The following is a 57,671-nucleotide window of genomic DNA, read 5'->3' on the forward strand; positions in this document are numbered from 1 at the left end:
GGCGATCTTGTAGGCCATGATGCCGTCGCGCACGTCCTGGCGGTTGGGCAGGCCCAGGTGTTCCTTGGGCGTCACGTAGCACAGCATCGCCGTGCCGTACCAACCGATCATCGCCGCGCCGATGGCGCTGGTGATGTGGTCGTAGCCCGGCGCGATGTCGGTGGTCAGCGGGCCGAGCGTGTAGAACGGCGCTTCGCCGCACTCGTGCAGCTGCTTGTCCATGTTCTGCTTGATCAGGTGCATCGGTACGTGGCCCGGACCTTCGATGATGGTCTGCACGTCATGCTTCCAGGCGATTCTGGTCAATTCGCCCAACGCTTCCAGCTCGCCGAACTGCGCCGCGTCGTTGGCATCGGCGATGCAGCCCGGGCGCAGGCCATCACCGAGGCTGAAGGACACGTCATAGGCCTTCATGATCTCGCAGATGTCCTCGAAGTGCGTGTAGAGGAAGTTCTCCTTGTGATGCGCCAGGCACCACTTGGCCATGATCGAACCACCGCGCGAGACGATGCCGGTGACGCGCCTGGCGGTCAGCGGCACGTGCCGCAACAACACGCCGGCATGGATGGTGAAGTAATCCACGCCCTGCTCGGCCTGCTCGATCAGGGTGTCGCGGAAGATCTCCCAGTTGAGTTCTTCGGCGCGGCCATCCACCTTTTCCAATGCCTGGTAGATCGGCACGGTACCGATCGGCACCGGCGAGTTGCGGATGATCCACTCGCGGGTTTCATGGATGTGCTTGCCGGTGGACAGGTCCATCACCGTGTCGCCCCCCCAGCGGATCGCCCACACCAGCTTTTCCACCTCCTCGGCGATGCCCGAGGACACCGCGCTGTTGCCGATGTTGGCGTTGATCTTGGTCAGGAAGTTGCGGCCGATGATCATCGGCTCGCTTTCCGGGTGGTTGATGTTGTTGGGCAGCACGGCGCGCCCACGCGCGATCTCGTCACGCACGAATTCCGGGGTGATGACCTTCTGGATGGCGGCGCCGAAGCTCTGCCCCGGGTGCTGCGCGAGCAGGCCGGCATCACGCACCGCCTCCAACCGCTGGTTCTCGCGGATGGCGACGAACTCCATCTCCGGGGTGATGATGCCGCGGCGCGCGTAGTGCATCTGGGTGACGTTGGCACCGCCAATGGCACGACGCGGCAGCACGCGTGCCGGGAAACGCACGGCATCGAGCATGGCATCGCCTTCGCGCGAACGCCCGAACGTCGAGCTCAGGCCCGGCAGCTGCCCGGTATCGCCACGCTCCTGGATCCAGCGTGCGCGCAGTGGCGCCAGCCCGGCGGCCAGGTCGATGCGCGCCTGCGGATCGGTGTACGGGCCGGAGGTGTCGTACACCGTGATCGGGGGGTTCTCCTCGCCGCCGAACAACGTGGGCGTGCGCGTCTGTGCGATCTCGCGCATCGGCACCTGCAGGTCGGTCCGCGAACCGGGCACGAAGATCTTGCGCGAGCCGGGGATCGGCTGGGTCACGGATTCGGAGAGTTGCTGGGCCTGCTGCTGCAGGCTGGGCTGGGCGTTCATCGGCATTCGTCCTGGTCGAGCCGCACCGGGAGGTGCGGGCCATGCGAGGGATTCGCATGACGGAACGAAGCGAAGGCGCACGCCGATGGCGGTTGTCCCCTGTGAACGGAACGCATGCCGTGGCACACGAAGCTTCCCTACGCCGGTATGAGCCGGATCAGGTTCGAAGGGTATGTCTCAACCGTGGCCCGATGGCCGCGGTACCCCCGCTTCGGGCGGCATTAGACCACAAAGCGGTGCCACCTGGCCCGGTGCGCCGCGTCATCGCCTGCTAACGGAATCGTGACGTGCCGTTCAGTAAGATCCCGCCCCGGTGCGATGCCCTGCTGGCCGCGCCACGGTGCTCGTCCACCTTTCCCTGCCCGGCCCTGGCGCCGGCCCTCGCTGCAAGCCCCGGCTCGCTCCCCTCAATCGCTCTTGATCGGAGACGCTCCTTCATGGTGTTTCGTGTTTCCATCGCACTGGTCGCCGTACTGGTGCTCCTGGCCGGCATTGCGCCCGGCCCCTTCAACGACGTGGTCCAGGCCACGCTGACGCACGTCGTGCGCGGCGCGGGCTGGATGTACCTGTTGATCGTGTTCCTCACCCTGACCTTCCTGCTGTACCTGGCGTTCGGCCGCTTCGGCAACCTGCGCATCGGCGGCGAGGACGCCGAGCCGGACTTCTCGCGCGCCAGCTGGCTGTCGATGCTGTTCGCCGCCGGCATGGGCATCGGCCTGGTGTTCTGGGGCGCGGCCGAGCCGATCTCGCACTTCGTCACCCCGCCGGAAGGGCTGCCGCCACAAGGCATGGACGCGGCGCGTGCCTCGATGCGCTACGCGTTCTTCCACTGGGGCCTGCACCCGTGGGCGATCTACGCGCTGATCGGGCTGGCGATGGCCTGGTTCCAGTACAACCGCAATGGCCGGGGGCTGATCAGCGACATGCTGCAACCGGTGATCGGCCGCCATCACCGCGGCGCGTTCGGCAAGCTGGTGAACATCGCCGCGGTGGTGGCCACCGCGATCGGCGTCGCCACCACGCTGGGCTTCGGCACCATCCAGATCTCGGCCGGCCTGCAGCGCGTGTTCGGCATCACCGCCGATGTCCCGCTGCAGATGACGGTGATCGCGGTCGCCTTCGTGCTGTACATGATCTCCACCACCAGCGGCGTGGAGCGCGGCATCAAGTGGCTGTCCAACTTCAACCTGGCTCTGGCCGCGCTGCTGTTGGCCGCGGTGCTGGTGCTGGGCCCCACCGGCTTCATCTTCGACACCTTCACCACCACGCTGGGCTCCTACCTCAACCAGCTGGTGACGATGAGCCTGCGCATGTCGCCATTCTCCGGCAGCACCTGGGTGGCCGACTGGACCATCTTCTACTGGGCCTGGTGGATTGCCTGGGCGCCGTTCGTCGGCGCCTTCATCGCGCGGGTGTCACGTGGTCGCAGCGTGCGCGAGTTCGTGGTCGGGGTGGTACTGGCACCGACCGTGCTCGGCTTCCTGTGGTTCTCGGTGTTCGGTGGCACCGCGCTGTGGTCGCAGCTGTTCGGCCACGCCGACCTGGTGCAGGCGCTGGGCAACGGCTACGAGACGGTGCTGTTCACCCTGTTCGACAGCCTGCCCGGCTCGCTGCTGCTGTCGTGCCTGGCACTGGTGCTGCTGATGATCTTCTTCGTCACCTCGGCCGACTCTGCGGTGCTGGTGTTGGCCAGCATGTCCACCGACGAGGCCGGCGACCCGCCGCTGTCGCGCAAGCTGGTGTGGGGCGTGGCGGTGGCGCTGATCGCCGCGGTGCTGCTGCTGGCCGGCGGGCTGGAAGCGCTGCAGGGCATGATCACCATCGCCGCGCTGCCGTTCGCGCTGCTGATGGTGCTGGTGATGGTGTCGCTGTACCGCGTGCTGGACGCCGAGGCCAACCGCCAGCGGCGGCTGGCGCAGCGCGGACGGCACCTGATCGAGGCCTGGATCGAACGCGAGCAGGCCGCGCAGGAGGATGCACGCGAGGAAGCCGCTCGGAACGTGGGCGGGGATTGAGGCCCGGGCTCGCTTCCTTACTTACCCCTCCCCTGGCCCTCCCCTTCGCCTGTGGCGAAAGGGAGGGGGCGAAGCAGGAGCAGAAGCGGAGCGCAGGCGACACAGGGAGCTTTCAGCTCTTGGCTCTTAAGCTCCTCCCCCTCCCTTTCGCCGCAGGCGAAGGGCAGGGGCGGGGAGGGGTGCTTCTGCTTCCCCGAACAGCCCAGCTCAGTACCCGGCCGCCTGCCCGTCCTTGCGGCTCTCGGAAGCGCCGTAGTACACGCCGGTTTCGGGGTCCCGCATGATCGCCTGGTAGCCGCCATACGGACCATCGGCGAACGTCACCCGGTGTCCCCTGCGCATCAGGCTGCGCACGGTTTCCCAACTGAAGCCGGTCTCCAGGTTCACTTCCCCACCGTCGCTCATCGCCGTGCCCTGCCCGGTCGGTTCGGTGGAGCCTTCGTGCTGGATGCGCGGCGCATCACCGGCTTCCTGCAGGTTCATGCCGAAGTCCACCAGGTTCATCACGATCTGGGCGTGCCCCTGCGGCTGCATCGCCCCGCCCATCACGCCGAAGCTGGCAAACGGCTTGCCGTCCTTGGTGATGAACGCCGGGATGATGGTCTGGAACGGCCGCTTGCCCGGCGCGTAGCCGTTGGGATGGTCCTTCTGCAGCACGAACATCTCGCCGCGATCCTGCAGGATGAAACCCAGCCCCGGCGGGGCCATGCCGCTGCCCATGCCGCGGTAGTTGGACTGGATCAACGACACCATCATGCCGTCGGCATCGGCCACGGTCATGTAGATGGTGTCGCCCTGCTCCAGTTGCTTCGGCGTGCCCGGCTGGGCTTCCTTCAGCGCCTTGTCCATCGAGATCAGCGCACGCCGCTGCGCCGCATAGTCCTTGGACACCAGGCGTGCCACCGGTGCCGGCGCGAACGCCGGATCGGCGTAGAAGCGCGCACGGTCGGCGAAAGCCAGTTTCTTGGCCTCGACGAACAGGTGGATATGCTCGGGTGATCCGAACGGGATCTTCGAGAAGTCGTAGCCTTCCAGGATGTTGAGGATCTGCAGCGCGGCGATGCCCTGGCTGTTGGGCGGCAGCTCCCACACGTCGTAACCCCGGTAGTTGCTGCTCACCGGCTCGACCCATTCGCCATGGTGTGCAGCCATGTCCTCGTAGCTGAGGAAGCCGCCATTGGCCTTGAAGTAGTCGCCGATGGTGCGGGCGATGTCGCCCTTGTAGAACGCATCGCGGCCACCGTCGGCGATCTGCTGCAGGGTGTGGGCGAGATTGGGGTTGCGCCACATCTCGCCCTTGCGCGGGGCGTGGCCATTGACCGTGAACTGCTCGGTGAAACCGGGGTACTGCGACAGCCGTGGTACCGAGCGGTCCCAGTAGTAGGCGATCACCTCGGCCACCGGATGGCCGTCGCGCGCGTAGCGGATGGCCGGGGCCAGGTTGTCGGCCATCGGCTTGCGGCCAAAGCGCTCGTGGAGCGCGAACCAGCCATCGACCGCACCGGGCACCGATACCGGCAGCGGCCCGGTGGCGGGGACTTCCTTCAACCCGCGGCGCTGGAACTCGGCCAGCGTCAGCGAACGCGGCGAGCGCCCGGAACCGTTGTAGCCGTACAGGCGCTGCGTCTTCGGATCCCAGACGATGGCGAACAGGTCGCCACCCACGCCGTTGCCGGTGGGCTCCATCAAGCCCAGCGCGGCATTGGCGGCGATGGCCGCGTCCACCGCCGAACCGCCGCCCTTCATCACGTCCAGCGCGATCTGGGTGGCCAGCGGTTGCGAGGTGGCTGCCATGGCATGCGGCGCGATGACTTCCGAGCGCGTGGCGAATGCGTGACCGGTGACACGGTCGGCGGCGGACGCCGCGCACAACGAGACGGATGAGACCGCCAGGAACAGGATGGGACGCAGCATCGGCGGGCTCCGGTGGGATGGTCCGGCGAAAGTAGCCCACCGCGCTGTCTTACGCACGTCTTACGCCCGCACCGTATCTAGCTCCTCCGAAACAAACCCGTCGCCCTGCATGGCCACGGCGGCATCCGGTTCTTCCAAAAGGGGCTCTTCCAATGCAAATGCGATCCAAGCGCCATCAGGGCGGCTTCACTCTGGTCGAGATGGCCGTGGTCCTGGTCATCATCGGCGTGATCATCGGCGCGGTCATGATCGGCCGCGACGTGCAGCGCAACGCCGAATACACGCGCATCAAGCAGAAGTTCGTCGACCAATGGGTGGTGGCCTACAACAGCTACCACCAGCGCTTCGGTGCTCCGGTGGGTGACAACCAGGCCGCGCCGCGCCTGATGGTCGCCGGCAAGGAGTACGACATCGACATGGCCAACAACACCGCCAGCAAGGGCGCGATCTGCAATGGCTCGGCCTCGACCAAGAGCGACCAGCCGGTGACCGCCGCCTCGCAGGACGGCGACAAGCTGCGCGACTTCATGCGTGGCGCCGGCATCAGCCTGCCGCCGGGCCGCGGCGAGGGCTTCGAGGACCGCTACGTCTACCTGGACACCAACGGCAACCCGCAGGAAATCCAGGTCTGCTTCCAGTGGAACCCGGCCGAGACCGCCTCCGGCGCCGGCAACGTGATGGTCATCTCCGGCCTGACCCCGGACCTGGCCCGCTCGCTGGACCAGATGATCGACGGCAAGCCCGACCCGCAATCCGGCGCGTTCCGCCAGGTGGGCCTGAACAAGCGCAGCGTGGGCAGCAACGCCGACGCCGAGAGCATGGAGTGGAAGGGCAACAACACCAACAAGGCCGGCTCGGCCGGCGCGGCCAACTCCAACGTCGCCGGTGGCGGTGATGACACCGACCAGGTCATCACGCTGGTCGCCCATTACAAGATGAACCAGTAAATCCATGGACATCGCCTCCCTGCTGGGCCGGCTGCGCCGGTCCCGACGTCTCTCCCTGATGATCTTCGCGGTGACGTTGCTGGCACTCGTGGCCACGGCCGTGTGGTTCATCTCCGCACGCAGCAGCCTGGCCCGTGCCTACGACCAGCTCAGCACCCGCAACGAGCTGCTGTCGCAGGCGCGGATGGCCCAGCAGGAGGCGCAACTGAAGGTCGACAACGCCGGCTCCGCCCGCCAGCTGCTGGAGCAACTGGAAGGGTTGGGGATGGAGCCCACCGGCTGGGGCGAGCGCCTGATCAACCTCAACCAGACCCAGCTCTCGCGCATGGATGCCGACGCCCTGCTGGGCGGCATTGCTCCCAGCCCCGATCGCATCTTCGGTGCGGACGTGTTCGAGCTGTCGGTGACCGACCCGACCGAAGGACTGTTCCACCTGCCCACCACGGTGTCCGACCGCCCGCCGGCGCCGTTGTCGCTGACCCTGCGCGGCAGCCTGCTGTTCCGCACCGCCGGTGGCCCGCTGCCGCCCCAGAGCACGCCGGGAGGCGCGCAGCCATGAGCATGCAGAACATCGTCCAGTTGCCCGGGCGCTGGCTGACCTTCGACCAGGACCGCGTGACCGTCAGCGACACCCGTCCGCGCCTGGAAGGGCCGGCCTGGCTGTTCGCCGAATTCGAAGGCGGCAACAGCGGCGTGATGTCGCTGGAAGGCAGTTCGGCGCACGCCGTCGCGCTGATCGAGAAGCGCCTGCGCGCCGATGGCCTGATCGACGGCGAAGGCAAGATCCTGATCCACAAGAACCGCTCGATGGGGGCGGGCTACCAGACCCTGTTCACGGCGGTGCCGCTGGATACCTGGCAGCAGACCTATGCCTGGGCCGAGGCGCAGCCGGACCATTGCCTGGTGGTGCCGCTCACCTCGCTGATGTGGCGCACGCTCAAGGCCGGCGATGGCCTGGTCGTGCACAGCGGACGGCAGATGAGCGTGCTGGCGCTGCGCAAGCACGACATCATCCACCGCGCCTCGATGGCCTACAGCGAGGACGCCTCGGACCTGTCGATGACCGCCGGCGCGCTGGCCCAGCAGGTGGCCGACGACCTGTCGCGCAACGACGAGGAAAGCGAACCGCTGCAGTTCCGCTGGTGCTCGTTGTTCGTGCCGGCGACCGAACCGGGCCAGGCCCCGGCCAACCAGCAGCTGGCCGAGATCTTCGCGGTCAACACCGGCTGCCAGGTCAAGCAGGTGCCGATGCAGGTCTACCACGATGCGGAGGGCCAGGCGTGGTCCAGTGGCATCGCGTGGATGGCCGCACAGGCGTCGCCGCGCGATGCGGTCAACCCCACCGCCAGCCGTGCGGCCTACCTGGCCGAATGGGCGCTGCCGCTGGCGTCGGCGGCCTCGCTGCTGATCGCCATCGCGCTCGGCACGCTTGGCACCCGCTGGATGCTTGCCGCGCACGACGCCAACGAGCGCAGCGAAACGATCAGCCAGGAAATCACCTCGCTCGAGGAGCAGGCCCGCCAGCTGTCCGGCAAGGCCGCCATGCCGCCGGGGTTCGACGCCGCCATGCAGTTCGTCAACAAGGCCAAGACCCTCACCGACGGGTTGGATCCGGTCACCGGGCTGGAGTCGATACGCCTGGCCGCGCAGGACGAGGTACGCGTCCTGCGCGTGCGCGTGGAACAACCCGCACCGGGGCAGGCCACCGCCGCGCCGCGCACCCTGCGCGTGGACGGCATGGTCGACGCCGACCGCGGCACGCCAGGCATGCAGATCGCCACCTTCGTCGAGCGGTTGCGCCGCGAGGGCTTCGATCCCGAGCCGCTGGATCCGCAGTCCGGCGGTGCCACGCGCGCCGGTGGCGGCGTCTTCTCCTACCTGCTCAAGCGCCCCACCCCGGCCGGCACCGACACCGCCACGGAGCCCACCACGTGAAGAAGAAATACATCGCAATGACGGCCCTGTGCTGCTGGCTGGGGGTCTCCGGCTGGTTGGCATCGATGGTCGTGGCCAAACCGGCGGTGTTGTTCATGGGCAACAACGCCGAGGAAAGCCCGGAAACCGCACGGCTGCGCGCCTCGATCCAGCGCAACCGGCAGGTGCTGGACATGGCCAGCACGCTGCGACCGCAACCGCGCTTCGAAAGCGCCGGGCTGATCGCCGTTCCCGAACAGGCCGCGCCCGGCAGCCTGCCCGGCGGCGCAGGCGCCGCCGCTGCCGCCGCGGTGCTGCCGGTCGCGCCGGCGTCCCTGTCACTGGTGGTCACCGCGGGCGGACGCTCCACTGCCGTCATCAATGGCACGCCGGTCCGCCAGGGCTCGCGCCTGGAGGACGGCACCCGCGTGCTCGCCATCGGCAACAACTGGGCGCGCGTGCGTGATGCCGCCGGCAACGTGAGCACGCTGCGCGTGCGCCACATCGGCCAGGCGCCGGACGCCAGCGAGGGCAGCCTGTGAACGCCTCCCTCAAGATCGTTGTCGGCGCTGGTGCGGCCATCCTGATCGGCGCCGCGCTCGTGCTGGCACTGCGCAAGGGTGAGCCCGCGGCTCCGCCGGCGCCCGCGCCGGCCGCCGTCGTCGATGCGGCACCGGCAGCGCCCACGCCGCCCCCGGCCGATGCCACGCCCGCGCCGTGGGAAACCGGCCCTGCCGTGCCGACGGCGGCGGCGCCCGCCACCGCAGCGATGCGCGTGCCGCCCCCGCCGACGTCCCCGGACGCACAGATGCGCACCGCCATCGCGCAGATGGAGCGGCAGATGGCGCAGAACGAGGCGCAGGCCCACGCCATGCTGCGCCAGCTGAACACCGCGCAGGCCACCGGCAGCCTGCCGCCGGGAATGAACGTCGAAGCGGCGCGCACCAACATCCAGATCGCGTTGAAGGCGCAGCAGCTGGGCCGCGAAATGGTCGCGCTCAGCCAGCAGCCCGATTCGCCGGCGCGCCAGCAGCGCATGAACCAGATCAGCACCGAACTGATCGCGCTGCGCGAAGGGCTGCGCTACGACGTCAACACGCCTGCCGCGGCGAAGGCCGCGCCCTGACATGCGCAGCCTCCGCCGACAACGCGGATTCAACCTGCTCGAGCTGACGGTCGTGGTGGGCGTGCTTGCCCTGCTGACCAGCGCGGCGACGGGCACGTATGAGATGTTCCAGCAGTCCCGCAGCCATACCGCCAGCCGCGCGCAACTGGGTCAGGCCCGCCTGGCGCTGCGCGCCTTCACCCTCCGCAACAAGCACCTGCCCTGTCCGGACAGCAGCCCGCAGGGCGACGCCGGGCGCGAGAACGGTGGGGCCAGTGGCTGCGCCGCGGGACTCACGGTTGGCTGGCTGCCATACGAAAGCCTGGGCCTGGCCCTGCCCGACCGCAACGCGCGCATCCGCTACGCGGTCCACCGCAGCAGCACGGCGGATCTGGCCAGGCCGTCCGCGGCCAGCGCCGAGTTCAGTGACCAGGACGGATCGGGCGGGCTGCTGGCCGCGCTTGCGCGGGCCGCGCAGGCCACGCCCGTCACCGCGTTGCCGTTCTACAAACTGCCCGCCGCCAACGCCGCCTACCCGACCGAAACCCCGTCGAGCCCGGACCTTCCCTGCGATGGGGGTGGCGAAACCGTCAACCCTGCCTACGCGCTGATCGCCCCGGGAATGGACATGGACCAGTCCTCGGGCAACGCGCCCGGCTTCGACACGATGAACAACGCCATCGCCCGCGGGACCGCCCTGTGCATGGCGCCGCCGGAACGGCCATCGAGCTTCCGCTACGACGACCAGGTCCTGGCCGAGTCGAGCACCACGCTGCTCGGCTGGCTGACCTCCCTTGAACGATAAGCAACCGATCCCGCATACCTCCGAGGCCTTGGAAATGACTAGCTGCCACCGCAGAAACCCCCACCAGCCGCAGTTGCGCCATCTTCCCCGGCTGCTGGCCGGCGGCATCGGCTCGCTGATGCTGGCGGCATGCACGAACATGCCGCCGCGCAGCGTGCAGGACCTGCCACCGGTGGAGCACAAGGCACTGGAACGCACCAGCACCGCGCTGGCCGAAGAGTCGGCCAAGTTCCTCCAGGCCCAGGACAAGCGCCTGGCCAGCCTCGAGCACAAGGGCACCCGCACGCCCACCACCACGCCACTGGCACCGGTCTACGACCCGCTGGAGCACAGCGTGGTCAGCATCAGCATGTTCGATGCCGACGTCGGGCAGCTGCTGTGGGCGCTGGCCGGCGAGCTGAAGATGAACCTGATCGTGGACCCCAGGGTACTGGAGCAGAAGCAGCGCTCCAGCCTGCAGCTGAGCAATGTCTCCGCGCGCGAGGTGTTCAACCACATCCTCGATGCGTTCGACCTGCATGGCGAACTGCGCGGCGGTGCACTGGTGGTCAGCCAGACCAAGGAACGCATCTTCAACGTGGACATGCTCAACTCGGTGACCTCGCTGGAGCTCAACAGCGGTGGTGACGTGTTCGGTGCCGGCATGCAGGGCGAGGGCGGCGCGGGCCAGTCCCTGCGGGGCTCGCTGTCGATGAGCGGCAGCGTCGGCAAGGACAACGACCCCTACAAGCAACTGGCCGCCGCGCTGGACGTGATCCTGGACGCGGACAAGAGCAAGCAGGCGCCCACCCCCACCGCACCGGACCAGCCCAAGCCGCCGGCGGTCGCCAGCTACAACCTGGATGCCGGCAGCGGCACCCTGTTCGTGCGCGCCCGCCCCTCGCAGATGCGCGCCGTCGAGCAGCTGATCGAACACAACAAGCAGAAGCTGCGCCGGCAGGTGCTGGTCGAGGCGCAGATCCTGGACGTCTCGCTCAATGACAGCAGCAACTACGGCGTGGACTGGAACCTGCTGCGCGACCGCGTCGCCGGCATCTACGGCGACACCGCCGCCACCATCCTGCCCGATGCCAACACGCCGCTGTCCTACGACGGCCTGACCCGGCTGGGCCAGCAGCCGCGCACCATCACCTTCCCCAACCAGACCCTGGGCTCCAGCCTCGGCCGGGCGATGGGCCTGAGCTACACCACCGACACGTTCTCGGCGGCGGTCAACGTGCTGCGCGGCTTCGGCAACGTCAAGGTGCTGTCCAACCCCAGCGTGCGCGTGCGCAACGGCAGCCCGGCCTACCTGAGCGTGGGCACCAACATCCGCTACGTCACCAAGTCCACCAGCAACTTCTCCAACACCGGTGGCAGCGGCGGCTCCTACAACCAGTCCACCGACATCCAGACCGACTCGCTGTTCTCTGGCGTGGTGATCGGCGTGGCACCGATGATCCACGAGAACGGCAGCGTCGAGCTGCTGGTGCACCCGATGCAGACCGAGGTCGATGCCAGCAGCCTGACCCTGCGCGAGTTCCCCAACGGCAACGCGGTCACGCTGCCGCAGGTCAACGTCAAGGGCATCACCACCACCTTGAACCTGCGCGACGGCGACACCGTGATGCTCGGCGGCCTGATCGACCAGAACGCCTCGCTCGATGACAAGGGCATCCCCGGCCTGTCCGACGTGCCGGTGTTCGGCCGCATGTTCGGCTCGCGTGCCAAGACCCACACCACCCGCGAACTGGTGCTGGTACTGCGGGTGAAAGTGCTGTGAGCCTGATCTACGACGCATTGCGCCAGAACGGCACGGCGTCGCCCCAGGCCACGGCCACGCCGGTAGCACGGGCCCGCGGCGGCGGCCGGCGCACCGGCTATCTCTGGCTGGGCGCGACCGGCAGCGTGCTGCTCGGCTATGCGCTGGTGCATGCGCTCTCCGGCAATGCCGCGCCGCCGGTGGCCGCCACCGCGACGCGGGCACCGCTGGCCGCGCCTGCCGCAGCGCCGGCAACAGCATCGGTGACGGTACCGGTTGCGGTCGCAGCGCCGGCACCGGTTGCCGCGGCCGCGCCCATCCCGCCTTTGCCGCCACTGGCACCGCGGGCCACCACCCGCACGTCGGCAGCGCCCGTCGCCGGCAGCGACGTGCCCGCGCCGGCAACGCCCGCCCCACGCTTGGCCACCACGCCGTCCGGGCAGGAGGTGGTGCACGTGCAGTCGCAGCAGATGAACATCACCGTCAGCACCCGCCGGCCGGCCCGCGACGCCGGCCCTGCGGCGGACACCAGCACCCGGATTCCCGATGCACTGGCCTCGCTGCAGCGCGCTGTCGCGCAGGGCGACGCCGCTGCCATCGAGCAGCAACTGCAGGCGCTGCGCCAGCTGCTTCCCGCCGACAGCCTGACCCTGCTGCGCAACGAAGCCTGGGTTGCACACAACCGCGGCGACCTGGTCACCGCCGAGGACCGCTACCGGCAGATCCTGTCACGGGTCCCGGAGGACACCCAGGCCGGGGTCAACCTCGCGCTGCTGGAAGCCGGACGCGGCCAGACCGACGTCGCGCAGGGCCGGCTGCTGCGCCTGGCCGCGGAGAACGGCGACTCCAGCGTCATCGCCCAGGCGCTGGCCCAGATCCGCGGAACGCCGCAATGAACCCGGCCACCCGCCAGCACCTGCAGCAGCTGGGCCTGGAGCGCTCGCCGTTCCCGCCCACGCCCGACAGCGCCGCGTACTTCCAGACCGACGCGCTGGAGCGCGAGCTGGTCGAGGCCACGCATTGCCTGCGCACGCGCTCGGGCTTCGTGCTGCTCACCGGCGAGGTCGGCACCGGCAAGACCACTTTCCTGCGCCGCCTGATGTCCACGCTGGAACGCGAGGACATGGTGGTGTCGCTGGTATTCAACACCTACCTGCAGGGCAATGACCTGCTGGCGGCGGTGCTGCGTGACTTCGGCCTGCCCGCCGAGGGCAATGCCGCCGACAACATCGACCGCCTCAACCGCTTCCTGCTCGAGCGCTGGCAGCGCCAGACCACCTGCGTGCTGCTGATCGACGATGCCCAGAACCTGGACATCGAAAGCCTGGAACTGCTGCGCCTGCTCACCTGCCTGGAGTCGGGGCAGGAGAAGCTGTTGCAGATCGTGCTGGCCGGCCAACCGGAACTGCTGCAGGTGCTGGCGCAACCGGCGATCCGCCAGCTCAGCAGCCGCATCAGCAAACACGCCCAGCTCTGCGCCCTGGCCCGCGACCGCACCGGCGACTACGTGCGGTTCCGGCTGGACAGCGCCGGCGCCGACGGCGCCATCGCGCTCGATGAAGCGGCGATCACCGCCCTGCACCGCGCCAGCAACGGCAACCCACGCCATATCCACCAGATCATGGACCGCTGCCTGTATGGCCTGTATGGCCAGGCCGCCGGTCCACGCCGGATCGATGCCGCGCTGATCCGCACCGCCGCCGCCGAAGCCGGCGTGCAGCGCCGTGCGCGCGCGCTTCGCTACCCGTGGGCACTGGCGGCGTCGCTGGGCGGGCTGCTGGCCGTGGGGGGGCTGGTCCTGTCACTGCGTCCGGGCGACACCCATGCCGAGCCGGCATCGACGGTGGCATCGGCATCTCCCGCAGCGGCCAGCGCCGCAACCGCGCCCCCACCGCAGCACTGCCTTGCACGCCTGGGTGACGGCGCACGGCGCCAGGTCCAGGTGCCTTCCGGCGCGGCCCCCTACCTGCGCCAGCACGACGACCTGTGCGTGCAAGCCACCGCGCAGGGCGCACTGGTCACCTTCGTGCCGCGTGTGCCCGACGCCGACCTGCTGCAACAGCAACCCAATACCCGCCTGCAACAGCTGCAGTACCGCCTGCAGCAGCAGGGGCACTACGACGGCCAGCTCGATGGCCGCTTCGGCCCGCTGACGCAGCGGGCGCTGCGCCGCATGCAGCAGCACAACGCCCTGCCGGCAACCGGGACCCCGGATGCACTGACCCTGCACCTGCTGGCCCTTCCCGCCGCGCACGCCGACTCCCCGAACGACATGGATCCTTCCCGCAATGGCCACGGTTGATTCCCGCATCCCCTCCGCCTCCGCCAGCTCCACGCAGGGACTGGTCAGCCTCGAACAGGCCAAGCTCGGCGTGCTGCTCAACGAGCAGGGGCTGCTGGACCCCATCCAGTTGCTGTACGCCCGCCAGAAGAACCTGGTCGAGCAGACCAGCTTCGGCCGCCTGCTGATCCGCCACGGCCTGGCCAATGAATCGGACATCGTGCGCACCCATGCCGGCATGCTCGGCATCGAGTTCACCCAGGTTGAAACCCTGCCGGTGGCCGAGCCACAGATCCTGGCCATGTTCAACCGCGAGCTGTGCCAGATGCGGCAGTTCCTGCCGCTGCGCCGCGACGGCGAGCAACTGGAGGTACTGCTCGGCGATGCCGACCCCACCGCGGTGGCGCAGCTCGTGCTGCAACGCTGCGGCCTGCGCTGCCGCTTCCTGCAGGGTGAGTACGGCAAGGTCGCGCGGCTGATCCGGCAAACCTACTACTTCGCGCAGAACCCGATCGAGGCGCTGCTGGAGAAGGAGATCCGCCGCCTGGCCACCGACAACGACCATGCCTACAGCCCGGAGAAGCTGCTGGACTACCTGCTGCACCTGGCCGTGCGCGAGCGCACCACCGACATCCATATTTCCCCGTCCGAGCACAGCCTGCACGTGCTGTTCCGCGTCGATGGCGTGCTGCGCCCGATGTGGGCCATGCCCAACTCGCTCAGCCGCCTGCTGGGCTACATCAAGCTCGCTTCGGAAATGGACATCTCCGAGCAGCGCCGCCCGCAGGACGGCAGCTTCCGCGCCACCGTGCTGGACTCGGCGCTGACGGTGCGCGTGTCCACCCTGATCACCGAATCCGGCGAGCGCATGGTGATGCGCCTGCTGCCCGAGCACAGCGACCTGGCCGGGCTGGAGGAACTGGGTTTCTTCGCCGAGGACGTGGCCCTGCTCGAACGCCTGTTCGCCAAGCCGGCCGGGCTGATCCTGATCACCGGCCCCACCGGCTCGGGCAAGAGCTCCTCCCTGCACGCCGCGCTGCGTATGCAGTCGCTGATCGAGCGCAATGTGCTGACCGTCGAGGACCCCATCGAGTACCGCGTGCCCGGTGCCGGCCAGACCGAGGTCAACCGCCGCGCCGGCTACGAGTTCGGCTCGGCCCTGCGCCACTTCCTGCGCCATGACCCGGACGTGATCCTGCTCGGCGAAATGCGCGATGCCGAAACCGCGCAGGCAGCCGTGGAGGCGGCGGCCACCGGCCACCTGGTGCTGTCCACCCTGCACGTCACCACCGTGTTCGGCGTGGTGCCCCGCCTGCGCCCGCTCGGCCTGGAAGCGCAGGTCATCGCCGACAACCTGCTGGCCGTGGTGAACCAGCGCCTGGTCCGCCAGGTCTGCCCGTTCTGTGCCACGGACGTGCCGTTCACCGACAAGGAATGCGAATGGCTGGAGCTGCCCGTGGGCAGCAGCGGCCGGCGTGGCGGCGGCTGCGACCGCTGCCGCGGCAGCGGCTACTACGGGCGCCTGCCGGTCTACGACATCATGGTGGTCGACGAACCGCTGGCCAACGGCATCGCCGATGACGTCAGCCGCGAGACCCTGCGCGGGCTGGCGATGGGCGCCGGCTTCAAGGGCATCGAGCAGGTCGCGCGCGCGCGCGTCATCGCCGGCCAGACCACCAGCGAGGAAGTCCTGCGCGTGGTCGGCGTGGGCCCGGCGCCATGAACGTCTACTACTACCGGCTGCTGCTCTCCAACGGCCGCGTGCGCGCCGGCGTGACCCAGCTGGCCGTCGAGCACGACGCCTCCGCGCGCCTGTGGCTGGAGAAGAACTTCGATGCGGTGGTGCTCAAGCTGTATCGCTTCCCCGGCTGGCTGGCCGAGACCCAGCGCTCGCTCACCCACCTGATCAAGCCCAGCATCAAGCCGGTGGAACTGGCCGGCATGCTGCGCGACCTGGCGGTGATGACCAGCAGCGGCATCCCGGTGATGGAGGCGCTGCGTGCGGTGGCCAACGAGATCAGCACCGGCCGCGTGTCCAATCCGGCCCGGCTGGCACGCCGGCTGCTGGACGAACTGGATGCCGGCGCCTCGCTGAGCGATGCATTCGGCCGCTATCCCGACGCCTTCCCGGAAACCGTCCGCAACCTGGTCATGATCGGCGACGAGACCGGCTCCATGGACAGGATGCTGATGGAGGCCGCCGACCACGTCGAGCGCATCTCGCGGATGACCGCCGATACCCGCCAGGCGCTGATCTACCCGGCATTCGTGTTCTCGGCCATCTTCGCCGCCGGCGGCTTCTGGATCTACTACGTCATTCCCAACCTGTCCGACCTCTTCAAGCAGATGAACGCCAAGCTGCCGCCGCTCACCATCTGGGTGATACGCAGCTCGGAGTGGCTGATCGGGCACATCGTGATGATCCTGGCCGGGCTGGCCGCGCTGGCGTTCGTGCTGTGGGTCACCTGGCGCTACAGCCGCCGCTTCCGCCGCGCCATCCACTACACGCTGCACCGGCTGCCGATCGCCAAGACCATCATGTTCTCCTCCGGCCTGGCCTTCTTCACCGAGTACATGGCGCTGCTGATCCGCGCCGGCGTGGACATGGTCAGCAGCCTGCAGGTGATGGAGCGCGCCATGCGCGACGAGTACTACCGCGACCGCATCATCGCGATCCGGCAGGTCCTGGAGCGCGGCGACCGGGTGTCCTCGGCGATGCGCCAGGTCGGTGGCTTCCCTTCGATGATGGTGCGCATGATCAGCGTCGGCGAGGACACCGGCACGCTGGACAGCCAGTTCTCGCGCCTGTCCGAGGAATACAGCCTGCGCCTGCAGCGCCTGATCACCAACCTGTCGGAAATCATCAAGCCGGTCGTCGTGCTGTTCGGCGGCGGCATGTTCGTCTTCCTGATCGTCGCCCTGCTGCTGCCGGTCTATGACCTGGTACAGCAGGCGATCACCTCGCCGCAGCTGTAAGGAACCGCACCGCCATGAAACCCATCAACCACAGCCGCGGCTTCACCCTCATGGAGATGTCGGTGGTGCTGGTGATCATCGCGTTGATCCTCGGCGCGGTCACCGTCGGCCGCGACGTCTACCGCGGTGCCGTGGCCGAGCGCATCAGCAGCGAGTTCGTGCAGGGCTGGATCCTGGCCTACGACCGCTACGCCAGCCAGAGCGGCCGGGTGCCCGGCGACAACGCGCTCACCGGCATGATCGGCGGTGGCACCGCCGCCACCGCGCTGTGCGGCACTGCGCTGGTCGACGAGATGCTCAAGGCAGGCGTCACCCTGCCCCAGGGAGCAATGGAAGGCCGCCAGGAAACCTACGTCTACCAGGACCGCAACGGCCTGCCGCAGCGCCTGCAGGTCTGCCTGCAGGCCATCACCGACTGGCACGAGCCGATCAGCGCCAGTGGCTACGCCGCCCGTACGCGCAATGTACTGGTGCTGCATGGGCTCACCCCCGAACTGGCGCAGCAGCTGGACCAGCGCATCGACGGCAAGGTCGACGCGCGCGTTGGCCGGGTACGCGAGAAGCGCCCGGGCACCGGCAAGGTCGCCGCGCCGACCGAGGATGCCGCCTGGTCGCGCGATGAGACCAGCAACGCCAACACCAGTGCCGATGCCGCCAGTGCCACCGTCATCGCCTACATCAAGATGAGCCAGTAACCGGATATCGCCCGCATGCATACCCCTTCCCGCGATCATCTCCCCATCCTCGGCTGCATCCCCGGCAGCCACCCGCAGCGGGGCTTCAGCCTGCTGCAGGTGATGCTGCTGCTGATGCTGGTCGGCGTGGCCGTCGCCGCAGGCGCGCTGCTGCTCAATGCCCGGCGCCCGGCCGAACAGGCCGTCCAGCAGCAGGAATACCTGCGCTGGGCCGATGATGCGCTGGCGGCCTATGCCGCCGCGCACGCCCGCCTGCCCTGCCCGGCCACGCGTTGGACCGAGGATCCGGCCGCGGTCATCGAGGACTGCAGTGCCGAGGCCGGCACCAGCAATGCGGTCGGCTTCCTGCCCATCGCGTTGTTGCCCGGCGCGCGCGAGATGGGGGCCGGCGCCGCGCCGATCCGCTACTCGGTCTCGCGGGGCGTCACCGGCATCGCCGCCGGCGGCACCAGTGCCCGCCAGCCCGCGCTGTCGGCGACCGGCGATCCGTTCATCCCGCTCGACCCGAGCGGCGAGCCCTTCGAGGACTACGTGGACCCGGCCGAAGGACACGGCAACGGCCTGGACTTCTGCGCCGCGCTGGACCAGAACGCGCTGCCCGGGGCCACCGCGGACACGTACGCCACCAGCACCGACGCCCAGGGCAATGCCCTCAACATCGCCTATGGGCTGGTCGCCGCCGGCCCCGTCGCCGGAACCCAGGGCCGCTTCGACAGCGCTGCCTCGGCCGCATTGCCCAGCCCGGCCCGGCCCGGCGACATCGACTACGACGATCGCACCCGCCTGCGTACCTTCGCCTCGCTGGCACCGCTGGTCGGCTGCCGCCAGTACGCGGCGGTGGCCGCCGCCGACGCCCCCACCAACGTCTCGCTGCTGTCGATGGAAGTGCTGGCCGGCGCGGTCGCCAACCACGCCACGGTGGCCGACTTCCAGGAAACCAACCTGGGCAACGGCGAGGCCCAGGTGCGTGATGCGGCGTTCGCCCAGGCCATGGCCATCACCGGGTTGACCCTGAGCGTGCTCGGCGCGGTCGACATCTTCGACTCGGCGGTCTGGAACGCCATCTCGCTGACCACCTCGGTGATCACCTGCATCGCCTCGCTAGGCACGGTCTGCGTCGGCGTGCCATTCGACACCGCCGCCGTCATCATCAGTGCCATCGCCATCAGCTACTCCGCCGCCGCGGTGGCGCTGAACTCGGCGGCGCTGGCCCCGATCGGGCTGGCGCTGGATGCCAACGTCAAGGCGCGTGACCGTGCCGCGGCATCGATCAAACCCGCCACCTCGTCCGTCGCCGACGTGCTGGAGACCATGCGCCAGACGCTGTACGGCGGCACCCGCGAGTACTGCAAGCAACGCCTGGACCCGAAGACCAAGCTCCCCGTGCAGAAGAAGGACAGCAACGGCGAGCCGGTGTGGCAGGCCAACGGCGCGCCGGAGTTTGAATGCGACTGGGTGACCGAGGACCAGCCCGGCATGGCCGCGCAGATCGACAGCGCCAAGGCGGTCGAGGCCAAGCTGGTCGATGCCGCCGCGGTATACCAGGACAAGCGCATGTCGCACTTCAGCGACACCTGGATCTCCTATCGCATGCACCTGGGCAACTCCGCCGGCAAGTACAAGGAAACCGTATGCGTGGCCGCCACCGGTGGCAGCTACGATTATGTCAACGGCAGCTGCGTCGTGCTGCCCACCGAGAGCCACGTGGGCGGCTACACCTGGGTGACCCGCTTCAAGCCGATCGCCTACCAGGACGCCCGCAGCAAGCGCGACCTGGCCCAGCGGTGGGCCGACATCCAGCGCACGGTGGAAGAGCTGGAAAGCGCCTACCAGCAGAAGGTGGACGCCGTGAAGCAATGGGTGAAGCTGGTCGACAGCGCGCACAAGGACGCCGAGGACATCTGCCGGCAGGCCACCAACGCCGAAAGCCAGCAGGTCTGCCGCAACTCGCGCGACAAGGTGACCTACATGCGCAGCTGCACCTACACGGTCATCAACGACGACGGCAGCACCGCCATCGTCGATGAGATGCACCCGCCCGCCGGCCAGGAGATGAACGAAGGCGCCCAGTGCACGCCCATGCTCGAGCGCGACCGCGACCTGACCAAGGCGGCGCTGGATGACGCCAAGCAGCGGCGCACCAGCGCCAAGTCCAACTACGACAGCCAAAGCTCGCCCTACCTCCAGTACCCGGGCGATTGGAGCAAGGCCATGATGGAGATCGATGGCGAGCAATCCACGTTCACCTGGATTTCCGGCACCATCCGCCGCTATGCCGACATGCCGACCGACGGCAGCAATGGCCAGCGCCTGATCGAGGACATCAACTACGACGGTGATTTCCGCTGCGTGCTTGACCCCGGCAGATGCGGCACCGAGAAGAGCACCTATTCCTATGCGCGTGCCTACTCGGACTGGGTGCGTGCAAGGGATGCCGCCGCCGAAGCCACGCGCAACCGCATCGAGAACGAAACCCGCTTCAAGGAACTGGAAGCCCAGTACAACGCACTGAAGGACATGGCCCCGCCTGGCTCCGTCGAGGACTACAGCATCGCCGTGGGTGCCGGCGCCATCCTCAGCAAGGCCGACACGCGCGGCGCGGTCGGCGCCCGCAAGGCAAGCCCATGAGCGGCCCGTGCGTGCGGCGGCAACGCGGCTTCAGCCTGGTCGAGATCGCCGTGGCCCTGCTCATCGCCGGCCTGGTCAGTGCGGTGGTGTTCACCCTGATCCCGATCGGTGGGCAGGTACTCAGGGCCGACCACGACGAACGCCTGCTCGCGCAGGCCGAACAAGCGCTGCTCGGCCATGCCCGCGCGAAGCTGCACCTGCCGGCGGCCGACAGCGATGGCGACGGGCGCCCCGATCCGGGCAGTACCTCGGGCTGGTTGCCGGTGCGCGAGCTCGGCCTGCCGGGTGACGCGCGCATCCTCTACAGCGCCCATGCCGCGCTGCTGGCGGCGCCGGGCAACGTGTATGCACCGCACCTGGCCGGCGCGGAGGTCAGCTCGCCGACCAACGGGTTGGACCTGTGCCTGCACCTGCAGCAGGTCCAGGCCAATGGCACCCCGTTGGCCGGGTTGTCCATGCCGGCGGCCTACGCGCTGGGCATGCCGAACGAACGCGGCCAGGTCGGCGACGCCCAGGCCGCCGCGCGCGCGCTGGCGCTGCCGGGTGCCGCGCCCGTGGCCGGCAGCCTTCCCGGCCTCACGCTGGCCGCCGGCGTCGGCGAGCTGTCCAGCCGGCTGGCCTGCGCCGACCGCCTCGGCCGCGCACAGGGCGCGGCCCAGTCCGCCGCCGCGGCCTACAGTATCGCCGAGGTGGCACAGTTCAACTACCGCTTCCGCAAGTTCGACGTGCGCACCAACGAAGCGCTGCTCAAGGCCGCCGAGACCGGCGTCGCCGCCGCGGCCGCGTCACTGGCATTCGCGATCTTCGACGAAGCCATCGCGGTGTTCCTGACCACCACCGGCAATTTCGAAACCGGCTTCAAGATCGCGTTGGCGGTGATGGAACACGCCAATGCACTCGCGTCCGTCGGCTATGCCGTCTTCCTGGTGAAGATGGCCGATGACGACCTCAAGGGCGCGCGCGAGTCCCTGGCCACGGCCAAGGACATCGCCACCCGTGCCAGCACCCGCAACGACCTGGCCGCGCACGCGCGCGACCAGGCGCTGCAACAGGCCAAGGCCTTGGACATCGCGGGGATCGACAAATGACACACCGGCAGATCCGTGTGCCGCGCCGCAGGCCGGCGGGCTTTTCGCTGATCGAACTGACCATCGCCTTGGTGGTGCTGGGCATCATCGGGGTGTTCCTGGCCCGTTGGCTGATGCAGAGCAACCAGGAGGCCCGGCAGGTCACCCAGCGCAGCCTGCTGCAACGCGCCGACGATGCGCTGTTGGCCTACGCCGCCGCCAATCATCACCTGCCGTGCCCGGCCACCGGTGACAGCGGCGTCGGCGACTGCAGTCTCGCCCAGGGCTTCCTGCCCTACCGCGAGTTGGGTTTGCCGGACCAGCGCGCCGCACGGATCGCCTATGGCGTATTCCGCGACAACGCCCTGTCCGGGGTGGACCCGGACATCGCCAGCATCGACGCCGACCTCACCCGTGCGGTGGACCGCGCGCCGTCCCTGCAGATGCTCAACAACGCCACCAGCAACAGCGTGGCCGCGCTGGTCAAGCTGCAGGACACCTGCGCCACGCACCCGGAAGCGGGCTGCGCGTCGGTGCCGAACCTGCAGGTCAACGGGCTGGACTTCTGCTACGCGCTGCGCAGCGGCATGAACGCCACCGGCAAGGACAGCTTCCTGCACAGCCGGCGCACCGAAGGTGCCGGCAGCGCGGTGCTCGGCAACATCGCCTACGCGCTGGCCACCACCTCGCTGGACGCGGCGGCCCCAACGGACCCGGCGATCGACTCCCCGCGCGCCGGCAGCAACGTCGGCCAGCTGCGCCGGGCCGTCGGCTTCGAACAGCTGTGGAGCCGCCTGCGCTGCGGCGAGGCCACCGGCGCGGCCCTGCACGCGCATGCCAATGCCGCCGTCGCCGCCGCGCTCAACGTGCCGGCGATGGTCGACTACAAGGAGCAGCTCTCCATCATGACCGAGCTCGCCGAGGCCGGGAACAAGAGCGCCGACGCCGACATCGTGCTGGCCACCGGGCAGATCGCCTCGGCGGTCGCCGGTATGTTCGACACCGCCTCGGAGGTCAGCCAGACCAAGTTCGTGTGGACCTGGCGCACCGGCTTCGCCGCCGCCGGCCTGGGCAGCGCGATCGGCGGCGTGGTCGCCGCCGCCGCGATGAAGGGCATCGCCGTATCCAACGTCAACATCGCGCGGACCACCGAGAGCGCCTTCGGCACCGGGCAACCTACCGGCTCGGATGCGGACCAGACCGTCTACGCGCTGGACCAGAAGGCCCCGGTCATCGCCCGCCGGGTGGACCTGGAAGCGCGCCGCGCCGACCTGCTCGGGCTCTCCCCCGGCAAGGCCCAGCATGACGCGGCCGACGCACTGCGCTGAGCCTGCCGGCGGCCACCGGCCTGCCACCGCTGCAACAGGCGAAGGGCGTGCCTGCGCACGCCCTTCACTGCCACCACGAGGGGAGATCGGGGCGTTACCCCAGCACCACGCCGCTGATCCGCCCGCGCTCCATCCGCAATCCGGACGTCACCTCGCCGGCCAGCGCGCCGACCCCGTTGGAGATCTGCGCGAGCAGCTGGCGCAGTTCCACGCTGGTGTCCAACCCCAGTTCGGCGCGGAGCATGACTTCGAACCGCTGGTACGCCTTCACCGCCGCCGCCCGCATGCCTCCCCCGGCATGGGCCCGCATCACCCGCTGGGCATGCGCCTCGTTCCACGGGTCATGCAGGCTCAGCGAACGCGCCATCATCGCCGCGCGCTCCCACTGCTGGCTGGCCAGCAGCTCGTCACAGCACTTCTCCGCCGCGTCGATCAGGCGACCGTCCAGCTCCTGGCGGGTGGTTTCCAGCCAGCTGTGGAAGTCGATGCCGGCGATGTCATCCATCCCGTCGAGGAAGCAGCTCTGCCGCGCCAGCATGTACACGGCCTGGCAGGGCGCCAGCTGCAGCAGGTCGATGTCGAAGCGCACCTGGTCGTCGCGGAACAGCCCCACGCTGCCGCGCTCGATGCGCAGGGCGTCCGGTCCCAGTGCGTTGCTGCAGTAGCGGTTGAGGTTGCTCAGTACCTGGCGCAGGTTGGTCAGCGCGCTGGTTTCGCTCAGCGACGGCCACAGCAGGGCCGCCAGCGCGATGCGCGAATGCTTGCGGTTCGACTCCACCGCCAGGTAGCCCAGCAGTGCCCAGCCCTTGCGGTAGATCAACGGTGCCGGCAACCCCTGGCTGGCGCCCATCAGCTGGACCAGCCCACGTTCGGTCGCCACGTGCACGCCGCCGCAGGATGCTTCGCACCCGGCGTGCGCCGCCTGTTCCGATACCAATGCCATGATTTCCCCCGGATGGGCCTCAGCCATTGAGCCCCTTACCTGTTAAACCGGCAAAAGCGTCCCGATCCCATCACCCCGGCACGAAAAACGTTCACGCGCGCTCGACAAACGCCCGATTCCCGCGCAACGCGGGCGCTGCCAAGCCGCGCCGCGCGTAGGTTTCAACCGCAACCAAGCAGCCGTGGCGGGGCTTGCGCGCCGTTCACCGGCAATCACAACTGCAAGCATTGACAGCGCCGGCGGACGGTGGTTATCTCGACCCCATGCTGCAACGCCACAACGCCACCGCCCACCTGACTTCGACCCCGGCTTCCGCCGCGGCGTCGCTGCTCGTACTCGTACTTATTACCGAGCCAACAGGTGCGGGGCAGACTGGCGCGTAGCAGAAAAACAGCCAGATTCGACTAAAGACCCCGCGCCGACCCCGGTGCGGGGTTTTTCGTTTCCAGCTTCTATTTCATCTGAAACCATGTATCCGACCGATTCCACCATGCACAAACACACCGCCTGCAACGCCCCGTGCGCCGCATCGGTCTGCATGGCGATCGCCCTCCCCGACCCGGCCGCCGCGTCCTGACGCGACGGCCGTTTCTTTTTTTCACTGCACGTTTTCTCTTCATCGCAAGGAACCCAAGCACCATGAGCACCAACGAACTGCCCCAGATCAAAATCGCCGTCATCGGTTACGGCAGCCAGGGCCGCGCCCATGCACTGAACCTGCGTGAATCCGGTTACGACGTGGTCGTGGGCCTGCGCGCCGGTGGCCCGACCGAAGCCAAGGCCCAGGCTGACGGCTTCACCGTCAAGGCGCCGGCCGAGGCGGTCAAGGAGGCCGACCTGGTCGCCGTGCTGACCCCGGACATGGTGCAGAAGAAGCTCTACAACGACGTGCTCGCGCCGAACATGAAGCAGGGTGCCTGCCTGCTGTTCGCCCATGGCCTGAACGTGCATTTCGGCATGATCGCGCCGCGCGCGGATCTGGACGTGGTGCTGGTCGCGCCGAAGGGCCCGGGTGCGCTGGTCCGTCGCGAGTACGAGATCGGCCGCGGCGTGCCGTGCATCTACGCCGTCTACCAGGACACCAGCGGCAAGGCCGAGCAGTTCGCGCTGGCCTACGCCGCCGGCCTGGGCGGCGCGCGCGCCAACATCATCAAGACCACCTTCAAGGAAGAGACCGAGACCGACCTGTTCGGCGAGCAGGCCGTGCTGTGCGGTGGTGCGTCCTCGCTGGTGCAGGCCGGTTTTGAAACGCTGGTCGAAGCCGGCTACCAGCCGGAGATCGCCTACTACGAAGTGCTGCACGAACTGAAGCTGATCGTGGACCTGTTCTACGAAGGCGGCATCACCCGCATGCTGGAGTTCATCTCCGAGACCGCGCAGTACGGCGACTTCGTCAGCGGCCCCCGCGTGATCGATGCCTCGGTCAAGGCGCGCATGAAGGATGTGCTGACCGACATCCAGAACGGCACCTTCACCCGGAACTGGGAAGCCGAGTACGACGCCGGCCTGCCCAACTACAAGAAGTTCCAGCAGGCCGACAAGGAGCATCCGATCGAGAAGGTCGGCAAGGAACTGCGCGCCAAGATGGTCTGGTTGCAAGGTCAGACCGCGTAATCACGCGGCGGTCCCCCACCCGCTTAACGCAAAGGTCGCTGCATGAACACTTCCACCCACGATGCGCCACGCAACGGCGCACGCTGGCTGACGCAGGCCCTGGAGGCCGAAGGCGTGCAAACGCTGTTCGGCTACCCAGGTGGCACCATCATGCCGTTCTACGACGCACTGGTGGATTCCAGCCTCAAGCACATCCTGGTACGCCACGAGCAGGGCGCGGCGCTGGCCGCCAACGGCTATGCCCGCGCCAGTGGCAAGGTAGGCGTGTGCGTGGCCACCTCCGGCCCGGGGGCCTCGAACCTGGTCACCGGCATCGCCGATGCGATGCTCGACTCGGTGCCGATGGTGTGCCTGACCGGCCAGGTCGGCACGCCGCTGCTAGGCACCGATGCGTTCCAGGAACTGGATGTGTTCGGCATGACCATGCCGATCGTCAAGCACAGCTGGCTGGTGCGCAGCGTCGATGAGCTGCCGCACGTGGTGGCCGAAGCGTTCCGCCTCGCCCGCGAGGGGCGTCCCGGCCCGGTCCTGATCGACCTGCCCAAGAACGTGCAGCTGGCCGATGCCTCGCATCTGCCCGACCACGTGCCGGCGGCGGTCGAGCCGGTGCCGGCCCCAGCCGCCGAACGCCTGGCCGAGGCACTGGCCGCCATCGCCCAGGCCGAGAAGCCGGTGATCTACGGCGGTGGCGGTATCGCCCTGGCCGATGCGGTGGAGGATTTCCGCCAGTTCGTCGAGGCCAGCGGCATCCCGACCGTGCTGACCCTGCGTGGCCTGGGCGCACTGCCGGCCAACCATCCCCAGTACCTGGGCATGCTGGGCATGCACGGCACCCGTGCGGCCAACATGGCGGTGCAGGAGTCGGACCTGCTGGTCGTGGTCGGTGCACGTTTCGACGACCGCGCCACCGGCAAGCTGGCCGAGTTCGCCCCGTTCGCACGGGTCATCCACCTGGATGCCGATGTCTACGAGATCTCCAAGCTGCGCGGTGCCGACATCCCGGTGCCGGGCAATGTCCGCGACGGCCTGCGCGCCCTGGCCGGCGAACGCGCCCACTGCAACGCCTGGCGGGCCCGCTGCGCCGCCAACCGCGAGAAGTTCACCGCCCGCTACGACGCACCCGGCGAGCAGATCTACGCCCCGCGCCTGCTCAAGCGCCTGAGCGAAGTGGCCCCGCCGGACACCGTCATCGCCTGCGACGTCGGCCAGCACCAGATGTGGGTGGCCCAGCATTGCCGCTTCAACGACCCGCGCAACCACCTGACCTCCGGTGCGCTGGGCACGATGGGCTTCGGCCTGCCGGCGGCGATGGGCGCGCAGTTCGCCTGCCCGGACCGCACCGTGGTGCTGGTCTCCGGCGATGGCAGCTTCATGATGAACGTGCAGGAGCTGGTGACCATCGCCCGCTGCAAGCTGCCGATCAAGATCGTGCTGCTGGACAACTCCTCGCTGGGCATGGTGCGCCAGTGGCAGGAGCTGTTCCATGCCGAGCGCTACAGCGAGATCGACCTGTCCGACAACCCGGACTTCGTCGCGCTGGCGCAGGTGTTCGGCATCCAGGCCAGGCGCATCATCCACCGCAACGACGTCGAGGACGGCCTGGCCGAACTGTTCGACGCCCCCGGCCCGATGCTGCTGCACGTGGCCATCGATGCCCGCGCCAACGTCTGGCCGCTGGTGCCGCCGAACAACGCCAACAGCACCATGCTGGACAGCAACCCCGCCCACGCCAAGGCAACGCAGGAGAGTTCCAATGCAATACCGGCTTGACCTGGTGCTGAAGCCTGCCGAGGGCGCGCTGGTGCGCGTGATCGGCATGGTCGAACGCCGCGGCTTTTCCTTCAGCAACATCGCCGGCAGCCGCAACGCCGACGATGCCGGACGCTGGCACGTGCAGATGGACATCGACGGCACCCGGCCGCCGGAAACCCTGCGCCACCAGCTGGAAAAGGTCTACGACTGCGAATCGGTACGCGTGGTACCGATCGCCGGTGCCAGCGCATGAACAGCGACGTAGGTGTACGACCGGGGAATCGGGAGCAGGGGCTGCAGGCCCCGCGTGCCAATGCGGCACGGGTACAACGGAGGCGTCTTCTTCAACGCTCCGGCCACGACCTTCACCCCCGGTTCCCCGTTCCCCGTTCCCCGCTCCACGGCCACCTCGATGCCTGATCGTGGCCGCCCCGTCGTAACCGCCGAACCCACGGGCGAGATGCACGTCAGCGTCGCCGACGTGCTGGCCGCGCAGGCACGCCTGCGCCGCTTCCTGCCGCCCACCCCGCTGCACTACGCCGAACGCTTCGGCACCTGGCTCAAGCTCGAGAACCTGCAGCGCACCGGCTCCTACAAGGTCCGTGGCGCACTGAACGCGATGCTGGCCGCGCTGGAACGCGGTGACGAACGCCCGGTCATCTGCGCCTCGGCCGGCAACCACGCCCAGGGCGTGGCCTGGGCGTCGTTCCGCCTCGGCGTGCAGGCAATCACGGTGATGCCGCATGGCGCGCCGGACACCAAGATCGCCGGCGTCCAGCATTGGGGCGCCACCGTGCGCCAGCACGGCACCAGCTACGACGAGGCCTATGCCTTCGCCTGCGAGCTGGCCGAACACCATGGCTATCGCTTCCTGTCCGCCTTCGACGACCCGGACGTGATCGCCGGCCAGGGCACGCTGGGCATCGAGCTGGCCCCGCATGCACCGGACGTGGTGATTGTGCCGATCGGCGGCGGCGGCCTGGCCTCCGGCGTGGCGCTGGCGCTGAAGTCACAGGGCGTGCGCATCATCGGCGCGCAGGTCGAGGGCGTGGACTCGATGGCCCGCGCGATCAAGGGCGACGTGCGCGAGATCGCCCCGGTGTCCACGCTGGCCGACGGCGTCAAGGTCAAGATCCCCGGCTTCCTCACCCGCCGCCTGTGCGCCAGCCTGCTCGACGACGTGGTCATCGTGCGCGAGGCCGAACTGCGCGAAACCCTGGTGCGGCTGGCGCTGGAGGAACACGTCATCGCCGAGGGTGCCGGTGCGCTGGCGCTGGCCGCCGGCCGCCGCGTGGCCGGCAAGCGCAAGTGCGCGGTCGTCTCCGGCGGCAACATCGATGCCACTGTGCTGTCCACGCTGCTGTCCGAAGTCCGCCCGCGGCCACCGCGCAAGCCCCGACGGCGCAACGGCGAGCGACTTAGAAGCCGCGCCACCTCGCCCCCGCCACGCACCCTCAAATCCGATTCCCCGCCCATTTCCGTTACCGCTGTCGAGGAGACCCTCTGGTGAATACTCCAACCAACAACACCCCGCGAATTACCATCTTCGACACGACCCTGCGTGACGGCGAACAATCCCCGGGCTGCAGCATGACCCCACCGCAGAAGCTGGTGATGGCGCGCGCCCTGGCCGAGCTGGGCATGGACGTGATCGAAACCGGTTTCCCGGCAAGTTCCCAATCCGACCGCGAGGCGATGGCGCTGATCGGCCGCGACGTCCGTGGCCCGGTGCTGGCGGTGCTGTCGCGCTGCCTGGCCGCCGACATCGAGACCTCGCTCAAGGCGCTGGAGGCGGCGGCGCGTCCGCGCCTGCACCTGTTCCTGTCGACCAGCCCGCTGCACCGCGAGCACAAGCTGCGCATGAGCAAGGAGCAGGTGCTGGAGTCGGTGCACAAGCACGTGACGATGGCCCGCGGCCATGTCGACGACGTGGAGTTCTCGGCCGAGGACGCCACCCGCACCGAACTGGACTTCCTGACCGAAGTCGCCCAGGTCGCCATCGCCGCCGGCGCGCGCACCATCAACCTGCCCGACACGGTCGGCTTCACCACGCCGGACGAAATCCGTGCGATGTTCCAGCACGTGATCGGCCATGCCGCCGGCGCCGACAAGGTGATCTTCAGCGCCCATTGCCACAACGACCTGGGCCTGGCCGTGGCCAACTCGCTGGCCGCCATCGAAGGCGGCGCACGCCAGGTCGAAGGCTCGATCAACGGCATCGGCGAGCGCGCCGGCAACTGCGCGCTGGAAGAAATCGCGATGGTGCTCAAGGTACGCAATGCCTTCTACAACTTCGACACCGGCTTCGACACCCAGCGCATCGTGCCCACCTCGCAGCTGCTGCAGCGCCTGGTCGGCATGCCGGTCCAGCGCAACAAAGCCATCGTCGGTGCCAATGCGTTCGCACACGAGTCCGGCATCCACCAGCACGGCATGCTGCGCAACCGCAACACCTACGAAATCATGCGCCCGGAGGACGTGGGCTGGGAGTCCTCGCAGATGGTGCTGGGCCGCCACAGTGGCCGCGCCGCGGTCGAAGCCCGCCTGCGGGCGCTGGGCTACTGGCTGGAAGAGGAAGAACTGAAGTTGGTGTTCGAGCAGTTCAAGGCCTTGTGCGAGCAGCAACGCGTGGTCACCGACGCCGACCTGCAGACCCTGATGCAGGGCACCTCCAGCAGCGACGGCTACCGCCTGGCCTCGATGACCATCAGCGACGTCGGCAGCCGCGCCAACGCACTGGTCGAGCTATCCGATCCGGAAGGCAACCGCGTGGCCGAGACCGCACAGGGCGATGGCCCGGTGGATGCGCTGTTCTCGGCGTTGTCGGCCGCCACCGGTATCCAGCTGACCCTGGACAGCTATCACGTGCACAGCGTCGGCATCGGCGCCGATGCGCGCGGCGAAGCCAACCTCAGCGTCCGCCACGAAGGCGAGATCCTGGAAGGCACCGGCACCAGCCGTGACATCATCGAGGCCAGCGCACTGGCCTGGCTGGATGTCACCAACCGCCTGCTGCGCCAGCGCGAGAGCGCACAGACCCAGGAAGCCGTCAGCGCCTGAGCGCGACGGCCCCTCATAGGCAACGGAACCAGAAAGCAATGAGCTCCGCACCCAAGACCCTGTATGACAAGCTGTGGGACGCGCATGTCGTCGTCCCCGAATCGGACAGCGCGCCGGCCGTGCTGTACATCGACCTGCACCTGATCCACGAAGTCACCTCGCCACAAGCCTTCACCGAACTGCGCGAGCGCGGCCTGAAGCCGCGCCGCCCGGACCGCACCAAGGCGACGATGGACCACTCCACCCCGACCCTGCCGGCCGGCCCTGACGGCAAGCTGCCGTATGCGAGCAAGGCTTCCGAGGCCCAGGTGGAGATGCTGGCCAAGAACTGCGCCGAGTACGGCATCGAGCTGTTCGACCTGGCCTCGGCCAACCGCGGCATCGTCCACGTCATCGCCCCGGAGCAGGGCTTCACCCAGCCGGGCATGACCATCGTCTGCGGTGACAGCCACACCTCCACGCACGGCGCGTTCGGCTCGCTGGCCTTCGGCATCGGCACCAGCGAGGTCGGCCACGTGCTGGCCACGCAGTGCCTGCTGCAGCGCAAGGCAAAGACCATGTCGATCACCGTTGATGGCGCGCTGTCGCCCGGCGTTGGTGCCAAGGACGTGGTGCTGCACATCATCGGCGTGATTGGCGTCAACGGCGGTACCGGCCACGTGCTGGAGTTCCGTGGCTCGGCGATCCGCGCGATGGACATGGAACAGCGCATGACCCTGTGCAACATGTCGATCGAAGCCGGCGCGCGTGCCGGCATGGTCGCGCCGGACCAGGTCACGTTCGACTGGGTTGCCAATACCCCGCGTGGCCCGAAGGGCGACGCGTTCGATGCCGCCGTCGCCCACTGGAAGACCTTGAACAGCGATGTCGGCGCGCGCTTCGATGCCGAAGTGCACATCAATGCCGCCGACATCCGCCCGACCCTGACCTGGGGCACTCACCCGGGCACCGCCATCGCCGTGGATGCGCCGATCCCGGCCGCCAACGACGCGGCCGCGCAGAAGGGCCTGGACTACATGAAGTTCGAGGCCGGCCATGCGTTGGCCGGCACGCCGGTGGACGTGGTGTTCGTCGGCTCATGCACCAACGGCCGCCTGAGCGACATGCGCGAAGTGGCGCAGGTGCTGCGCGGGCGCCGCGTCGCCGAGGGCGTGCGCATGCTGGTGGTGCCGGGTTCGGAGATCGTCAAGCGCGACGCCGAGGCCGAAGGCATCCACGAGATCGTGCGTGCGGCCGGCGCCGAGTGGCGCGAGCCGGGCTGTTCGATGTGCATCGCCATGAACGGTGACTTGGTCGCACCGGGGCAACTGGCGGTGAGCACCAGCAACCGCAATTTCGAAGGCCGCCAGGGCCCGGGCTCGCGCACCCTGCTGGCCTCGCCGATGAGCGCGGCCTGGGCCGCGGTCAACGGCCACGTCGCCGACCCGCGTGAACTGTTTGCCAAGGAGGTGGCCTGATGGCCGCACTGACCCGGATCGTTTCGCGCAGCGTGGTGCTGCGCCAGACCAACATCGACACCGACCAGATCATCCCGGCGCGGTTCCTGTCCACCACCGAGCGTGCCGGGCTGGGCAAGAACGCGTTCAACGACTGGCGTTGGCAGGCCGACGGCTCGCCGAACCCGGAGTTCGCCTTCAACCAACCGGGGAATGCAGGGCGCTCGATCCTGCTGGCCGGTCGCAACTTCGGCTGCGGCTCCTCGCGCGAGCATGCGCCGTGGGCGCTGACCGACCTGGGCCTGCGCGCCATCGTCAGCAGCGAGATCGCCGACATCTTCCGCGGCAACTCGCTGAAGAACGGCCTGCTGCCGATCGTGCTGGACGAGGCCGACGTGCAGGAACTGATGCAGCACCCGGACGACGAACTGACCGTGGACGTTGCCGCACGCGAACTGCGTACGTCATCCGGCAAGGCCTATGCGTTCCCGCTGGATGGCTTCTCGCAGACCTGCCTGCTGGAAGGCGTGGACCAACTGGGCTGGCTGCTGGGCCGCGTGCCCGAAATCGAAGCCTACGAGGCTGCACGCGCAGCGTGAACCATAAACCCTTCTCCCTCCGGGAGAAGGTGCCCCGAAGGGGCGGATGAGGGTAAGCGCGGCGACTGCGGCCAGACACAACGCATGGTCCTCCCTACCCTTTCCCAACCCCTCTCCCACAGGGAGAGGGGCTTCAAAAGAACAGCAATCGGAAGCCCTACATGCAAGCCAACATCGTCGTACTGCCGGGTGACGGCATCGGCCCTGAAATCACCGTCGCCGCCGTGGACGTGCTCAAGGCCATCGCCGCGCGCTTCGGCCACAGCTTCACCTTCAGCGAACACGACATCGGCGGCATCGCCATCGACAACCACGGTGAGCCGCTGCCGGCCAGCACCCTGGAGGCCTGCAGCAAGGCCGATGCGGTGCTGCTCGGTGCCGTGGGCGGCCCGAAGTGGTCCGACCCGAACGCCAAGGTGCGCCCGGAACAAGGCCTGCTGGCCATCCGCAAGGCGCTGGGCCTGTACGCCAACCTGCGCCCGGTGCGCACGCATCCGGCAGCGCTGAATGCTTCGCCGATCAAGCCCGAGCTGCTCACCGACGTGGACTTCATCGTCGTGCGCGAGCTCACCGGCGGCATCTATTTCGGCGACAAGACCCGCGATGCCGACAGTGCCAGCGACCTGTGCCGCTACACCACGGTCGAGATCGAACGCGTGCTGCGCAGTGCCTTCCGCCTGGCGCAGCAGCGTCGCGGCAAGCTCACCTCGGTGGACAAGGCCAACGTGCTGGAAACCTCGCGGCTGTGGCGCGACACCGCCGCGCGCATCGGCCGCGAGGAATTCCCGGACGTCGAACTCGAACACCAGCTGGTCGACTCGATGGCCATGCACCTGATCGCCAAGCCACGCGCCTACGACGTGATCGTCACCGAGAACATGTTCGGGGACATCCTCACCGACGAGGCCTCGATGCTGGCCGGCTCGCTGGGCCTGCTGCCATCGGCCTCGCTGGGCCAGGAAGGCAAGGTCGGCATCTACGAACCCATCCACGGCTCGGCACCGGACATCGCCGGCATGGGCATCGCCAACCCCTACGCCACCATCCTCAGCGCGGCGATGCTGCTGCGCCATTCGCTCGGGCTGGAGGCTGAAGCGGCGGCGATCGAACTGGCCGTCACCGCCGCACTGGATGGCGGCCACTTCACCGCCGACCTGGCCGCGCAGGGCCAGGCGCTCAGCACCGGCCAGGCCGCCCAGGCCGTGCTTGCCCAACTGCAGAAATGACATCCGGACGCGGCCTTTGGGCCGCGTCTTTTTTTGGCGGCCCCTTGTCGCCCGGTGGATAGACAGCCTTTCCCTTATTGGATCCCCGTTTTCGGATCCCCCCATCCTTGAGGAATGCCCTTGAACTACCGTAGCCCCGACGACTTCCTGGCCCACGTGGCCAAGCGCGACCCGCACCAGCCCGAGTTCCTGCAGGCGGTGAAGGAGGTGACCCTCAGCCTGTGGCCGTTCCTGCAGCAGAACCCGAAGTACACCCGCTACGGGTTGCTGGAACGCCTGGTCGAGCCGGAGCGCGTGATCCAGTTCCGCGTCGCCTGGGCCGACGACAAGGGCCAGACCCACGTCAACCGGGCCTGGCGCGTGCAGCACAGTTCGGCGATCGGCCCGTTCAAGGGCGGCATGCGTTTCCACCCGTCGGTGAACCTGTCCATCCTCAAGTTCCTGGCCTTCGAACAGACCTTCAAGAACGCACTGACCACGTTGCCGATGGGCGGCGGCAAGGGCGGCTCGGACTTCGACCCCAAGGGCAAGAGCGACGGCGAGGTGATGCGCTTCTGCCAGGCGCTGATGCTGGAGCTGTACCGCCACCTGGGTCCGGACACCGACGTGCCGGCCGGTGATATCGGCGTGGGCGCGCGCGAGGTCGGCTTCATGGCCGGCATGATGAAGAAGCTCAGCAATGATGCGTCCTGCGTGTTCACCGGCAAGGGCCTGGCCTACGGCGGCAGCCTGATGCGGCCGGAGGCCACCGGTTTCGGCACGGTCTACTTCGTCGAGCAGATGCTGCACCACGCCCGCCGCGAAACGCACGGGGCCAAGGTGCTGATCTCCGGCTCCGGAAACGTCGCCCAGTTCGCGGCGATCAAGGCCGCCGAACTCGGCGCGCGCGTGCTGACCTTCTCCGATTCCGGCGGCACGCTGTACGCGCGCGACGGCTTCGACGAGGACGGCCTGCAGGCGGTGATGACCCTGAAGAACGAGCGCCGGGGCCGCCTGTCCGAGCTGGCCGACGATGCGCGCTTCGAGTTCCTCCCCGACCGCCGCCCGTGGCATATCCCGGCCGACATCGCCCTGCCCTGCGCCACCCAGAACGAACTGGACGAAACCGATGCGCGCACGCTGGTCAGCAACGGCGTGCTGTGCGTGGCCGAAGGCGCCAACATGCCTTCGACGCTGGAAGCGGTGGACGTGTTCCTGCACGCCGGCACGTTGTACGCGCCGGGCAAGGCCAGCAATGCCGGCGGCGTGGCGACCTCGGGCCTGGAGATGAGCCAGAACGCGCTGCGCCTGTCTTGGCGCCATGCCGACGTGGACGAGCGCCTGCACGTGATCATGAAGGAGATCCACGCCAACTGCGTGCGCCATGGCGTGCGCGCCGATGGCAGCGTCAACTACGTCGACGGCGCCAACATCGCCGGCTTCGTCAAGGTCGCCGACGCGATGCTGGCACAGGGCCTGTACTGAGCCTGCCGCCAACGCCGCGCCGTGCGACACGCACGGCGCCTTGGCCCCGGCCGCAACTCAATGCGCGACGCGGTTGCGGCCTTCGTGCTTGGCGCGATACAGCTGGCGGTCCGCCGCCGCCAGCAGGGTCCGCACGGTCTGCTGCCCCGGGCCCAGGCTGGCCAGGCCCATGCAGACGGTGATATGGGTGTCCGCGCCCAGTTCCTCCAGGCGCAACCGCGCCAGCTGCATGCGTACCGCCTGCAGCTGTTCGGCCGCGGCCGGCAACGACATGCCGCGCAGCACGATCAGGAACTCCTCGCCGCCATGGCGTGACACGAACTGGTTCTCGCCCAGCTGCAGCTGCAGCAGGCTGGCGACGTCACGCAACACCTGGTCACCGGCCTCATGCCCGTGGCCGTCGTTGATCTGCTTGAAATGGTCGATGTCCAGCAGCGCCACGTGCAGCGGCGCACCGTCGCGCTCGGCCTCGCGCATGGCCTGCTGCAGGTAGGCATCACCGGCGCGCCGGTTCGGCAGGCCGGTCAGCACGTCATGCATGGCCATGTGTTCCAGCCGCCGCAGCAGGTGGTCGCGCTCGGCGTCGGCCTGCTGCAGCGCGCGGTTCTTCTCGCTCAGCTCCTGCGTCCGCGCCGCGATCTCGGTGCTGAGCAGGCGTTGCCGGCGGCGGTAGCTGGCCGTGCGCCAGGCCACCAGGACCAGCACCAGCCCGAGCAGTGCCACCACGCCCATCGCCATCACCCACGGCCGCCGCCAGTACGGCGTGGCCACGCTCAGCTGCAGGCGTGCTTCGCCGACGCGGCGCGCATCCTGCCAATCCAGCGGCAGGGTCATCGCCTGCACCCGCAGCTGGTAATTGCCCGGGGCCAGGTTGGTGTACACCGCCTCGGTACGCTCGCCGGCCTCGACCCAGTCGGCGTCGAAGCCCTCCAGCCGGTAGCGGTAGCGCATCTTGTCCGGCGCACGGAACCCCAGCCCCGTGTAGGCGACCTCGATCCGCTCCACTTCCGGCGGCAACGCATAGCGTTCCTGCGGAGCCTGCGGCGTGCCGTCGATCACCACCCCTTCGATCACCACCGGCGACCGGCGCAGGCGGGCGTTGCCGTCCACGCGCAGCGGGTCGATCACCGCCAGCCCTTCGGCGGTGGGAAACATCAGGCGCCCGTCACGGGCGAGCCAACCGGCCGGCGAGGACGCACCGTTGGCCTGGCTGCTCGGCATGCCGTCGGTGTGGTCGATCACATGCACCGCCAACTGGCTGCGCGCCCCTGCCGCCACCCCGACCAGGTCATTGCGGTCGAGCCGGAACACGCCCTGGTTGCTGGGCAACCACAAGTGCCCGCGGCCGTCGTCGATGATGCGGAACACCTTGTCGCGCGGCAGGCCCCTGCGGTGGTCGAACACCTGCACGTCCAGCCCGCGCTTGCGCAGCAGGCCATGGTCGGTGGCGATCCACAGGTCGCCGTTGCCATCGCCGAGGAAATCGAACACGTAACTGGCCGGGAAACCGCTCTGCACCGACCAGCTCTGCAGCTTGCCATCGGCGCCGAACGAGGCCATGCCTGCATTGGTCCCGATCCACAACACGCCGCCGGCATCGCGGTACAGCGCATGCACCGCCGCGCCGGGCAAGCCTTCCTCCAGCCCGTACCGGCGGAGGTGACCATCGCGGTAATGGAACAGCCCTTCGGCGCTGCCGATCCACAGCCCGCCATCGGCATCCACGCACAGCGCGCGCACCAGCGGCTGCACCGTGCCCGGCAGCACCACCTGCTGCCGCACCGTGCCATCGGCGTCCAGACGCAACACGCCGTGGTTGTAGGTACCCGCCCACAGCGTGCCGGGGGCCACCGCCAACGCCAGCACCGAGGCATCGCGACGGGCACCGGGAACCAGCAGGACCCGCCGCAGCTGCCCGCCATCGAGCCGGTCCAGCCCCTCGGAGTGGCCGATCCACACCGTGCCATCGGCGGACTGGATGACCGCGCGGACGTAGTTCGAACCCAGCCCCTCGGTCTCGGTCAGCCCCTGTGCGGCGCCTTCGTCGATCCGGAACAGGCCATCGGTGCTTCCGGCCCAGACCAGTCCTTCGCGGTCGATCATCAGCGCCGGGCTGACCTGGCCGGGGATGGCGATGCGCTCGCGCTGGCCTGCGCCGAAGCGTTCCAGTCGTCCGGCCGAGAGGCTCAACCACAGGTCGCCGCCGGCATCGCGGCGCAGCCGCTCCACGCGCTCACCGGGGTACAGGTGCTCGCGCGTGCCATTACCGCGCAGCCAGTGTACGCCGTCATCGGCCGCGACCAGCCAACCGCCCTTTCCATCTCCCACCAGGTCACGCACCACCCAGCCGGCGCTGTCCTGCCAGGCCGTTGCCTGACTGCCCCGGAGCTGGAACACGCCACGCTCGGTGGCCACCAGCATCGTGCCATCGGCCGACTGCGCCAGGGCGGTGATGGTGGCTTCGGGCAGGCCCGGGGACAGGCCGACGTCGCGCAGCTCGCCCTCGGTGGACAACCGCAACAACCGTTCCTTCGCGCCCACCCACAGGGTGCCGTCGGCGTCGCGCAGCAAGGCGGTGATCGACAGGTGGCGGGCCTGCTCCCCGCCGAGCGCTTCCCAGCGCCCGCGGTGGTAGCGGTACAGGCCGTCGTTGATGGTGCCGAACAGCATGCCGCCGTCGCGGTCGGCCAGCAGGGTGGGCACGCCGGACAGCTCCACGCCCGGGGTGTTCTGGCGGTCGAACACGGTGAAGCTGCGGCCGTTGAAGCGGACCACGCCTTCCCACGTCCCCAGCCAGATGAACCCTTCGTTGTCCTGCGCGACCGCCTGCACCAGGTTGTGCGGCAGCCCCTGCTCCATGTCCCAACCGGCCACGGTGTGGCGCGCGGCCTGCGCCAGCGGCGCGGCCAGCACCGCCAGCAGCACCGCCAGCAGCACCCACAGGCAGCACCCGGCGACCCGCGCGATGGCGCGGGTGACGGGGTTCGGGAAATGGTGAAGCGGTCTGGGCAAACCTGCCTCCCGCAGGTCCTCCCGGCCAGCGGCCGGCCGCTTCAATTTAGCATTCCGGCGTGAGATCCGCCCCTTCCAGGGACGGATCTCCCACCCCTTACTGGGTCGCTTCGTCCGGGCGCACCCGGAACCAGGCCGCGTACAGCGCCGGCAGGAACACCAGGGTCAGCACCGTGCCGACGATCAGCCCGCCCATGATCGCGATCGCCATCGAGCCATAGAAGGCACTGCGCGAGAGCGGGATCATCGCCAGCACCGCGGCCAGCGCGGTCAGCACGATCGGCCGGAAGCGGCGCACGGTGGCGTCGATGATCGCGTGCCAGCGGTCGTGCCCGGCGTCGATGTCCTGCTGGATCTGGTCGATCAGGATCACCGAGTTGCGCATGATCATGCCGGCCAGCGCGATCGTGCCCAGCATCGCCACGAAGCCGAACGGCGCGCGGAAGATCAGCAGGAACAGGGTCGCACCGATGATGCCCAGCGGCGCGGTGACGAACACCATCGCCGCCCGCGAGAAGCTGCGCAGCTGCAGCATCAGCAGCGTGGCCACCACCACCAGGAACAGCGGCATGCCGGCATTGATCGAGTTCTGGCCACGGGCCGAGTCCTCCACGGTGCCGCCGGTCTCCAGCAGGTAGCCGTCCGGCAGCTCGGCGCGGATGCCTTCCAGCGTCGGCAGCAGCTGCTGCACCACCCCCACCGGCAACATGCTGTCGCCGATGTCGGCGCGCACGGTGACGGTCGGCAGGCGGTTGCGGTGCCAGATGATGCCGTCCTCGAACACCTGCTCCAGGCGCGCCACCTGCGACAGCGACACCGGCTTGCCGCTGCTGGTGGGAATGGCCAGGCTGCCCAGCATCTCCAGGTGCGCGCGCTCGTCCTCCGGGCCGCGCAGCAGCATGCCGATCTGGCGGTTGCCTTCACGGTAGGTGCTGACGCTGGTGCCGGACAACGAACTGCTCAGGAACTGCGCCAGCTGCGCGCTGCTCACGCCCAGCGCGCGCGCACGGTCCTGGTCCACGACCAGCCGCACCACCTTGCTCGGCTCGCTCCAGTTGAGGTTGACGTTGGTGGTGTGCGGGTTCTCGCGCACCTTGTCCGCCACCTGCCGGGCAATGGCCTGCACCCGCTCGATGTGCTCGCCGGACACCCGGAACTGCACCGGGTAACCCACCGGCGGGCCGTTCTCCAGGCGGGTGACGCGCATCTGTACGTCGGAGAACTGCGGCACCACCTCCTTGAGCAGCCACTCGCGCACTTCCTCGCGGGCATGCGTGTCTTCGGCCAGCACCACGTACTGGGTGAAGTTGGTGGCCGGCAGCTGCTGGTCCAGCGGCAGGTAGAAGCGCGGCGAACCGGTGCCCACGTAGCCGACGAAGTTGGCGATGCCGGCATGGCCCTTGAGCAGGGCCTCGAACTTCTCGGCCTGGGCCTGGGTGGCGGTCAGCGAGGCCCCTTCGGCCAGCTCGATGTCCACCATCAGCTCCGGCCGGGTCGAATCGGGGAAGAACTGCTGCGGCACGAAGCGGAAGATCACCAGCGAGAACACGAACAGGCCGATGGTGGCGAAGATCACCAGCCAGCGGCGACGCAGGCAGGCGTCGAGGAAACGCCGGAAGCGCTGGTAGAACGCGGTGCCATACGGGTCATGGTCGTGCGTCAGTTCCTTCGGCGCGACCAGGTTGGCCAGCGCCGGGTTGCGGTCGGCCCAACGCTGGCGCAGCGCACGCACGCGGCCGGCGAGGCTGGTCGGCTTGGGCGGCTGCGGGTTGTGCAGGTCCGGCAGCATCTTGTCGCCCAGGTACGGGATGAACAGCACCGCGGCCACCCAGGACACCAGCAGGGCGATGGTCACCACCTGGAACAGCGAGCGGGTGTACTCACCGGTGCTCGATGCCGCCGTGGCGATCGGCAGGAAGCCGGCGGCGGTGATCAGGGTGCCGGTCAGCATCGGGAAGGCGGTGGACTCCCAGGCGAAGCTGGCCGCACGCATGCGGTCGTAGCCCTGCTCCATCTTGGTGGCCATCATCTCCACCGCGATGATCGCATCGTCCACCAGCAGGCCCAGCGCCAGCACCAGCGCGCCCAGCGAGATCTTGTGCAGGCCGATGTCGAACTGGTGCATCAGGAAGAACGTCATCGCCAGCACCAGCGGGATCGACACCGCCACCACCAGGCCGGTGCGCAGCCCCAGCGAGAAGAAGCTCACCAGCAGCACGATCACCACCGCCTCGGTGAGCACCTTGACGAACTCGCCCACCGAATCCTTCACCGCATGCGGCTGGTCGGACACCTTGCGCAGTTCCATGCCCACCGGCAGGGTCTTCTGCAGGCGCGCGAACTCATCGTCCAGCGCCTTGCCGAGCTTGATGATGTCGCCGCCGTTCTTCATCGCCACCGCGATGCCGATGGCGTCCTCGCCCATGAAGCGCATCTTGGCCGAAGCCGGGTCGGCGAAGCCACGCTTGACCTGGGCGATGTCGCCCAGGCGCACGGTGCGGTCACCGGCGCGGATCGGGAAATCGCTGATCTCCTGCACCGAGTTGAACTGGCCGGTGATGCGCAGCTGCACGCGGTCACTGGCGGTCTCGAACCAGCTCGCCGGTGCCATCGCGTTCTGTTCGGACAGCGCCTGCTGGACCTGCTGCATCGACACGCCCAGCGTGGCCAGCTTGGTGTTGGACAGCTCGATCCACACCTTTTCGTCCTGCAGGCCGACCAGGTCGACCTTGCCGACATCGGCCACGCGCTGCAGCTCCAGCTGGATGCGGTCGGCGTAGTCGCGCATCACCGCGTAGTCGAAGCCCTTGCCGGTCAGCGCATAGATGTTGCCGAACGTATCGCCGAACTCGTCATTGAAGAACGGCCCGATCACCTCGGCCGGCAGCTGCGAGCGGATGTCGCCCACCTTCTTGCGCACCTGGTAGAACAGCTCCGGCACGTCCTTGGAGGCCATCGCGTCGCGGGCGCTGAAGATCACCTGCGATTCGCCCGGCCGCGAGTACGACTGGATGAACTCGAACTGCCCGGTGTTCATCAGCGCCTTCTCGATCGGCTCGGTCACCTGCCGCGACACCTGCTCGGCGGTGGCGCCCGGCCACGAGGTCTGGATCACCATGGCCTTGAACGTGAACGGCGGGTCCTCGGACTGCCCGAGGTGTTTGTAGGACCAGGTGCCGATGATCGCCAGGGCGATCATCATGAACAGCACCAGCGGGCGGTTGGTCAGTGCCCACTCGGAAAGATTGAAGCGGCGCACGCCTCATTCCCCCTTGTTCGCGGCGGCAGCCGGCGCCGGTGCCAGCACCGGGCGGTTGCTGCGGTCCACGGCCCGCACCACCTGGCCTTCGCGCAGCAGGTGGCCGCCGGCGGCCACCACCCACTCATCGGCGCGCAGCCCCTGCAGCACCGGCACCGACTCGGCGCCGTAGGCCCCCAGGGTCACCGCGCGCGACTGCAGTGCGCCGGTGGCCGGGTTGACCACCCACACGCTGGCCTGCTGCGGCTGCTTGCCTGCCTGCACCGCCGACAGCGGCACGCTCAGCGCCGCACCCTTGCCGTGCCCGATGTAGACGCGGGCGCTTTGGCCCAGCTCGACCGAATCCAACGCGTCGGCCGCCAGCTGCACGCGCGCGGCGTAGCTGCGGGTCTGCGCATCGGCGCCGGCCGCGATCTCGCGGATGCTGCCGGACAGGCGCTTGCCTGCCTGGTTCCACAACTCCACCTCGACCGGCTGGCCGACGCTGAACTCGCGGATGGCGCTTTCCGGCAACGCGATGGCCACTTCGCGGGCGCCGTCGGCGGCCAGGGTGAAGATCGTCTGCCCGGCGGCGACCACCTGCCCGGCCTCGGCCTCGCGCGCGGCGATCATGCCGTCGGCCGGTGCCCGCAGCTGCGCATAGCTGGCCTGGTTGCGGTTGACGTCCAGGTTGGCCCGCGCCGCGTCGGCCTGGCCCTGCGCCGCCTTGAGCGCCGCGGTCTGTGCGTCCAGCGCCGAACGGCTGACCACCTGCTGGGCGGCCAGCACCTCATAGCGGCGGTGCTCGTCGCGGGCCTTCACCAGGTCGGCCTCGGCCGCGGCGTACTGTGCCTGTGCGGCACGGGCCTGCAGCGCGTAGTCGGCGACATCCAGTTCGGCCAGCACCTGGCCCTTCTTCACCCGCTGGCCGGCATCGACCTCACGCCGCAGCAGGTTGCCGGCCACACGGAAGGACAGCGCGGCCTCCTCGCGTGCATGCACTTCGCCGGGATAGGCCGTGACGGTCACGTCCTGTCCGCCGGCCGGTTTGACCACCATTACCGGCAAGGCCGGCACCGCGGCGGTTTCGGTTTTGCCACACGCAGCAAGCACGGCCAGCAACAGGCTGCCGCCAATCCATCGGAGGTTGTTCATGGTGATCATGGGTCGCGAACGCAGGGGGAAGGGAGGCGGCCGGGGGTTTCACCGCCATTACTGAACGAAGCGGTATAGTATAAATATCGAACCAGCTGGTCTAGTATTCCCTCATGTCTTCCAAATCCTCTGCCACCAACGTCTCCCGGGAGCCTGCGCGCAGCAGCGGGCCGGGCCGTCCGAAAGACCTTGGAAAACGTGCCGCCATCCTCGATGCGGCCAAGGAAATGTTCGTGGAGCTGGGCTTCAACGGCGTCAGCATGGACGGCATCGCCGCCAGTGCCGGCGTATCCAAGCTCACCGTCTACAGCCACTTCGGTGACAAGGAGACCCTGTTCCGCGAGGCCATCCAGGCCAAGTGCGTGGAGATGATGCCCGACGCCCTGTTCGTCACCGACAGCGAAGGTCCGTTGCGCGACCAGCTGCTGGGCATCGGCCATGCGTTCTTCACGCTGATCAGCAGCGACGCGGCCCTGGCCACCCAGCGGATGATGATGAGCCCGGACACCGACGACCGGATCCGGCAGATGTTCTGGGAGGCCGGCCCGGCCCGCACCGAGACCGCGCTGTCGGACTTCCTGGCCGCCCGCGTGGCCCGGGGTGAACTGGACATCCCCGACCCGATCGTCGCCGCGCGCCAGTACTTCTGCATCATCAAGGGCGAGCTGCACTCCCATATGATGTGCGGGCTGTGTGCCGCGCCCGGCCAGCTCGACCAGGATGCCCACGTGGCCGCCAGCGTCGACTTCTTCCTGCGGGCGTATGCACCGCGCTGACACCCGCCCCTGCCAAGCTGAACAGACCGTAGGTCCGAATGACTTCCGGCACTGCGGCCGCCCGAGCGGCCACGGCGATGCTTGGCCCGCATCGCGCCCCTAACCGGTAAAATGGCCGGCCCACCGCGCTGGAATGACGAGCTTTCCCATGACGATCAACTACTCCCACGTCCGCGAATTGATGGTTGAACAGCAGATCCGTCCCTGGGACGTGCTGGACATCCGCGTGCTGGACGTGCTGGCCCGCCTGCCGCGCGAGGCCTTCGTGGCCGAGTCGCACCGCGCCCTGGCCTATGCCGACATCGAGCTGCCGCTGGGCCACGGGCAGAAGATGATGAAGCCGGTCATCGAAGGCCGCACCCTGCAGGCACTGGACCTGCAGCCCAGCGACGAAGTGCTGGAAGTGGGCACCGGCAGCGGCTTCCTCAGCGCCTGCTTGGGCGAACTGGCCCGCGAAGTGCTGAGCCTGGAGATCCAGCCGGAGCTGGCTGAACGCGCCCGCCAGAACCTGGACAGCGCCAAGCTGGGCAGCAACGTCCGCATCGAGGTCGCCGACGCCCTGAACTGGGACAGCCAGCGCCAGTTCGACGCCATCTGCATCACCGGTGCGGTAGAAACGGTCCCGACCCACCTGCTCAAGCTGCTGCGCACCGGTGGCCGCCTGTTCGTCATCAAGGGCACCTCCCCGGTGATGGAAGCTGTGCTCGTCAAGGCCGACGGCAGCGTGGAATCGCTGTTCGAAACCGACATCGACTACCTGCAGGGCGCTGCTCCTGCACCGCAATTCCAACTCTGAAACCTTCCAAGGAAGCCGCAATGATCCGCCGATCCCTCACCCTTGCGCTGGCAGTCGCCCTGCTCCCGATGACGGCCCACGCCGCCGACCTGCTGCAGGTCTACGAAATGGCCCGCAATGGTGACCCGCAGTTGTCGGCCGCCGAATCCAACCGCCTGTACACCCAGGAAGGCCAGGTGCAGGCACGCGCGGCACTGCTGCCGCAGATCAACGGCGAGGCATCGCTGGACCGTACCCGTACCAAGGCCGACGGCGTCAGCGGCAGCACCACCAGCAAGACCCGCACCTACGGCGTCAACGGCAGCCAGACCCTGTTCAACTGGGGCCAGTTCGCCGACCTGCGCGCGCAGCGTGACCTGAGCAAGGCCGCCGACTACACCCTGGAATCGGCCAACGACAACCTGATCATCCGCACCGCGACCGCCTACTTCAACGTGCTGGTGGCGATCGAATCGCTGAGCGCGGCCGAGACCAACGAAGCGGCCGGCAAGAAGCAGTTCGACTACGCCGACAAGCGCCTAGAAGTGGGCCTGGCACCGATCACCGACGTGCACGAAGCCCGCGCCCAGTACGACCAGGCGCGCGCCAACACCATCATTGCCCGCAACACGCTGGAAGACGCCTACCAGGCCCTGACCGAACTGACTGGCCAGCCGGTGCGCGACGTGCGTGGCCTGCCGGAAGACTTCCGTCCGGCCATCCCGGCCAACCGCGGCAACATCGACCAGCTGGTCACCGACGCCATGTCCCGCAACCCGGACCTGAAGGCCCAGGAACTGCAGGTCAGCGCCGCCGAATCCAGCGTGTCCTCGGCCCGCGCCGGCCACTACCCGACCCTGTCGCTGGGCGGCAGCTGGGGCAAGAGCGCCCGCTGGGGCGACAGCACCGGCGGCAGCTCCAACACCCCGGATGCGACCACCAACTCGATCGGCCTGACCCTGAACGTGCCGATCTTCGCCGGTGGCGCCACCCAGTCGCGCGTGCGCCAGGCCCTGGCCACCCGTGACATCCAGCAGGACACCTACGAACAGCAGAAGCGCGCCCTGGACCGCAACACCCGCAATGCCTACCAGAACCTGGTCGCCGGCATCAGCGAAGTGGAAGCCCGCCGCCTAGCGGTGGTCTCGGCACAGAGCGCCTACGACGCCTCGCAGGTTGGCCTGGAAGTCGGTACCCGCACCGTGCTGGACGTGGTCCAGAACCAGCGGACCCTGTTCCAGGCGCAGCTGGACTACGCCCAGTCGCGTTACAACTTCCTGCAGGCACGCCTGGCCCTGAGCCAGGCCGTGGGCGACCTGGAGATCGCCGAAGTGCAGGACATCAACCGCCTGCTCACGGTCGATGCCACCGCAAAGCTGCAGGCCCAGTAAACCGTCCTGCAGTACTTGCGAAAAAGCGGGCCATGCCCGCTTTTTTGTTGCCTGCCATCTGCCTCCCCGGCGGTCAGCTGCGCGGTGGCAACTGCGGGGTGATCAGTTCCAGCGTGCGTTCCAGCGCGCCACGCCCGTTGGCGACCAGCGCGCGCCCTGCCTCGATCATGCGCTCACGCTCGGCGTCGTTCTCCAGCAACTGCTCCACCGTCGCCCCCACCGCCTGCGCATCGGCGCAGATGCGCAGCGCGCCGGCCTCATCCATGCGTCGGGAGATCTCGGCGAAATTGTGCAGATGCGGCCCGGTGATCGCCGCCACGCCCATCGCCGCCGGCTCCAGCAGGTTGTGGCCGCCGATGGGCTGCAGGCTGCCGCCGACGAAGGCGACCCGCGCGCACGCATAGAACGCCATCAGCTCACCGAGCGTATTGAGCACGAACACCTGCGTGCCGGGTTCCGGCCACTCCTGTGCCTTGCGCGTGGCCACGCGCCAGCCCTGCTCGCGTGCCACCGCTTCCACCTTCGCGAACCGCTCCGGATGCCGTGGCGCCCACAGCAGCAGGGCATCGGGGTGCCGCTCCAGCAGGCGCCTGTGGATATCCACCACGGCCTGCTCTTCGCCTTCATGGGTGCTGGCGGCGATCCACACCGGTCGCGTGTCCGGCACATGCTGGTGGAAGCCTTCCAGCACGGCGGTGGGATCGGGCGGATGGATCTCGAACTTCAGGTTGCCCAGCGCGCGCACCTGTTCCGGCCGCGCGCCCAGCGCGATGAAACGTGCCGCGTCATCGGCGGACTGCGCCGCCACGCAGGTGACCGTGCGCAGGGCCCGCGAGACCAGCGCCTTGAGCACACGGTAGCCCTTCAACGAACGTGCCGACAGGCGCGCGTTGAGGATGTACACCGGAATGCCGCGGTCCCGGCACCCGAACAGCATGTTGGGCCACAACTCGGTTTCCAGGATCAGCGCCAGGCTCGGGCGGAAATGCGCCAGGAAGCGGTTCACGCTGCCCGGCACGTCGTACGGCAGGTAGACATGGTCCACCGCGTCCCCCCACAGCGCACGCACGCGTTGCGACCCGGTGGGGGTGATGGTGGTGATGATCCAGCGGATGTCCGGACGCAGTTCGCGCAGCGCATTGACCACCGGCGCGGCGGCGTTGACCTCGCCCACCGACACCGCATGCAGCCATACCCGCGGTTGACCGCCGCTTTCCGGGTACGACGCATACCGCTCGTCCCAGCGCTTGAAGTACTCGCGCACGCGGAAACCGCGCCACACCAGGTGGTAGACGGTGATCGGCAGCAACAGGTAAAGCACGGCCGAATACAGGCCACGCAGCAGAAGTTCGACAGGATCCCTACGCATCGGCGAAGGATACGGGAGAACGATGGAAACCAGTGAGGAAGCCACGACGATCCGGCTGCAGGCCGATGCCGCAGTCGGCGGCGCGGTCCTGCCGGAACCCACGCCGGCCTGACATCCGGCGCAGCGAGGATTGCCGGAGATGGCGTTGCCGCCTCCGCTCGCCCTGCATTTCCCCCGGTGACTTAGAATTGCCCCATGTCCGATTCACCCACCACCGCCACCCGGCCCTCGTTGCTGCAACCCCGGCACTGGCCGACGTTCGCCTGGCTGGGCATCGCGATGCTCGCGGCACGGCTGCCCTGGACCCTGCAACGCGCACTGGGGCGTGGCCTGGGCTGGCTGGCGCTGCATCTGGCCGGCAGCCGCCGGCGCGCGGCCGAGGTCAACCTCAGGCTGTGCTTCCCGGAGCAGGATGACGCCTGGCGCCAGCGCCTGCTGCGCGACAGCTTCGATGCACTCGGCGTGGGCGTGTTCGAGTTCGCCCGTGCCTGGTGGGGCAGCATCGACCGCATCCGCCCGCAGGTGGAGATCGAGGGCCTGGAGCACCTGCATGCCCTGCAGGCCGAGGGCCGCGGTGTGCTGCTGGTCTCCGGCCACTTCATGACGCTGGAGATGTGCGGCCGGCTGTTGTGCGACCACGTACCACTGGCCGGCATGTACCGCCGCTACCGCAACCCGGTGATGGAGTGGGCGGTCAAGAGCGGCCGGCTGCGCTATGCCTGCGCGATGTATGCCAACGAGGACATCCGCGCCACCGTTCGCCACCTCAAGAAGGGCGGCTTCCTGTGGTATGCGCCGGACCAGGACATGCGCGGCAAGGATTCGGTGTTCGTGCCGTTCTTCGGCATGCCGGCCTCGACCATCACCGCGACCCATCAGTTCGCGCGCATGACCGGCTGTGCGGTGGTGCCCTACTTCCATCGTCGCGTCGGCAGCCGCTACGTGCTGAAGATCGCCCCGCCGTTGCCGGACTTCCCCACCGATGACGCCGTAGCCGACACCGCCAAGGTCAATGCCGCCATCGAGGACATGGTCCGCGAAGCGCCGGCGCAGTACCTGTGGATCCACCGCCGCTTCAAGCGCCAGCCCGAAGGCCTGAGCAACTTCTACGCGCGCAAGGACTGAGCCCGCGTCGGCGCCGGGCACCCGCGCCGCGGTACATCCCCGGTCACCTGGCCGTGCACCACCCGCTCCGGCGGCGCGCCAGCCTCACTCCTGTTCGTCGGCCAGCAGTGCGCCGGCATACAGGGCCGCCAGCACCACCAGCACGCCTCCCCAGAACGTGGAATAGAACGCCAGGTGCGTGTTGAGCGGGAACACCGTGGTCGCCAAGGCCAACGCCGCCGGCCGGGCCTGGTCGCGGGCCAGCGGGGGGGCATAGATCCAGGCACGGATGGCCATCGCCGCGCCCGCCATCCACAGCAGCAGGCCGAGAACACCGGTTTCGGCCAGGATCTCCAGCACGATCTGGTGCGCATGCAGGGCCGGGCTGTCGCCCCAGGCCGCGGTCCTCTGCGGTGACGGATCACACTGCGGGTAGGCACGCCGGAAATCGCGCACGCCCACGCCGTTGAGCGGGTGCTCGCGCACCATGCACAGCGCCGCTCCCCAGATCTGGCTGCGCCCGGACAAGGCCTGGTCCATGCCGCTGGCATCACCGCTCAAGGCCATCTGCGTGCGGGCAAAGCGCTCGCGTACCTGCGACGACCCCAGGCCCAGCGCCACCGTACCGGCCACGCCGGCGAGCACCACCAGTGCCATCCGCTTCGCGCCCAGCAGGCGTCCGCCGGAGAACAGCACGACCAGCGCGTAACTGATCCAGGAGGCACGCGAACCGGCCAGCACCAGCACCACGCCGACCAATGCGGCAGCCAGCAACCAGCCCCAGCGCCCCATGCGCTGGGCCACGAAGAACAGCAGGAACGGCGACACCGCCGCCAACACCTGCCCGAACTTCAGGTTGCACGGGCCGAACACGCCTGGCAGGCGATCTGCCGCGGCGATCTCCTGTGCGGTGCACAGGCCATGTCCACTGATCAGCCACTTGAGCTGGTCCATCGACCAGAACAATGCGCTGGTGCCGAATACGGCCTGCACCAACGCATCCAGCGTCCACGCCACGGTCACCAGCGCCAAGCCGGTGAAGGTGATCCGTCGCCGTTGCGGCGTGGCCACGGCAATTGCGACCAGCCACATGAACGGCAGGTAGCGCAGCGCGGCGGCTACCTTGCCCCAGGTCCTGCCCGGATCGGCCGCATCGAACGCGGACACCGCCTGGGGCAGCCAGTAGGCCAGGAACAACACGCCAGTCAGCGCCCACGCCGGGATGCTCAGCAACGGCCGGATGCCGCCACGCAGATGCAACTGCACCAACCGCACCGCGGTGAACAAGGCTCCCAGCACCAGCACCGCTTCGGCAATCCCGGGCGCCGGCCAGCAGGCGACGAAGGCAATCACCCATGCCGGTGCCCAACGGGCACTGGCACCTGCACCATCAGCGCGTGAGTTCGGCATAGACATCCAGGGTGGCACGCTGCATGGCCTGCAGGGTAAAGGGAATCCGGCCGGGCAATGCCGGCGGTTGCCGCAGCATCTGCAATGCCTGTTGCAGCAGGCCTGCATCATCACCCAGCGCCACCGCCCCCTCGGGCTGCAGCTGCGCCAGCAGTTCACCGACGCCGCCGTGGGCCCAACCCAGTACCGGTCGACCGACCGACAGCGCCTCAAGCACCGTGCGACCAAACGCTTCCGGCTTGTCGGACAACTGCAGGACCAGGTCACTGGCCGCGTAGGCCTGTGACATGCGGTCGGTGGCCTCGCTGAAGACCACCTGCCCGGCCACGCCCAGTCGTCCCGCAAGCTGTTCCAGTTCCTGCAGGTAGCTTTCCCGGCCAGGCGCGCGTGCCCCTGGCATCCACAGCAGCGCCTGCACCTGTTGCTGCTTCAGCGCCGCCAGCAGCCCGATAGCGTGCGCATGCCCTTTCAGCCGAGTGCCACGCCCCGGCAGCAGCAGCAAGGGCGCATCGCCGGCCAGCGCCGGGTGCTGGCGTGCCACCTCCAGGCGCGGACGCCGGTCGGCGCGCGGCGTACGCGGGAACTGGCTGGCGTCGATGCCACGCGGTATCACGCGCAGCTTGCCCGGGTCAGTGGCCGGGTAATGCTGCAGCAGGTAGGCACGCACCGTCTGCGATACGCAGATCACGCGTTCACCGCTGGCCATGATGCCGCTGTAACGGCCCGGTGAATTCAGGCCGTGCATGGTGGTCACCCAATGCGGCCGCTGGGGCGGCTTGATGCCGCGCAAGGCATACTCGCCCAGCCATGCCGGCAGGCGCGAACGCGCATGCACGATGTCCGCGCCGGTTTCCACGAACAGGCGGCGCAGGCTGGCCACGTGCCGCAGGGTCAACAGCGACTTGCGGCCGATATCCAGGGTCAGGTGTTCGGCACCGCTGTCCAGCAGCGGCTGCACCAGCCGGCCGCCGGCCGATACCACGATGGCGCGATGGCCCGCCGCGACCAGCGCGCGGGCGATCTCAAGGGTCGAGCGCTCGACGCCACCGGCGTGCAGCGCCGGCAGCAACTGCACCACGGTCAGGCGGCGCATCGTCCGGTTCAGTCAACCAGCACGAAGACCGAGCCGCAGTACGGGCAGGCGGCTTCGCCGTTGGGTTCCTTGTCGATCGGCAGGTAGACGCGCGGGTGCGAGTTCCACAGCGCCATCTCCGGCGTCGGGCAGCTCAACGGCAGGTCGGCGCGGTGCACGGTGTAACGCTTCTCGGAGTTGGCGGGTGCGGTGGCGGTATGGCTCATGGCGTCGTTCAGCGAAATCAGGGACCGGCCAATTCTACCAGTGCCACCCCGGTGCCGGACCGCCCGCCGGCGTCTCCTCCGCGCGGCCGTCACCGGTCGTGGCCACCTGCGGTGGTTCCCGGCTCAGCCGGCCGGCCTCCAGGCGCAGCACCCGATCGACGCCGACGACCGCCTCGGGTCGGTGCGCGACGACCAGCCGGGTCAGGCGCAGCCGGCACACGGCCGCGTTGACCTGCTGCTCACCGCACGGATCCAGATGGCTGGTGGCCTCGTCCAGGAACAACAACCGGGGCTGCCGGTACAAGGCGCGCGCGAGCAGGATCCGTTGCTGCTGGCCCGCGGACAGGGCGTTGCCCTGATCGCCGACCTGCCCGTGGTAGCCCGTTGGCCGGGCGATGATCTCCGCATGCACGGCGGCCAGGCTGGCCGCGACCTCGATCCGCGCCGGGTCCGCGTCCGGGTCGAAAAAGCTGATGTTGTCGGCGATGCTGCCACTGAACAGCTGATCCCCCTGCATCACCGCACCGATGATGCGGCGCAGCTCGTGCCGTCCCAGCGCCTGCAGCGCATGGCCCCCGATGCGGATGCTGCCGCGGGTCGGCGTCAACACACCCAGCATCAGTTTCACCAGCGTGGTCTTGCCGCAGCCCGACGCACCGGTGATCGCCACCGACTCCCCGGCAGCGATGCTGAAACTGCATCCCTCCAGTACCCACGGCGCGTCATCGGCATAGCGGAAGCACAGGTCCTCCACTTCGATCCGGCTGTCCTCGGGCACCGCCACAGGCTCGGGCAGTTCCGGCTCCGGCATGGCCGACACGACCCCTGCCAGGCGTTGACGGTGGAACCGGAGCACGCGCAGCGCCAGCCACTGGTCGACCAGGGCACTCATCCGCGCCATGAACAACTCCCCGTAGGCCAGGACGGCGATCAGCATGCCGGCCGTCAAGGCACCGTCCAGCACCCGCGCGGCCGCGATCCAGATCGAAGCGATGCGTGCCAGGCCGAACAGCAGTTGGCGCGTGCCACGAAAGGCCACGTCGAAATGGGCGAGCCGCGCCTCGTACTGGGCCGCCTCCCAGCGCAGCAGGTCATGACCGTCGCGCCTGCGCGATTCCGCGCCTGCCACCTTCACACCCTGCATGCCCTGCAGCGTCTCCAGCAGGTACGCCTGCTGGTGGGCATCCGCCACCCACTGCCGCTCGCGCTGCATGTGCTGTGACTTCGCAGCCGACAGGCGCACGACCGCATACAGCACCACCGCCAGCACGGCCACGCCTGCCAGTCCGGGGCTGTACAGCAGCATCAAGCCAAGCAACGGCACCACCAGCAGACCATCGACCAGCCCTTCGAGCGCGCCGCTGGCCGCGGTCCGCTGGATCTGGCGCAGCGAGGCCAACCGCGCGACGACGCCGGCCGGGCCGTGTCGCTCGAAGAAGGCCAGCGGCAGCCTCGACAGGTGCGCAAGCACATTGCCGGTCCACTGCTCGCCCAGCCGCGCGCACAGGCGAACCACGGCCACGCGGCGCACCGCGTCGATGCCCACCTGCAGCACCAGGGCCAGGCCAAAGCCGAACGCCAACACCGCGAGCAGATCGCGATCGGCCGCGACCAGCACCTGGTCCACCACCCATTGCATCAGCAATGGTGCCAACAGCACGAACACCTGCAGCGCCAGCGACAACACCAGCACCTGCACGAGCACCGTTCGCAGGCCGGGGACCGGTCCGGCCAAGCGGCGCAGGCTGATCAAGGCCCCTGTTTCAGGGGACGCCAACATCGCCATCGGCTCCAATACCAGCGCCGCGCCACCGAAGCAGCCGGAGAGTTCGGACCGCGACATCCGGCGCGTCCCCGCGACCGGGTCCAGCACCGTGGCACGATTGCCCCGCAACTGTTGCAGGACCGCGAAATGATCCCGCTCCCCCTGCACGATGCAGGGCAGGTCCACGCTGGCCAGTGCGGCGCCAGGCTGCCGTGGCCGTGCATGGAAGCCCAGTTGCCGGCTGGCGTCGACCAGCCCAGCGAGCGTCGCGCCGTTCGCGCACCCGGGGAAACGTCGCCGCAGCTCCGGCAGTCCGACCGGGCGCCCATGGGCCTTGGCCACCATGGCAAGGGAAGCGAGGCCGCTGTCGGCGGCCTCGGATTGGACAATGCTGTTCATCCGTGGCCGTCCCTGGCCGCTCCTTCGTCGTTATTTGAAATCGCCGGCAACGAACACGCTCAGCTGGCCGGGATCCAGGTGCTTGCGGATGGCGGCATTGACCTGCTCGACCGTCAACGCGCGATAGGCCGCATCCCGGTCGATCTCGAACTGCATGGCACGCGCGTAGTACAGGTGGTCGGTGAGCAGGTTGGCCACCGCGCCATCGCTGGCACGCGACTGCTCGCGCACCACCAGCCGCGCATTGACCGCATCACGCAGTTCCTGTTCGGTGACCCCATCGGCCACGAGCCGGACCAGTTCCTCGCGCACCGCGCGCTCGACCTTGTCCATGTTCTCCGGCGCCGCAACTGCCTGCACGGTGATGCTGCCCGCATCGTCACGTCCTTCCCGGCTTTCGTCGGCATGCAGCGTGGCACCCACGCTGTAGCTGAGGCCTTCCTTCTGGCGGATGCGGTCGGCCAGCCGTGCCTTCAGCGGATCGCCACCAAGGATGTTGGCGGCGATGTTGAGCGCGGCGAAGTCCGCATCGGCCAGGTTGATCGACAGGTTCTGTCGTGCCAGCAATACCGCATTGGGCTTGTCCGGCGTGGCCAGGCGTTGCTGCATCGCCGCGCGCGGCTGGTAGTGGGTGCTGATCGGCACATAGGCGCGTGGTGCCTTCCAGTCCACGAACAGGGACTGCAGTTGCGCCTTCACCGCCTCGGCGTCGAAGTCACCGACGATGGCGATCTCGCCCACGCTGGTGCCGTAGAAGTCGCGGTGATAGGCGGCCAGTTCCTGCAGCTTCACCGCATTGAGCCGCTCCAGCGCGGTGTCCAGCGTTTCCACATGCAGCGGATGGCCTTCCGGCCAGGGGTCGAAGTAGCGGGCCAACGCCAGCGATGCCACCGCACCGGGTTCCCTGCGCTGGGCTTCGGTCGCGGTGACGGCCTGCAGGCGAAGCTGTTCGAACGGGTCTTCCGGCAGCGCCGGGTTGCGCAGCACGTCCGCGGCCAGGGCCAGCGCCTCTGCCAGCGTGTCGCGCCGGCCCGACAGGCGGATCTGCGCACTCTGCATGCCCCCGCTCACCTGTGCCTGGGTCGCCAGCGCATCGAAACGCGCCGCGATCTGGCCCCTGTCCATGTGCGTGCTGCCCATCATCAGCATCGAGCCCAGCAGGCTGCCCGCCATGCCGCGGCCGGTCATGGCCTTCTCGTCACCGAAGCGGAACGTCGCATCCACCGTCACTGTCTGCCCGCGGTTCTTCTTGGGCAGCAGCGAAACCCGGAGCCCCTCGCCCAGGGTGAAGGTCTCGGTGCGTGCCTGGATGTTCTGCGGCGTGGCTTCGAACGCCTCCCCGGCGGCGACCGCTTCACGCCCCACGTAGCCATCGACCAGGCTGGCCACCGCCGGTGCCGGTGGAATCCCGGCGCGATCGACCGTGGTCGTCGGCACGAACCGGCCCAGGGTGCGATTGCTGGGCTTGAGGTAAGCCGCCGCGACGCGGTTGACGTCGGCGGCGCTGACCTTGGCGATCGCATCGCGCTGCACGAACAGCAGCCGCCAGTCACCGGCCGCCTGGTACTCGGAAAGCGCCATGGCCACTGCGTTGACGTCGCTGGTCAGCTTCTCCAGCCCGTTGGCGATGCGTTGCCTGGCCGCGGCCACCTCCTCCTCGCTCACCGGACGCGCGGCGACCTGCTCGGCCTGGCGCAGCAACTCGGCCTCGGCCTTGGCCGCGTCACCGGCCTTGGGCAGGACGCCGATCAGGGTGAACAGGCCGGGATCGCGCAGGCTTTCCCCGCTGGCAGTGGCGAAGGCCGCCAACTTCGGCTCCATCAGCGCCTTGTACAGCCGCCCGTTCGGGTTGTCGCCCAACACGCTCGCCAGTACCGCCAACGGCGCGCTGTCGGCCTGCGCCAGCGCCGGCACGTGGTAGCTGGCCGCCACCAGCGCCAGGTCACCACTGCGGCGCACGGTGACCTCGCGCTCGCCATCCTGGGCAGGTTCCACCGTATGCAGCACCGGCAGCACGCGGGCGGGCCGCTTCAACGGGCCGAAGTGGGCGGCCACGCGCTGCACTACCTGGCCCTCGTCGATGCGGCCGGCAACGATCAACAGCGCGTTGTCCGGCTGGTACCAGGCGCGGTAGAACGCCTGCAGGTTGTCGATCGGCACGTTCTCCACGTCCGAACGTGCACCGATCGGCATGTTGCCGTAGTTGTGCCAGTCGAAGGCCACCGAGCGCATGCGCTTCATCAGCACGCCGACGGGGCTGTTGTCGCCGGCTTCCATCTCGTTGCGGACGACGGTCATCTCGCTGTCCAGGTCGGCCTTGGCCACCCTGGAGTTGACCATCCGGTCAGCCTCCATCGCCAGCACCCACTCCAGCGTTTCATCGCTGGCCGGGAACGAGGCGAAGTAGTTGGTGCGATCCAGCGAGGTCGTGGCGTTCTTGCTGATGCCGCGCTTCTGCATCTGCCCGGGAATGTCAGGGTTGCGCGCGGTGCCCTTGAACAACAGGTGTTCGAGCAGGTGCGCCATCCCGGTTTCGCCGTAGTTCTCGTGCAGCGAGCCCACGCCGTACACCAGGTTGACCGTCACCGTCGGCTTGCTTGCGTCGGGGAACAGCAACACGCGCAGGCCATTGTGCAGCTGGTATTGGCAGATCCCCTCCACGCACGGCCCGGCCTCCACCGTCGCCGGCAAGGCCGGGGGCGCCGGCCTGGCCGTCGCAACGCCCACGCCCGCCAACGAGAGGGCCAGCGCCACTGCACAACGCGAAACTCCGATCATCCATTTCCCCTTGGGTTCATTCCTTCCATTCCTGTCCAGGCCCGATGGCGCGGGAAGCTCCCCGCGCCCGACCTTCCCTGCGCGATCCCGTCGTCGCGCGGCTTCCCTTGCCCATCCCTCTGTGGAGATACCGCATCGGATGCACGGGCATGTTTCCAGAAACATCCCGATGCGTACACCGTGCAGAGGCCACCGCCGCTCATCCTTCCCACCGTGCCGACATGCCAAGCAGGGGCTCGAACAGCCATTCGAACAGACGACGCCGTTCACCCATGATGTCCGCTTCCAGCGGCATGCCCGGGCGCAGCGGCTCGGGCTTGCCGTAGGCCACGACGTGTTGCCGGGCCAGGCTGACGGTGATCCGGTAGGCGACCTCGCCGCCGCGGCCGGCCGCATCGTCGGGCAACGCGCTCAGGCTGATCCGTTCCACGCGGCCGCGCTGGTGCCCGAACTTCTGGTAGGGAAACGCACGGTAGCGCAGCAGCACGTCATCGCCGGGCGCGATGAAGCCGATCACGCGACTGGGAACGCGCAGCTCCGCTTCCAGCCGCCCGTCACCGGGCAGCAGCACCAGCAGCGGCTGGTTGGCCCGCACCGCCTGGCCGGGCTTGACCAGGTGTATCCCCACCGTCCCGGCGACCGCTGCCTTCACCAGCAGTCCATCGGCGGCGTCGGCCTGCAGGCGCTCCTGCTCCAGCCGCGCCTGCGCACGCGCATGCCCGGCGTCGTTGGCCCGTGCCTGCGCCGGCATCTCGTCCAGCGCCTGCTGCAGGCGCGCGATCAGCCGCCGTGCACCGCTGGCCTGTCGCTGCAGCGATCGCCACTGTGCGGTATGGTCCAGCAGCGCGGCTTCCTGCTGCTGCAGTTGCAGCTGCCCCACGTATCGCCCTTCTTCAAGCCGGTGCAGGCGCTGCAGCCTGTCGGCGGCGGTGCGGACCTGCTGCTGGCGGACCTGCACCTCGGCCTGGACCAGTTGCAGTTCGTCACGGGCACGGTGCAGGCGTCGGATCAAACCCTGCCGCTGCGCCTGCATGCGCCCGTGCCCGGCCAGGCGCTCCTCCTCCAGCCCGCGTTCGCGCTCGCGCAGGTGCGCATCGATGGCGCCCTGTGCATCACCGACGTCCACCGTCGCGCGTGACATGCTCACCAGCGCAAGGCTGCCGCCCGCGCGGACGCGCCCGCCTTCGGCCACGTTCAACCAGGCCACCACGCCGTCGGCCGGAGCGGTCACGGTCAGCATGCCCTGCACCGGGACCAGTTGGCCCTCGACGGTGGAGCGGCAGGTGTAGCTGGCCGAGCACAGGATAACCAGCACGGCGATGGCGGCCATCATCGCCAGGCCGGCGAGCCCGCCCAGGCGCAACGCCGGTGACGTCCCCGCGCTGGCCGGCATGCGGTCCGGCGGCACCTTCGACGTGACCTCCCGGCATGATGATTGCGGCATGGCTGGCCCCCCGGAAAGCGAGGCGCGAATGTGTCGAAGCAGAGGCCTTCGTTCAAGGCCTCCGCAGGGTCATTTGCACTGGCACCAGACGCCCATTGCCCATGGCACCGGGGACGCGGGCCGGGCGTCAGCCGCGCTGACCCGAAAAGTCAGACTTTCTGACGAAAATCCACTTTTCCTTGCATTGTATCAATTTCTCACACTTGTTCGCACATTGTATCCCGCTTGCGATATAGTCGCCGGGCACTCACGCAGCAACCTCATGGAGGAGAACCTGGATGCCCAACCAACTGGCTAATCGTATTCGCCGTGCCCGTCGCAGAAAGGGCATGACCCAGGCCGAGCTGGCCGCCCTGCTCAAGGTCAGCCGCAGCGCGGTGGGCAACTGGGAAAGCCCCACCGGGATCATGCCGTGCACTACCCGCATGATCACCATCGCCCTGGTCACCGATGTTTCGTTCGAATGGCTGGCCACCGGCCGTACCGGGCTCGAGGCCGTCCCGGCGAGCCCGCCTCCGGCCGGCATGGAGCTGGTCGATGACCCGCACGAACGCCGCCTGCTGGTGGGCTATCGCACCAGCCGCGCCGCCACCCGCAAGCTGGTCCTGCAGATCGTGGAAGGCCAGCGCGCCTCGCCGCTCTGACCGCCGGGGCCAGCCAGGCTGGCCCCACCTTCCCGCGGAAACGAAGAAAGCCGGCTTGCGCCGGCTTTCTTC

At 68.7% G+C, this 57,671-nt stretch carries 43 protein-coding genes and 1 riboswitch; of the genes, 30 read left to right on the top strand and 13 right to left on the bottom strand.

The window, feature by feature from the left end:
* Positions 1-1,530, bottom strand: a 1,530-nt coding sequence (gene thiC / locus VA603_RS00655; RefSeq protein WP_323437636.1) for a phosphomethylpyrimidine synthase ThiC, incomplete at its 3' end; no start/stop codon positions are given.
* 116 nt (positions 1,531-1,646) lie between these two features.
* A riboswitch (TPP riboswitch) is annotated at positions 1,647-1,748 on the bottom strand.
* Positions 1,749-1,967: 219 nt separating this feature from the next.
* Between thiC and VA603_RS00660 the strand changes: the two genes are divergently transcribed.
* Positions 1,968-3,545 (top strand): BCCT family transporter, encoded by a 1,578-nt coding sequence (locus tag VA603_RS00660; RefSeq protein WP_132865520.1) that lies wholly within the window; start codon positions 1,968-1,970, stop codon positions 3,543-3,545.
* Between the two features lie 207 nt (positions 3,546-3,752).
* Here VA603_RS00660 and ggt read toward each other — a convergent pair whose 3' ends face one another.
* Positions 3,753-5,459 carry a gamma-glutamyltransferase gene (ggt, locus tag VA603_RS00665; RefSeq protein ID WP_323437637.1) on the bottom strand — a complete coding sequence of 569 codons (1,707 nt, stop codon included), beginning with the start codon at positions 5,457-5,459 and terminating at the stop codon, positions 3,753-3,755.
* Between the two features lie 152 nt (positions 5,460-5,611).
* Between ggt and VA603_RS00670 the strand changes: the two genes are divergently transcribed.
* From VA603_RS00670 to VA603_RS00740, 15 genes are all read left to right on the top strand, one after another.
* Entirely contained in the window at positions 5,612-6,406 is a 795-nt protein-coding gene (locus tag VA603_RS00670; protein ID WP_192287569.1) for a prepilin-type N-terminal cleavage/methylation domain-containing protein, read from the top strand.
* Between the two features lie 4 nt (positions 6,407-6,410).
* The gene (locus tag VA603_RS00675; RefSeq protein ID WP_132865523.1) at positions 6,411-6,965 is read left to right on the top strand and encodes a hypothetical protein; all 555 of its coding nucleotides are present in this window, start codon (positions 6,411-6,413) and stop codon (positions 6,963-6,965) included.
* On the top strand, positions 6,962-8,341 hold the full coding sequence (locus VA603_RS00680) for a hypothetical protein (protein WP_323437638.1): 1,380 nt from the start codon (positions 6,962-6,964) through the stop codon (positions 8,339-8,341). The genes VA603_RS00675 and VA603_RS00680 overlap by 4 nt, the downstream gene beginning before the upstream one ends.
* On the top strand, positions 8,338-8,862 hold the full coding sequence (locus VA603_RS00685) for a hypothetical protein (protein WP_132865525.1): 525 nt from the start codon (positions 8,338-8,340) through the stop codon (positions 8,860-8,862). The genes VA603_RS00680 and VA603_RS00685 overlap by 4 nt, the downstream gene beginning before the upstream one ends.
* Positions 8,859-9,446 carry a hypothetical protein gene (locus VA603_RS00690; RefSeq protein WP_323437639.1) on the top strand — a complete coding sequence of 196 codons (588 nt, stop codon included), beginning with the start codon at positions 8,859-8,861 and terminating at the stop codon, positions 9,444-9,446. Before VA603_RS00685 ends, VA603_RS00690 begins: the two co-directional genes overlap by 4 nt.
* Position 9,447: 1 nt before the next feature.
* Positions 9,448-10,230: a type II secretion system protein gene (locus VA603_RS00695; RefSeq protein WP_323437640.1), complete on the top strand. Its 783-nt coding sequence runs from the start codon at positions 9,448-9,450 to the stop codon at positions 10,228-10,230.
* A gap of 73 nt (positions 10,231-10,303) precedes the next feature.
* The gene (gene mshL / locus VA603_RS00700; RefSeq protein ID WP_323437641.1) at positions 10,304-11,992 is read left to right on the top strand and encodes a pilus (MSHA type) biogenesis protein MshL; all 1,689 of its coding nucleotides are present in this window, start codon (positions 10,304-10,306) and stop codon (positions 11,990-11,992) included.
* On the top strand, positions 11,989-12,867 hold the full coding sequence (locus VA603_RS00705; protein WP_323437642.1) for a tetratricopeptide repeat protein: 879 nt from the start codon (positions 11,989-11,991) through the stop codon (positions 12,865-12,867). Before mshL ends, VA603_RS00705 begins: the two co-directional genes overlap by 4 nt.
* The gene (locus VA603_RS00710) at positions 12,864-14,273 is read left to right on the top strand and encodes an ExeA family protein (protein WP_323437643.1); all 1,410 of its coding nucleotides are present in this window, start codon (positions 12,864-12,866) and stop codon (positions 14,271-14,273) included. The genes VA603_RS00705 and VA603_RS00710 overlap by 4 nt, the downstream gene beginning before the upstream one ends.
* Entirely contained in the window at positions 14,260-15,975 is a 1,716-nt protein-coding gene (locus VA603_RS00715; RefSeq protein ID WP_323437644.1) for a GspE/PulE family protein, read from the top strand. Before VA603_RS00710 ends, VA603_RS00715 begins: the two co-directional genes overlap by 14 nt.
* Positions 15,972-17,228, top strand: a complete 1,257-nt coding sequence (locus VA603_RS00720) for a type II secretion system F family protein (RefSeq protein ID WP_313252092.1) — start codon at positions 15,972-15,974, stop codon at positions 17,226-17,228. The genes VA603_RS00715 and VA603_RS00720 overlap by 4 nt, the downstream gene beginning before the upstream one ends.
* Before the next feature lie 14 nt (positions 17,229-17,242).
* On the top strand, positions 17,243-17,923 hold the full coding sequence (locus VA603_RS00725) for a type II secretion system protein (RefSeq protein WP_132865532.1): 681 nt from the start codon (positions 17,243-17,245) through the stop codon (positions 17,921-17,923).
* A gap of 15 nt (positions 17,924-17,938) precedes the next feature.
* Positions 17,939-20,551: a hypothetical protein gene (locus VA603_RS00730; RefSeq protein WP_323437645.1), complete on the top strand. Its 2,613-nt coding sequence runs from the start codon at positions 17,939-17,941 to the stop codon at positions 20,549-20,551.
* The gene (locus VA603_RS00735) at positions 20,548-21,639 is read left to right on the top strand and encodes a type II secretion system protein (RefSeq protein WP_323437646.1); all 1,092 of its coding nucleotides are present in this window, start codon (positions 20,548-20,550) and stop codon (positions 21,637-21,639) included. The genes VA603_RS00730 and VA603_RS00735 overlap by 4 nt, the downstream gene beginning before the upstream one ends.
* Positions 21,636-22,946, top strand: coding sequence for a type II secretion system protein (locus tag VA603_RS00740; protein WP_323437647.1), 1,311 nt, complete (start codon positions 21,636-21,638; stop codon positions 22,944-22,946). Before VA603_RS00735 ends, VA603_RS00740 begins: the two co-directional genes overlap by 4 nt.
* Positions 22,947-23,040: 94 nt before the next feature.
* Here VA603_RS00740 and VA603_RS00745 read toward each other — a convergent pair whose 3' ends face one another.
* Positions 23,041-23,889 (bottom strand): AfsR/SARP family transcriptional regulator, encoded by an 849-nt coding sequence (locus tag VA603_RS00745; RefSeq protein ID WP_323437648.1) that lies wholly within the window; start codon positions 23,887-23,889, stop codon positions 23,041-23,043.
* A 639-nt stretch (positions 23,890-24,528) separates the two neighbouring features.
* Between VA603_RS00745 and ilvC the strand changes: the two genes are divergently transcribed.
* From ilvC to gdhA, 9 genes are all read left to right on the top strand, one after another.
* Positions 24,529-25,503 carry a ketol-acid reductoisomerase gene (ilvC, locus tag VA603_RS00750; RefSeq protein ID WP_192287583.1) on the top strand — a complete coding sequence of 325 codons (975 nt, stop codon included), beginning with the start codon at positions 24,529-24,531 and terminating at the stop codon, positions 25,501-25,503.
* A 42-nt stretch (positions 25,504-25,545) separates the two neighbouring features.
* Positions 25,546-27,273: an acetolactate synthase 2 catalytic subunit gene (gene ilvG / locus VA603_RS00755; RefSeq protein WP_323437649.1), complete on the top strand. Its 1,728-nt coding sequence runs from the start codon at positions 25,546-25,548 to the stop codon at positions 27,271-27,273.
* On the top strand, positions 27,257-27,508 hold the full coding sequence (locus tag VA603_RS00760) for an ACT domain-containing protein (protein WP_323437650.1): 252 nt from the start codon (positions 27,257-27,259) through the stop codon (positions 27,506-27,508). The genes ilvG and VA603_RS00760 overlap by 17 nt, the downstream gene beginning before the upstream one ends.
* Before the next feature lie 159 nt (positions 27,509-27,667).
* Positions 27,668-28,765, top strand: a complete 1,098-nt coding sequence (locus VA603_RS00765; protein WP_323437651.1) for a threonine dehydratase — start codon at positions 27,668-27,670, stop codon at positions 28,763-28,765.
* A complete protein-coding gene (locus tag VA603_RS00770) occupies positions 28,762-30,315 on the top strand; it encodes a 2-isopropylmalate synthase (RefSeq protein ID WP_425603633.1) in 1,554 nt (517 codons plus the stop codon). Before VA603_RS00765 ends, VA603_RS00770 begins: the two co-directional genes overlap by 4 nt.
* Before the next feature lie 38 nt (positions 30,316-30,353).
* Entirely contained in the window at positions 30,354-31,772 is a 1,419-nt protein-coding gene (gene leuC / locus VA603_RS00775; protein WP_323437652.1) for a 3-isopropylmalate dehydratase large subunit, read from the top strand.
* Positions 31,772-32,350, top strand: a complete 579-nt coding sequence (gene leuD, locus VA603_RS00780) for a 3-isopropylmalate dehydratase small subunit (RefSeq protein WP_323437653.1) — start codon at positions 31,772-31,774, stop codon at positions 32,348-32,350. Before leuC ends, leuD begins: the two co-directional genes overlap by 1 nt.
* Before the next feature lie 161 nt (positions 32,351-32,511).
* On the top strand, positions 32,512-33,576 hold the full coding sequence (leuB, locus tag VA603_RS00785; RefSeq protein ID WP_323437654.1) for a 3-isopropylmalate dehydrogenase: 1,065 nt from the start codon (positions 32,512-32,514) through the stop codon (positions 33,574-33,576).
* A gap of 114 nt (positions 33,577-33,690) precedes the next feature.
* Complete coding sequence (gene gdhA / locus VA603_RS00790; RefSeq protein WP_323437655.1) at positions 33,691-35,040, top strand: NADP-specific glutamate dehydrogenase; 1,350 nt, start codon at positions 33,691-33,693, stop codon at positions 35,038-35,040.
* 57 nt (positions 35,041-35,097) lie between these two features.
* Here gdhA and VA603_RS00795 read toward each other — a convergent pair whose 3' ends face one another.
* From VA603_RS00795 to VA603_RS00805, 3 genes are all read right to left on the bottom strand, one after another.
* Positions 35,098-38,052, bottom strand: coding sequence for a diguanylate cyclase (locus tag VA603_RS00795; RefSeq protein ID WP_323437656.1), 2,955 nt, complete (start codon positions 38,050-38,052; stop codon positions 35,098-35,100).
* Between the two features lie 97 nt (positions 38,053-38,149).
* The gene (locus tag VA603_RS00800; protein WP_132865547.1) at positions 38,150-41,311 is read right to left on the bottom strand and encodes an efflux RND transporter permease subunit; all 3,162 of its coding nucleotides are present in this window, start codon (positions 41,309-41,311) and stop codon (positions 38,150-38,152) included.
* Between the two features lie 3 nt (positions 41,312-41,314).
* A complete protein-coding gene (locus VA603_RS00805) occupies positions 41,315-42,445 on the bottom strand; it encodes an efflux RND transporter periplasmic adaptor subunit (protein WP_313252117.1) in 1,131 nt (376 codons plus the stop codon).
* Between the two features lie 113 nt (positions 42,446-42,558).
* Between VA603_RS00805 and VA603_RS00810 the strand changes: the two genes are divergently transcribed.
* The 3 genes from VA603_RS00810 (at position 42,559) to VA603_RS00820 (ending at position 45,387) form a co-directional block, all read left to right on the top strand.
* Positions 42,559-43,221 (top strand): TetR/AcrR family transcriptional regulator, encoded by a 663-nt coding sequence (locus VA603_RS00810; protein WP_132865549.1) that lies wholly within the window; start codon positions 42,559-42,561, stop codon positions 43,219-43,221.
* Between the two features lie 148 nt (positions 43,222-43,369).
* Positions 43,370-44,017 carry a protein-L-isoaspartate O-methyltransferase family protein gene (locus VA603_RS00815; protein ID WP_132865550.1) on the top strand — a complete coding sequence of 216 codons (648 nt, stop codon included), beginning with the start codon at positions 43,370-43,372 and terminating at the stop codon, positions 44,015-44,017.
* Positions 44,018-44,037: 20 nt separating this feature from the next.
* Positions 44,038-45,387: a TolC family outer membrane protein gene (locus VA603_RS00820; protein ID WP_132865551.1), complete on the top strand. Its 1,350-nt coding sequence runs from the start codon at positions 44,038-44,040 to the stop codon at positions 45,385-45,387.
* A 73-nt stretch (positions 45,388-45,460) separates the two neighbouring features.
* Here VA603_RS00820 and waaA read toward each other — a convergent pair whose 3' ends face one another.
* Entirely contained in the window at positions 45,461-46,756 is a 1,296-nt protein-coding gene (gene waaA, locus VA603_RS00825) for a lipid IV(A) 3-deoxy-D-manno-octulosonic acid transferase (protein ID WP_323437657.1), read from the bottom strand.
* Between the two features lie 195 nt (positions 46,757-46,951).
* Between waaA and VA603_RS00830 the strand changes: the two genes are divergently transcribed.
* Positions 46,952-47,881 (top strand): LpxL/LpxP family Kdo(2)-lipid IV(A) lauroyl/palmitoleoyl acyltransferase, encoded by a 930-nt coding sequence (locus tag VA603_RS00830; protein WP_132865553.1) that lies wholly within the window; start codon positions 46,952-46,954, stop codon positions 47,879-47,881.
* Between the two features lie 84 nt (positions 47,882-47,965).
* Here VA603_RS00830 and VA603_RS00835 read toward each other — a convergent pair whose 3' ends face one another.
* The 6 genes from VA603_RS00835 to VA603_RS00860 all read right to left on the bottom strand — a co-directional run bounded on the left by VA603_RS00835 (position 47,966) and on the right by VA603_RS00860 (position 56,904).
* Complete coding sequence (locus tag VA603_RS00835; protein WP_323437658.1) at positions 47,966-49,270, bottom strand: O-antigen ligase family protein; 1,305 nt, start codon at positions 49,268-49,270, stop codon at positions 47,966-47,968.
* On the bottom strand, positions 49,251-50,363 hold the full coding sequence (locus VA603_RS00840) for a glycosyltransferase (RefSeq protein ID WP_323437659.1): 1,113 nt from the start codon (positions 50,361-50,363) through the stop codon (positions 49,251-49,253). The genes VA603_RS00835 and VA603_RS00840 overlap by 20 nt, the downstream gene beginning before the upstream one ends.
* A gap of 8 nt (positions 50,364-50,371) precedes the next feature.
* On the bottom strand, positions 50,372-50,569 hold the full coding sequence (locus VA603_RS00845; RefSeq protein ID WP_132865556.1) for a zinc-finger domain-containing protein: 198 nt from the start codon (positions 50,567-50,569) through the stop codon (positions 50,372-50,374).
* Between the two features lie 34 nt (positions 50,570-50,603).
* Complete coding sequence (locus tag VA603_RS00850) at positions 50,604-52,733, bottom strand: peptidase domain-containing ABC transporter (RefSeq protein WP_323437660.1); 2,130 nt, start codon at positions 52,731-52,733, stop codon at positions 50,604-50,606.
* A gap of 30 nt (positions 52,734-52,763) precedes the next feature.
* Entirely contained in the window at positions 52,764-55,511 is a 2,748-nt protein-coding gene (locus tag VA603_RS00855) for a M16 family metallopeptidase (protein WP_323437661.1), read from the bottom strand.
* A gap of 199 nt (positions 55,512-55,710) precedes the next feature.
* Positions 55,711-56,904 carry an HlyD family secretion protein gene (locus VA603_RS00860; RefSeq protein WP_323437662.1) on the bottom strand — a complete coding sequence of 398 codons (1,194 nt, stop codon included), beginning with the start codon at positions 56,902-56,904 and terminating at the stop codon, positions 55,711-55,713.
* A gap of 329 nt (positions 56,905-57,233) precedes the next feature.
* On the opposite strand from VA603_RS00860, the gene VA603_RS00865 reads away from it, so the two are divergent.
* On the top strand, positions 57,234-57,599 hold the full coding sequence (locus VA603_RS00865; RefSeq protein WP_132865560.1) for a helix-turn-helix transcriptional regulator: 366 nt from the start codon (positions 57,234-57,236) through the stop codon (positions 57,597-57,599).
* Positions 57,600-57,671 lie beyond the last annotated feature (72 nt).

The organism is Stenotrophomonas capsici (genome assembly GCF_034961085.1).
Classification (GTDB): domain Bacteria; phylum Pseudomonadota; class Gammaproteobacteria; order Xanthomonadales; family Xanthomonadaceae; genus Stenotrophomonas; species Stenotrophomonas capsici.

Bases quoted from the DNA above. Each gene is read 5' to 3' on its own strand.
- VA603_RS00820 (WP_132865551.1), top strand. From the start codon at position 44,038: ATGATCCGCCGATCCCTCACCCTTGCGCTGGCAGTCGCCCTGCTCCCG.
- VA603_RS00860 (WP_323437662.1), bottom strand. From the start codon at position 56,904: ATGCCGGCCAGCGCGGGGACGTCACCGGCGTTGCGCCTGGGCGGGCTC.
- VA603_RS00765 (WP_323437651.1), top strand. From the start codon at position 27,668: ATGCCTGATCGTGGCCGCCCCGTCGTAACCGCCGAACCCACGGGCGAG.
- VA603_RS00835 (WP_323437658.1), bottom strand. From the start codon at position 49,270: ATGCCGAACTCACGCGCTGATGGTGCAGGTGCCAGTGCCCGTTGGGCA.
- VA603_RS00660 (WP_132865520.1), top strand. From the start codon at position 1,968: ATGGTGTTTCGTGTTTCCATCGCACTGGTCGCCGTACTGGTGCTCCTG.
- VA603_RS00715 (WP_323437644.1), top strand. From the start codon at position 14,260: ATGGCCACGGTTGATTCCCGCATCCCCTCCGCCTCCGCCAGCTCCACG.
- VA603_RS00815 (WP_132865550.1), top strand. From the start codon at position 43,370: ATGACGATCAACTACTCCCACGTCCGCGAATTGATGGTTGAACAGCAG.
- VA603_RS00850 (WP_323437660.1), bottom strand. From the start codon at position 52,733: ATGAACAGCATTGTCCAATCCGAGGCCGCCGACAGCGGCCTCGCTTCC.
- leuD (WP_323437653.1), top strand. From the start codon at position 31,772: ATGGCCGCACTGACCCGGATCGTTTCGCGCAGCGTGGTGCTGCGCCAG.
- VA603_RS00865 (WP_132865560.1), top strand. From the start codon at position 57,234: ATGCCCAACCAACTGGCTAATCGTATTCGCCGTGCCCGTCGCAGAAAG.
- VA603_RS00730 (WP_323437645.1), top strand. From the start codon at position 17,939: ATGCATACCCCTTCCCGCGATCATCTCCCCATCCTCGGCTGCATCCCC.
- VA603_RS00670 (WP_192287569.1), top strand. From the start codon at position 5,612: ATGCAAATGCGATCCAAGCGCCATCAGGGCGGCTTCACTCTGGTCGAG.
- ilvC (WP_192287583.1), top strand. From the start codon at position 24,529: ATGAGCACCAACGAACTGCCCCAGATCAAAATCGCCGTCATCGGTTAC.
- VA603_RS00710 (WP_323437643.1), top strand. From the start codon at position 12,864: ATGAACCCGGCCACCCGCCAGCACCTGCAGCAGCTGGGCCTGGAGCGC.
- VA603_RS00760 (WP_323437650.1), top strand. From the start codon at position 27,257: ATGCAATACCGGCTTGACCTGGTGCTGAAGCCTGCCGAGGGCGCGCTG.
- ilvG (WP_323437649.1), top strand. From the start codon at position 25,546: ATGAACACTTCCACCCACGATGCGCCACGCAACGGCGCACGCTGGCTG.
- VA603_RS00810 (WP_132865549.1), top strand. From the start codon at position 42,559: ATGTCTTCCAAATCCTCTGCCACCAACGTCTCCCGGGAGCCTGCGCGC.
- VA603_RS00675 (WP_132865523.1), top strand. From the start codon at position 6,411: ATGGACATCGCCTCCCTGCTGGGCCGGCTGCGCCGGTCCCGACGTCTC.
- VA603_RS00740 (WP_323437647.1), top strand. From the start codon at position 21,636: ATGACACACCGGCAGATCCGTGTGCCGCGCCGCAGGCCGGCGGGCTTT.
- VA603_RS00840 (WP_323437659.1), bottom strand. From the start codon at position 50,363: ATGCGCCGCCTGACCGTGGTGCAGTTGCTGCCGGCGCTGCACGCCGGT.
- VA603_RS00695 (WP_323437640.1), top strand. From the start codon at position 9,448: ATGCGCAGCCTCCGCCGACAACGCGGATTCAACCTGCTCGAGCTGACG.
- VA603_RS00830 (WP_132865553.1), top strand. From the start codon at position 46,952: ATGTCCGATTCACCCACCACCGCCACCCGGCCCTCGTTGCTGCAACCC.
- VA603_RS00725 (WP_132865532.1), top strand. From the start codon at position 17,243: ATGAAACCCATCAACCACAGCCGCGGCTTCACCCTCATGGAGATGTCG.
- VA603_RS00845 (WP_132865556.1), bottom strand. From the start codon at position 50,569: ATGAGCCATACCGCCACCGCACCCGCCAACTCCGAGAAGCGTTACACC.
- leuB (WP_323437654.1), top strand. From the start codon at position 32,512: ATGCAAGCCAACATCGTCGTACTGCCGGGTGACGGCATCGGCCCTGAA.
- leuC (WP_323437652.1), top strand. From the start codon at position 30,354: ATGAGCTCCGCACCCAAGACCCTGTATGACAAGCTGTGGGACGCGCAT.
- VA603_RS00855 (WP_323437661.1), bottom strand. From the start codon at position 55,511: ATGATCGGAGTTTCGCGTTGTGCAGTGGCGCTGGCCCTCTCGTTGGCG.
- VA603_RS00805 (WP_313252117.1), bottom strand. From the start codon at position 42,445: ATGAACAACCTCCGATGGATTGGCGGCAGCCTGTTGCTGGCCGTGCTT.
- VA603_RS00680 (WP_323437638.1), top strand. From the start codon at position 6,962: ATGAGCATGCAGAACATCGTCCAGTTGCCCGGGCGCTGGCTGACCTTC.
- gdhA (WP_323437655.1), top strand. From the start codon at position 33,691: ATGCCCTTGAACTACCGTAGCCCCGACGACTTCCTGGCCCACGTGGCC.
- ggt (WP_323437637.1), bottom strand. From the start codon at position 5,459: ATGCTGCGTCCCATCCTGTTCCTGGCGGTCTCATCCGTCTCGTTGTGC.
- VA603_RS00745 (WP_323437648.1), bottom strand. From the start codon at position 23,889: ATGGCATTGGTATCGGAACAGGCGGCGCACGCCGGGTGCGAAGCATCC.
- VA603_RS00720 (WP_313252092.1), top strand. From the start codon at position 15,972: ATGAACGTCTACTACTACCGGCTGCTGCTCTCCAACGGCCGCGTGCGC.
- waaA (WP_323437657.1), bottom strand. From the start codon at position 46,756: ATGCGTAGGGATCCTGTCGAACTTCTGCTGCGTGGCCTGTATTCGGCC.
- VA603_RS00735 (WP_323437646.1), top strand. From the start codon at position 20,548: ATGAGCGGCCCGTGCGTGCGGCGGCAACGCGGCTTCAGCCTGGTCGAG.